The sequence below is a fragment of the Niallia sp. FSL W8-1348 genome (genome assembly GCF_038006745.1).
GTDB classification, from domain to species: domain Bacteria; phylum Bacillota; class Bacilli; order Bacillales; family Cytobacillaceae; genus Niallia; species Niallia alba.
Genome location: NZ_JBBOVV010000001.1, coordinates 1990514 through 2048184 on the forward strand (window position 1 = coordinate 1990514; position 57671 = coordinate 2048184).

A 57671-nucleotide genomic window follows, 5' to 3' on the forward strand; every position below is an offset into this window, starting at 1 on the left:
ACCTATATTATTATTTTAATAATATTCATTTGTATAATCCATGCTTACCAGTGTTTTTCACTTTTATTGTCCTTATCTTCTCTGAGCACTTCTTTGGAGTATAGGGATTAATCATCGGGATACCTGTATTCGTTTTTCTTTTAGATATTCTCCAGGTTCAGAGTATGGATCCTAATAACAAAAAAGAAATAATAAAAGAATAGACCAGCTATAAAAAAACTGGGCATTAATAAATATTAAAGGCAGGTTGAATACACTTTTCGTGTATCCAACCTGCTTTTCGTTTTTCGCTAATGTATTTCGTCTTAGTATTTTAATACTGCACCAGTATTTGCAGATGTAACAAGTTTGGAATAGCGAGCTAAATAGCCGCTTTTCACTTTCGATTCAAAACCTTTCCATTCTGCTTTTCTTTGCTCCCACTCTTCCTCTGGAACAATAACATCCATTGTTCGATTTTCGATGTCGATTATAACATGATCGCCATCTTTTACGAATGCCAACGGTCCTCCCTCTGCTGCTTCTGGTGAAGCATGTCCGATAGAAATACCACGTGAAGCTCCTGAAAAGCGCCCATCTGTTACAAGCGCAACTTTTGGACCGAGACCCATTCCAACAATTTGAGAAGTAGGTGCCAGCATTTCCGGCATACCAGGTCCCCCTTTTGGTCCCTCATAGCGAATGATAACAACATGACCTTCCTTTACCTTCCCTTTTACTAATCCCTCTAATACTTCATCTTGTGAATTAAATACGATAGCTGGTCCTTCATGTCGTTGAATTCCATCTTGGACACCACCCGTTTTAATAATCGCACCTTGAGGGGCTAGATTACCAAACAATACGGCTAATCCCCCTGTTTGCGTATGCGGATCATCAATCGGGCGAATAACACCGTAATCTTTCACTTTACATCCAGCAATATTCTCTCCAAGTGTTTTCCCAGAAACCGTTATTGTATCTAAATGAAGGGCTCCTTCTTTTTTAGATAATTCATATAGAGCCGCTGAAACACCGCCTGCTTCATGCAGATCTTCAATATGTACATCAGATGAAGGGGCTAACTTAGATAAATGAGGCACGCGTGATGCTACTTCATTAATCCTTTCAAGTGGATATTCTACACCTGCTTCATGGGCTAATGCCAATGTATGAAGTACCGTATTTGTTGATCCCCCTAATGCCATATCCAACGCAAATGCATTATCAATTGCTTTTTCTGTGACAATATCTCTTGGTTTAATATCGTCTTTTATTAATTGCATCAGCTGTTTAGCAGATTTTTTTACAAACTCTCTTCTTTCTGGAGCAACAGCAAGAATTGTCCCATTTCCAGGCAACGCAAGACCAAGTGCTTCAGCTAAACAGTTCATGGAATTCGCCGTAAACATTCCCGAACAGGAACCACATGTCGGACAGCCAAATTGTTCTAATTCTCTTAGACCGCTTTCATCAATTTTACCAGATTGATAGGCTCCTACCCCTTCAAACACAGATGATAAAGATATCTTTCTACCATCACTAGTAACTCCAGCCTTCATCGGGCCACCACTGACAAAGATAGTAGGAATATTTAAGCGTAAGGACGCCATCATCATTCCTGGTGTTATTTTGTCACAGTTAGGAATACAAACCATCCCATCAAACCAGTGTGCTGCCACTACCGTTTCAATGGAATCGGCAATGATTTCACGGCTTGGCAAAGAATAGCGCATTCCAATATGTCCCATCGCAATACCATCGTCCACGCCAATTGTATTCATTTCAAATGGCACGCCACCTGCTTCTCGTATCGCATCTTTTACGATTTTTCCAAATTCCTGTAAGTGTACATGACCTGGAACAATATCAATATATGAATTAACTACAGCGATAAACGGTTTGTCAAAATCCTCCTCTTTCACACCAGCAGCACGTAGTAAGCTTCTATGTGGCGCTCGATCGAATCCCTTCTTTATCATATTACTTCTCAATTGTGTCACTTCTACCCCTCCAATTATCCGACTAAATCGAAAAATCTGTATATTTAAACTTTTACCTATTGTAACACTATGATAGTAAAATTGGTATAATTTCTTCTTATTAGTTATTCAGAGAAATTCATCTCTTCTATTTCGCTTACCAAAAAGCAGAAACATTGTTAAATTAGGATTTTAATAACAAAAAATGTAAGGATATCTAACATAACTCGACTCTTCCCTAATGCACCCTTTCTCTTCTTTTGGAATTCTAGACTGAACTGAAGTTATACAAAAATAATATACGCCCATCCCACTATCACTAAAGACTTTTTCATAAATACCCTTTATATAAGCAAAAGCGATGAAGTGTTTTCTACCCCTCCATCGCTTTGCTATCGGTTTCGTTTGTTTTTAAAAGGCTGTTTTCGTAAAATTATTTGTTGCTATTACCCGAGCCGGAATACACTTGGCTTTTCGTGGGGATCAGAGCCTACGAGGTCTCACCTGTCTGGCTAATCCCGTGGCGTCTACGTGTATTCCGGCTGCTCCATTTTTCCAACTAATTCTTTTCTCCTATTGGAAAAACAACAGTCTTTTAAAAAACAGTCTTTCAAAATAATGATACCTTACACAAATATATTGCTTATTTTCTTCACATCTTCTTCTGTTAATGTCACTTCTAATGTTCGTAAATTGTTCTTAAGCTGGTCTGTTGATTTCGCTCCTGGAATAATGACATCAACGGCAGGTTGTTCCAACAACCAAGCCAAAGCAAAATGTGTCGCGTCAAAGCCTTTGTCTTCAGCCATTTGCTTTAATTGGTCCACCTTTTCTACATTGCGAATAAATGCTTCTCCTTGGAAAAGCGGATTATTTTTTCTGCCATCACTAATAGCTGAATCTTTTGAGTATTTTCCAGTCAATAGTCCGGAGGCTAAAGGAAAATACGGAACAAAGCTAATATTGTTTTCTACACAGTATGGTAAGTATATGTCCTCTGCTTGTCTTTTAAATAAAGAATACTCTGCTTGAAATACCTCTAAATAACCATCTTGATTAAATTCTTTTATTTGCTCAGCATCTAAATTCGAAGCTCCAACTGCAAGAATCTTTCCTTCATCCTTTAACTCTCTTAGTGTTCCTGCCACTTCAGCCATTGGAGTAACCCCATCTGGAAAATGAACATAGAACAAATCAATATAATCTGTTTGCAGACGCTTTAAGCTATCTTCTACAGATTTACGTAAAAATTCTCTGCTGTTATCAAGCTCCATTTTGCCATCCACTAATTTATGAGCTGCTTTGCTTGCAATGACGATATCTTGGCGGTTGCCTCTTTCCTTTAGCACCTCACCAATTAACTCCTCTGATCTCCCTAACCCGTAAACATAGGCAGTGTCCAGAAAGTCGATTCCCGCATCTAATGCATTCCTTACCACATTTCTTCCTGTTTCATCATTTAAATTCGGAAATAAATTATGACCACCGACAGAATTTGCTCCATATCCCAGCTTCGTAACACGCATAGCCGTTTGACCGATTTGAACTTTACTACTCAAAAAATTCATCTCCTTCATTAATGTATAGACAAACACTCGCATTCACTCCTAGTATGCGTATTTCCGTACAAAGAGTAAAGTAATTCGCTCCTGTTCCAATTGGATAGTCTACTTTTGAACAAGCCTACATATACTTTTGGGAGAACAAAAAAGAAAGGACTTCGATTATCTGTGCAAGTATTAAAAAACGGGATTTTTTTTATCATTGTCCTCTTTCTGTTTATCATACTATGGTCCATAAGCGGAGTTCAGTTACTATTAAATTTCCCCTTTATTCTTATCCTTGTCGTTCCGTTATGGATTTATTTTCGTATTCATCAAAATAATCAAAGAAAAGCAATCCTATTTTCTAGAGAATTTATGCTCAATCTTTTTTTCTTTTATTTATTGACACTCATATACATAACATTAAAGCCTTTTCACTTCTCACCGCCAAATATAACCGAGGGGAAAATGAACTTAACTCCCTATGTCCAAATTTTGTATCAATATAAATATAAGCCACCTTTTTTTTGGATGTTATATACTTTAGGAAATATCATTCTGTTTATTCCCTTTGGTTTTATCCTGCCTATGTTATATAAAAAACGATTTAGAACATGTGTCACAATAGGGCTTGCTGTTCTATGTTCTCTTTCTATTGAACTTATCCAATATTTCTTTACCATGGATCGAGCGGCAGATATAGATGATTTTATTTTAAATGTCTTCGGAGCGATATTTGGTTACTTCCTGTATCTAATGATGCGGTTATTTGTGCGAAGAATAGTATATAAATCTTTTTTCTTTTAAGCCACTTTCAAAAAATTTTACTCAATAGGGAAGAAATACTGAGCAGCATGAATACACATAGATATCCAGACTCCACAGGCAAAGCCAGGAAGGCGGCAGAGCAATAATTTTACGGAAATAGCCTTCTTTTAAAAAAAAGGGCATCTGAAAAAGATTACTCTCTTTCAGATGCCCTTTTCGTTCTTATTTCATTAACAGCCTGCTCTTTATTCCTCACCAATGATTCTTACTTCTGTCTCGAGGTCTACATTAAAGTTTGCTTTCACAGTTTTTTGGACATGCTTTATTAAGGATAAATAATCATTCGCTGTGGCATCCTCCACGTTTACAATAAAACCTGCATGTTTTGTAGATACTTGAGCACCACCAATTTTCGTTCCTTGAAGTCCACTATCTTGAATAAGTTTTCCTGCAAAGTAGTTTGGTGGTCTTTTAAAAACACTTCCACATGAAGGATATTCTAACGGCTGTTTTGATTCGCGCAAGAAAGTCAGTTCATCCATTTTCGCTTTAATTTCTGCATAATCTCCTGTTTCAAGAGAAAAAGTTCCTTCTAACGCTACCCAGCCATTTTTCCCAATACTACTTGTGCGGTAGCCAAGCTCTAATTCCTCTTTTGTTACTATTATAATTTCTCCAGCTCGCGTTAATATCTTGGCGGATTGCAATACGTCAGAAACCTCTCCTCCATAAGCACCAGCGTTCATATATAACGCACCACCTACAGATCCTGGAATTCCACAAGCAAACTCCAATCCTGTTAAAGAATGTTCTAAGGCAAATCTAGAGGTCTCAATAATGGCAGCTCCACTCTGGGCAATCACTTTATTACCTTCAAGGGAAATTTTGTCTAGCCTTGTTAAATTAAAGACAACTCCACGAATACCACCATCTCTAATTAACACATTGGAACCATTTCCTAAAATAGTGATTGGCATATTTTCGCTAAGTGCTATTTTATAAGCTGACTGTAATTGTTCGTACGTAAGCGGAAAAAGTAAAAAATCAGCCTTTCCACCAATTTTCGTATACGTATATTTATTTAACGCCTCATCCATCTTTACACATTCTTCGGGCAAAATTTCAAGAAACTTTTTAATCAATATATTCTTATCCATTAATCTCAACCTTCTATACATATTTCTGACTACACTATTCTAATAGTATACCAAAATTATAAATAGGTACGACGATAATAAGCAAATTTATGTGAAACGTTACTCAATCCATTATATGAAAAACGCCTACCTTTCATGCTAAGAAAAGGCGGAAACAAGCAATATTCACCGTAAAATAACCATATATTACATAAACAGCCAAACAAAAAAAGCTAAGCAATCCTCTTCCATTGATTACTTAGCAGATGCTACTAATACTCTTTCCTTTTGATGTATTAAATCGTAAGAAAGACAAGCTGGCTTATTTGTTCTAGGGTCTTTGACTACAACGGCATCTATTTGAAAAACTTCTTTCAAAACCTTTTCGGTCATTACTTCCTCTGCTGTTCCTTCTTTCATTAAATGTCCGTTTCTCATCGCTACCATATGATCAGAAAATCTTGCTGCATGGTTTAAATCATGGATAACCATCACAATGGTTCGATTTTCTTCTTCATTTAGTTTTTTTAATAATTTCAGTACTTCCAGCTGATGGGCCATATCTAAATAAGTAGTCGGCTCATCTAAAAGCAGAAGATTTGTTTCCTGTGCAATCGCCATTGCAATCCACGCTCTTTGTCTTTGTCCACCTGATAAGGTATCTACTTCCTGATCCCTCAACTCCGTAAGACCAGTGACATCCAATGCCCAATTTATTACTTCTCTGTCTTTCTCCCCTAAACGCCCAAAGCCTTTTTGATGAGGAGACCGACCATAGGAAACTAAATCGAATATTGTTAATCCATTCGGTGCTTCTGGAGATTGAGGAAGCACAGCCATTCTTTGGGCAATTTTTTTTGTGGGGATTTTGTGTATCATTTCTCCATCTAAATATACATACCCGGCCTTTGCCTTATGAATCCGTGCAAGAGTTTTTAATATCGTCGATTTCCCACAACCATTTGGTCCAATGATGGTAGTAATTTTCCCTTCTTGAACACGTAAATTTAAATCATTAACGATAATTTTATCTTCATAGCCAATTTTCAATTGATCTGTAGATAGTATGTCCACGCTTTCTCCTCTCCTTCCCTTACTTTTCTATATACCCTTTTAACAATCGATGAGTAATTTTCGTTTTATTCTGCTAATCCTATTTTTTCATTTATTTCATTCTTTATTCCAAGAGAGCATTTGTACCTATCTCTTTATTAATTAAATAAGAACGCTTTTTAATAATTGATAATGATTTTCATTATTTATTATAATTTGAACTAGGCTTTCATTCAAGACTGTTTAAAATATTTAACAAGATTTTATTTTTTCGCATAAACATTTCATTTATAAAAAAAGTCTGCCTAATAGGTTCAGACTTTTTTTATGATAAACATTCAAGAATACTTGCTCCAATTAACTGGATAACTTGTTTCCCTTTAAAATTTGTCGTTAATTGGTCTGTTAAAACAGCAACATAGATCATTTCATCCTCGTGCTCTATAATAGCACAATCATGCTCTACCTTATCTAACTCTCCAGTTTTATTCGCAATCCTTATACAACTATTCTCCTCAAAGTAATACGGTAGTTTATCAACAAGTTGCTGATGGGATAAGATTTTTTTACAGCTCTGATTCTTATTGTTCTGAATTGCCTTTAAACAACGAATAATATCTAAAGGCGAAGTATAGTTTTCCAGTTTTCTTTCTCTTGCTTCTTGGTCCATCATTTTGCGCTGGAGAATCGTTGAGGACATCCGAAGCTGCTGACATCTTCTATTAACGCTGTCTATGCCAAGTCGTTCAATCAAATAATTGGCTGCCATATTATCTGAAACAATAATCATTAAAGTGAGTAGATCATGAACAGATAAACGACTTTGTGGGGACATATATTGAACGATACCCGCCCCTCCTACTTTCTGGATATCTTTAACCCTTTCTAAATCATCCAACACTAAGGTTCCACTTGAGCTCTGCATAAAGCCTTCTAACAGAATTGGCAATTTAATTAGACTAGCACTTGGAAAGACATCCTTCGCGTTAAAGTAAAAACATTTTTCCTTCCACTCAATAGCTATCCCAAAGTGACCATGAGCCTTATACTCCTGTACAATTTCGTTTATTCGTTTGCTTAATATCTCCATATTCATCCTAATCGTTATTCCCTAATAAAGATGACATGCAACAAAATGGCCATCTTCTCGTTCTTGCCAAACTGGCTTATCATTAGTACAAATATCCATTGCATGCGGGCAACGCGTTCGAAAAACACAGCCGCTTGGCGGATCCACTGGACTTGGTAATTCCCCTTTTAATATAATTCGTTCTCTTTTGTCCTCTATATCTGGATCTGGAATCGGAATAGCAGAAAGGAGTGCCTGTGTATAAGGGTGTAGTGGATTGGAATATAACTCTTTACTATCTGTCAGTTCCACTAAATTCCCTAAATACATTACACCAATTCGATCACTAATTTGCTTTACCATTGATAAGTCATGGGCTATAAATAGATAGGTTAATTGTTTTTCTCGTTGTAATCTTTTTAGCAGATTTACTACTTGGGCTTGAACAGAAACATCTAATGCGGAAATTGGTTCGTCAGCAATAATAAATTCTGGCTCTAACGCCAACGCTCTTGCTATCCCAATTCTTTGCCTTTGGCCCCCACTAAACTCATGTGGAAATCGATTAGCATGTTCTCTATTTAGTCCTACACTTTCCAACAGTTCATCTATACGGGCATTTTTTTCTTCCTTTGTTTGATACACTCCATGGACTTCCAAAGGCTCTGCCAAAATCTCACGTACAGTAGAACGAGGGTTTAAAGAGGCATAAGGGTCTTGAAAGATCATTTGCATCTTTCTGCGAAACGCAAATGTATCCTTTGTAGAAACACTTTCTAGGTTGGTATCATTGTATAAAATTTGTCCATTTGATGTTTTATATAATCCAATAATTGTTCTACCCAATGTAGATTTACCACAGCCTGATTCACCCACAATGCCAAACGTTTCCCCTCTCTTGATATGAAAGGATACATTTGATACAGCTTGTAATGTCATATTCTTTTCTAATTCAAAATGCTTCGATACATTATCCACTTTTAATAGAACCTGCTGTGTCATTCCTTCTCTCTCCTTATTCCCAATATCTTCTTGCTACACATAATTCTTTTTCATAGATTGTATTTTCTAAAGGAATAATTTCGATTGATTTTCCGGTGTTGGGGGAATGAAGTAACTTATTTTCTCCATAATAGATACCTACATGGTGAATCTTTCCTTTCCCTTCCTCATAGGCAAAAAATAATAAATCTCCTGGCTCTATTTCATCTAAAGGAACATTTCTCCCCGTCTCTGCCTGCTCACTCGCATCTCTTGGTATTAAGTAACCATTTGCTAAACACATGGTGTAACTAAAACCCGAACAGTCATAACCGTAGGAACTCATGCCACCCCATAAATAGTCAAGATGCAAAAATCGTTCTCCCTGCTTTACTATATCCTTCCCTGTGCCTTTACGGACGTCTTGTGAGGAGGAATAAATGGATACATCCGTTGCTTTTATCCACCCTTCCCCGGTAGGTGTCATCACTACTATCCATTCACCCTCTTGCCGTCTTACTGGCAACCGTGTTTGAAAACATAATGGCAGTATCACATCTTTATGGTCGTCACAGAGAGCTGTTATCGATGCTTCAACAACTGCAATTGGCCCATTTTCTAAGGAATACGTTTGCTTTTTTATCAATTGTTTTTTTGGTATCCATCCTGGATAACCAAGTTCATTTTTTTGTGACGCCTGATTGGGCAATGCAACAAATGCCCATTCCTCTTTTTCTTCCAAGATATATACCTCTTGCCCGTATAATACTTGTGATTGCACTAAGTTACCTGTATAAAGCCCCAGTCCCTTTTCATAATCAAGACTATCTAACCATGCTTTTATATCACAAGGATTATCAATTGCCAGACTATCTATTTCTCTTGCTGAATATTCATTTGTCCATAAGGTTGCAACGGGAACATCCACTATTTTCACATCGTATTTTTTCATCCCACATTCTCCTTTTTATGTAAAAGAATATGATTTATTCCTAATCCAGGTTGATCAGATAAAGTTATGTTTCTTCCGTTATATTGAACACCACCATCCACTATGTCTTCAGCCAGCATCAATGGTGCGTCAAAATCATAACGAGTTATATTCTTTTTACTTGCTGCAAAATGCGCTGCCGCAGTAATACCCAATTTAGTTTCAATCATACTTCCGACCATACATTCCATTCCAGAAACTTCAGCTAAATGGTTAATAATCTGTGCTCGATAGATTCCCCCTGATTTCATTAATTTAATATTAATTAAATCAGCGCTTCGTGTTTTTAACACCTCAAAAGCTTGCTTCGGAGTAAATACAGCTTCATCAGCCATGATTAATGTATTTACTGAATCTGTTACCTTCTTAAGCCCTTGTATATCCTCTGCTTTAACCGGCTGCTCAACTAATTCGATATTAAGTCCTAAATCTTCCATTTTTCGTATAGCTGTAATAGCTTCTTTTGGGTTCCAGCCTTGGTTAGCGTCTAGTCTTAATTTAATTTCATTGCCTACTCTTCTTCTGATTTCTATTATTCTATTAATATCTGTTTGCAGTTCATCTTTTCCAACTTTAATCTTTAAGACATTAAACCCTTGGTTAACATAGGAGACCGCGTCTTCTCCCATTTCTATCGGATCATTGACACTAACCGTATAATCCGTTTCCAATGTATTATTATATCCGCCCAATAATTGATAAAGCGGAAGTTTACAGTATTGGGAAAAGCAATCATAAAGTGCCATATCAATCGCTGCTTTTGCACTCACATTTCCTACTAAAATTTGCTGGATTCCTTGAAGCAGTAATTCGAGCTGTAAAATGCTTTTACTCAATAAAAAGGGTTTAAACACTTCATGTATAGATGCTTCAATACTTTTTAGGCTATCTCCTGTTATCACTAAAGTTGGCGGTGCTTCTCCCCAACCAACAATTCCGTTTTCGCATGTAATTTTTACATATACAGAGTCTGCAATGGTTACGGTTCGTAATGCTGTTTTAAAAGGCTTGATTAATGGAACTGCGACACGGAATGTCTCTATTCTGGTTATTTTCACTATGTATCATCCTTATTTTATAAAGTCTATTTTTATTGTGCTGTTCAATATTTCGATTAACTTGCTCCTATTCAAAAGTAATGGCTGTTTTTTCAATAGAAGAAATGGATTAGTTGGAAAAACAGAGAAGCCGAAATTCACGTAGAGTCTGAGACACCAGAGGCTCAGCGCAATTCCCACCGATGGTTAGTTGAACCAATCGAACCTTTACGGACAGTTGATCTCCCACCTATCTTCCTCCTATACTCATAAGCTTGAGGGGGAGTCTCACTGTCCGTTGAGAGGAGGGCACTGAAAAACTGGCCAGTTAATGATGATGGACGATAGCCACTTTTTAAACATAAGATGATCGATTTGTTTTCCGAGGCGTCCGCTCGCTTTCTATGGGGCGAGCGCCAAGCCTCCTCGCTTCTTAAGTTCCTGCGGGGTCTCGGACTTTCTCGCAGCTCCCATAGGAGTCGAGCGGACGCCTCTCCAAACCAACCTTATTTTCACTTTCCAATATGCTTGCTCTTCATTTCACACGAAAAAAAGACTTTTTCAGTGGTCTCCGTTGAGAGCGGGATAACCTCTTCTAATTTATTCCACCCCACTATCAATCATTAATACTTTCTCCTTCGTATTTATTTCTGCATTAACACCAAGCGGGATTGATATATGAGGAGAACAATGGCCTATTTGAAATCCCTTTATAGTCGGTTTCCCGGCTTGTTGAATGTAGTGGTTTATCACCTCTTCTAACGCAAGCGATTTGTCTCTTCTAGAATGACATTGATGAAAGTCGCCGATAACGATTCCTTTTGCATCGGTTAGCTTCCCTGCCTGCATTAATTGATTAAGCATACGATCCACAGATCGTGGTTCTTCATTTACATCTTCCATCAACAAGATTTTCGACTTTGTATCTATTTCAAAAGGTGTACCGATTGAACTTGTGATAAGGGAAAGATTTCCTCCTGTAATCTTTCCAGAAGCTTTTCCTTCTACTAAAACCTCAAGTGTTGAGTATTCTTCTGTATAAATCATTTCTTGCGGTTCAAATAATTGTTGGAACAGATTTCTCGACAAAGGATGACAGTCGTCTTTGCCAATATCCGATGAAAGCATTGGGCCATGGAAAGTAACTAATCCAGTGTTATTAAAGATAGCTGTATGCAGAAAAGTTATATCACTATAACCCCAAAATATTTTTGGATTTTGGGCAATGGTCGAATAGTTAATCTGACTTGCCAGTCTTGCTGTTCCATATCCTCCACATGCACAAATAATACCTTTTACTTCTTTATCTAGAAAAGCATTCTCTAAATCTGTTAATCTAGCTTCATCTTCCCCAGCTAAATAACCATATTGATCATAAACATGGTCTCCCACTTTTACCTTTAGCCCTAATTCTTCTTCCAAATAGCTTATACCTTTTTGTAAAGAGTCTAGCGATGGCGGACTAGCTGGGGCAATAACGGTAACGGTATCTCCTTTTTTTAAACGTTCTGGCTTTATCACTCTTTTAATCCCTTTCCCTTTTAGTTTTCTGAAAGCGATAATCTAATGATTTAAGGAAAGAAGGGATGCTATTCGTTCATCCCTTCTTCACTCTACTTATTTTTTATCTGCCCATTTTAATTCAAGGTAGCCAACTGGGTGACGAACAATCCCCGTTACACTATCATTTTGCAAATACACATAATTATAGAAATGGATGGGGAAAATTGGTGCCTCATCCAGTAATAGCTTTTCTGCTTTATACATTAATTCAAACCGTTTTGCTTCATCAGATTCATTCTTGGCATCTTTAATTAATTGATCATATTCAGCATTTGACCAACCCGTTCTATTCATTGCTAAACCTGTCTGAAAGTTTTCAAGGAAGTTAATTGGATCGCCGTAATCTGCAAGGAAAGAGCTTCTGGATAATTGCAGCTTCAATGCTGTTTGTTCCTGTGTAAAAACACTTGATTCCATATTGGCAAGCTTTACATCTACTCCAAGATTATCCTTAAACATTGCTTGTAGAGCTTCTGCTATAGCCTTATGTGTATCATTAGTACTATAAGTGAGCGTCACTTCTGGCAATGTTGTATATCCTTCTTCCTTCATTCCTTGTTCTAGTAGTTTCTTTGCTTCTTCCACATTTGTTTTTACTAACTCTCCACTCGTTTCACGAAAATCATTCCCTTTATTGTCCAAGTATCCATAAGAAACAAAACCATACGCAGGCTTCTCCTGATTTTTTGTTACATAATCGACAATTTGCTGCTGATCAACAGCTAAAGCAAAAGCTTTACGAATATTTTTATTTGTGAAGGGCTCTTTTGTCACATTAAATCGATAAAAGTATGTTCCTGCCTGGTCTTCTACTTTTACTTTTCCTTCACTAAATAACTGCTCGCTTAATTCTGCTGGAACATCCGAAGTATCTAATTCTCCATTTTGGAACATTTGATATTCTGTATTGGAATCGTCTACCATTGCCCAATGTATTTTATTTAATTTAACCGTATCAGCATCCCAATACGTTTCATTTTTCTCCATCTCAAAATAGCTGTCATGCTCCCATTTTGTTAATTGAAATGGACCATTTCCTACAAATGAATCTGCCTCTGAAAACCATTCCGGATTTTCCGTTGCTACCTTTTCATTAATCGGGAAAAATGCAGGATTAGTAATAACATTTAGGAAATAAGCCTGTGGGCTTGTTAATGTAACTTCAAATGTCTTTTCATCAACTACTTTAACTTTTACATCATCTGCCGAACCTTCTCCGTTTGCGTATGCTTCTCCCCCTTCAATGAAATATCCGAGGAAAGCAGCTGGCGATTTCGTTTCTGGATTTAATAATCGCTTCCATGCAAAAGCAAAATCTCCGGCAGTAACTGGATCTCCATTAGACCAATTTGCATTGTCTCTTAAATGGAATGTATATACTTTTCCGTCCTCTGATACATCCCAGTTTTCTGCAATGGCTGCTTGCGGCTCATGATTATTATCCAATCGGGTTAAACCTTCCATTAAATTGTTTAAGGCAGTCCAAGAAACACTATCAAAACCAATCGGAGGATCAAAAGAACTAGGCTCTTGTCCATTGTTTAAATATAATATCTTTTCTTCCTTCTCCCCGTTTGTCTCTTCCTTCCCTGCATCACTATTTGCTGTACATGCAGCAAGAGTAAAGATTGCTATCATTGTCAAAAAACTTATCCATATCTTTTTCATCGTGTTCCCCCCACATCGTTTTCATCTAGCAATCTATAAAATGGCTTTTCTTTTAAAGCCAAAAAATAGCAAAATAAAACTTCCTACAGTTCCTTTTTACATCATTAGATCGTGTGCATTACTCGCTTTGCTCGCTCATCCTGAAGCCAACAATTAACTAGATGATCTGCATTTAAATTACTTTCTAACGGATACACCCTCTTGCAGACTTCCATTGCATAGGGACATCTAGCGGCAAAGGAACATCCCTCTGGTGGTGAAAATAAATCTGGTGGTGTTCCATCTATTGGGACTAGCTCTCCTTCTTGGTCCAATCTGGGTACAGAATTTAATAGTCCCTTTGTATACGGATGCTGGGGAGAGTAGAAAATATCTCTTCTATTCCCCATCTCAACTATTTTTCCCGCATACATAACAGCGACACGATCTGCTACTTGTGCAACTACTCCTAAATCATGTGTAATTAAAATAATGGAGACATCTCTCTGTTGTTGAATTTCTCGGAATAAGTCCAGAATCTGTGCTTGGATTGTTACATCGAGAGCAGTTGTAGGTTCATCTGCAATCAAAATCTCTGGTTCACAAATCAATGCCATCGCTATCACAATTCTCTGTCTCATCCCCCCACTAAATTGGTGAGGATATTGTTTCAACCTCATTTCTGGATTAGGGATTCCAACTAATTGAAGCATCTCGATAGCCTTGCTCCTTGCTTCGACTTTTGAAATTTGCTTATGCTGCTTAATCCCTTCCATAATCTGATCGCCAATAGTTAACGTAGGATTTAAAGCTGTCATTGGATCTTGAAAAATCATCGAGATATCTGCTCCACGAATTTTTCTCATGTCTTCATCTTTTAGCCTTGTCAGATCCATCCCTTTATATAAAATAGATCCATCTTTGATTCTTCCTGGTGGACTTGGAATCAATTGCATAATCGTTTGAGATGTAACACTTTTGCCACAGCCAGATTCTCCGACAATAGCTAATGTTTCCCCCTTTTTTAATGAAAAATTCACTCCTCTGACTGCTTGTACCTCTCCTCCATAAGAGGAGAAAGATACTTGTAGATTAGTAACTTCTAGTATGTTCGTCATTATTTTCCACCCCTTAGCTTTGGATCCAGCGCATCCTGTAGTCCATCACCCAATACATTGAAAGCAAACATCGTAAGCGAGATAAATAAGGTCGGGAAAAACAATCTCCACCAATGCCCAGTTAAAATGGCAGATAATCCTTCATCCGCCATTACCCCCCAGCTTGTTAAAGGTGCTTGGATGCCTAATCCTAAAAAACTTAAGAATGCTTCAGCAAATATCGCTGATGGAACTGTTAAAGTCATCTGAACGATAATTGGACCCATTGTATTGGGAAGGAGGTTTTTTCTAATTATTCTGTAACTTTTAGCTCCAAAGGTTTTCGATGCTAAGATAAATTCATAGTTTTTTATTTGAAGAACTTGTCCTCTTACTATACGTGCCATTCCAACCCATCCTGTAATGGATAGGGCGATAATAATAGACGCTAACCCTGGTCCCATCACAACAGACATTAAAATAACAATTAATAAATAAGGGAGCCCATATAGTACTTCTACTATTCTCATCATAATATGATCTACTTTTCCGCCCTTATATCCCGATAGTCCACCATAGGCTACCCCTATCAGAAAATCAATAACAGCTGCAGTAACCCCAACAAATAATGATATTCTTGCTCCATACCAAGTTCTCGCAAACACGTCTCTGCCTAAACTATCTGTCCCAAACCAATATTCTGAAGAAGGTGGCTGATTTTGATTAATTAGTTTTTGCTCTGAAATCGAATGGGGAGAAATAATCGGTCCAATAATAGACATAATGATTAATAAAGTTAAGAAGAATAATGCTACCATCGCTAATTTATTCTTCCATAAATTCCTCCACGCTTCCTGCCAATAGGATAGGCTTGGGCGAACAACAGCTTCAGCTTCCCCTTGCTTTTTCTGTATTGGCACAAACCATTCATCAAGAGCAATCTCTTCCTTCTTTTCATAAAAAGTTTCCTGACGCAAGCCCATCGCTATCCCTCCTTCTTCTGAAGTTTTATTCTAGGATCCAATATGCCATATGCTAAATCAACGAGGAATAGCATGATAATTAAAATAGTACTGTAAAAAATAGTTGTCCCCATAATAACTGGATAATCACGGTTATTAATACTATCTACAAAGTATTTTCCCATACCTGGAATAGCAAATATTTTTTCGATGACGAATGTTCCTGTTAAAATGCTAGCTGCCAAAGCACCTAATAATGTTACAACTGGCAAAAGAGCATTGCGTAATGCATGTTTTACGATTATTTTGAATGGAGAAAGCCCCTTCGCCTTTGCCGTTTTTATATAATCCTGTGTTAATACCTCTAACATACTCGTTCTTGTTAAACGGGCAATGATAGCAGTAGGACTAGTTGCAAGTGCTATAGTCGGTAAAATCATATGCTTCCAGCTTGACCATGTTGCTGTAGGTAGTATTTTCCAATGAACAGCAAACTGCTGAATAAGCATTGTTGCTAAAACAAAGTTAGGAATGGAAATACCAATTACTGCTATTGTCATCGCTAAATAGTCGATGACTCCATTGTGTTTAAGGGAAGCGACAACTCCAAGGGTAATTCCTGAGATTACGGCGACAATTAATGCAACCATGCCAAGCTCAAAGGAAACAGGAAACCCTCTGCCAATCATCTCATTAACTGTTTGAGAAGACTTTTTTATCGAAATACCAAAATCAAAGGTAGCTATTTGTTTTAAATACATTCCATATTGCACAATTAACGGCTTATCTAAATGGTATTGCTCCTCTAAGTTCTTCTGAATTGCCTCATTTGTCGTTCTTTCATCATTAAATGGAGAGCCTGGTGTAAAATGCATTAAAAAGAATGTAATCGTAATAATGACCCATAACGTCACAAGCATCGAGAAAAAGCGCTTTACATAATAAGATTTCATTGCTCTTCACCGCCTAACAAAATGTTGTTCTCATCGCAAGTTCAGTCATAACTAGCATAGCTTGATAGGCCTCTAAAATGCTTTTTGCTTGAAACCGAACAATCGTGGTACCTTGCTCTATCTCCGTTCCTGGCATCAAATGAGCCCATTCTGCTTGTCCATAGTTTGCAAACTCTATTCGGAGCAAAGGGCTTGCTGGTGGCACCAAGGGCTTTACTAGATTTTTCCTTTCTAATGCTTCTTTTGTCTTTTCTTTCAATATTTCTCCGGCCTGAACAGGTGTCAAACTCAAAGCTGCCGATCTTGATATACTATTTTTCACAACTGCTGTTGTTACATTCGGAATAAGTTTCTCTGCTTCTTTTGCAGCTTGATCATCTCCTGCTACAAGAAGAATAGGAACGCCATAATATCCCGCGACATATGCATTAAACCCTAATTCGCCAACTACCACATCATCTATGTACATATTACGAACCCCAAAAATCATGCTATGTGTCATAACACCAGGAACAGAAGCTCGTGCATGATAACCAACAAAAATTGCCCCATCATATGTAGCATCAAGGCCCTGTACCATCGAATACGGTTTTACATCCCCTGTTATTAGCTTTGTTTTCGGATGAAATCTCTCTACTAACAAATTATTCATTTTACTATGACTATCATTCACGACTACTTCTTCTACACCATAGTCAAACAAACTTGTTACGACGTAGTTTGCTTCATCTGTCATAAGGATGCGACTTCTTTCATAATTTAACTTATTGGAATCAACCTGTGTGTGATCAATTAACCCTGTTATCCCTTCCATATCAACTGACATATAAATTTTCTCCATTAAAAAACCCCCCACATTTTTCTTAATAGCCATCTTTATTCGTGCAAAATAAAAAAATCCAGCCAATAGAGAACAAAGTCTCTATCAACTGGATTTCCTCTGCGTATAACAGAAAAAGCAGTTTATACTAATTCTTTTACTATTTGTTTATATTTAATATGGGCATTCTTAAAAGCAACCATCACTGCCTTTTGAGAAGATCCAAAATAACGATTTTCTACTTCCTTTAAAACTGTGTCTGTATCTAACATCGACTTCCCAACAACAATAGATCGAATAAAGGAAGAGGTGATATTAATAGTTGAAGAACATTCCGCATCAACAATCGTATGAGAAACTCTATCTACAACTAATGCGATAAAGAAACCATTGTATTGCTGCATAATTGCATTATTAGAGGAAGTTTTGCTTTCTCCAATAATATATATAGTGTTAGCATGATACATGTGATACTCCCCCTACAAACATCTGGATATTGCATGAGATATTTATGAGATAATCATAAACATTCAAAGCAATGCATATGTCTTAAGAAAAGCGCGGTTGCTTAAATACGAGAAAAAACGATTAACTGACTTTTCTCCATATCACTTTGCGCTGGAGTTAGAATATTTTTCTAACTATATAAGATAAGTTTAGATTATATAAAAAATTGTAATACACCGCTCTTTTTTGCGCAATACATTTTTGCGTATTTTCTAAATATTTTAACAAATAACGTAAGAAAAGATGACATACGTATCTATTTACCTCTAACAATCTCATACTGTAAGAAGGAGACAAGCGCTATGGCCTTCTATTATCAGTATTTTCCCGCGGTTATTTTAGAAGATAATTTGGTATATTCTCCATCTACTGCCACACAAACCGTATTTCGCCCCTCTCTTTTGGAAGCATATAGTGCTTCATCCGCCTCATTGATCAATGGGGTAAGAGCTAAACCGTTTTCCTTTACTACAACGCCAAAGCTGGCAGTAATGTTAATCACTATTTCATTATAAGGTAAAGGTGATTCTTCTATTACTCTTCTTAAACTTTCAGAAATAGAAACGGCTTCATCTGCTTCGTTTTCGAATAAAAAGATAATAAATTCCTCACCACCATATCTACCAAAGACTCCATTCTCTGGAACCACACTTTTACAGAGAGCGGCCACATGCTTTAGCGCTTCGTCTCCACCAAAATGTCCATATGTATCATTTATTTTCTTAAAATGATCAATATCAAACAAAATAACAGCCATTTTATTATGAGAGGCAAGCATCTTTTCAGCAACAGATAGCACATAAGCCCGATTATAAATTTGCGTTAGCACATCCGTGTAGGCGATTTTTGTTAAGTTCATTTGTTCTTTTTTTTGTTCCGTAATATTAGTGAAAATTATCGTAGTACCAACAATGGTCGACTCTCCTTTTTTTATCGGCGAGACCTTTACTTGATAATAATCTAGTGCTGATTTATTACTCATTTCTACTTCTGTTATGATAGAATTCGCATCGATATTTTTCAATAATGGAAGAATCTGATTATCCAATCCTAATACAGCTGCTATATGCTCCCCTATTCTCACATCTGAAAATAAAGTAAAGGCTGCTTTATTAAAATCTTTTAGATGATAAGTTTGATCTAATACAAGAACAGCATCTCCCATACTTTCAAATATATAATCCTTTTCTATTGGCGGAACCAATAAAAACTTTGTCGATATGATGGCATATAAATATAAAGAACTCGTAAATAGCATTGCTATCGGTACCGGATCCAAACCGCTTGGAGTAAGTCCAACTAGATAAGCTAATGAGGTACTAATCGGGAGAAGAATCCCCGTTAACAAAATAATGACTTGCTTTGTCTGTCTTGTTTTTTCTTTAAACCAATAGATGGAAAGTAATACAAAAGCTATAGCAAGTGTCCCAAATGTATAGGCACCATGTATTAAATACCATTGTCCCACTGTTATTTGCATAATAGGAGTCGTGTTACGATATTCTAAATAGGTTGATTGATAAAATAAATGATGAAATTCATTTGTTGCAATAAGTAAAAAAGAGATCATTGGGATTAAATAATAGAGAAAGTATGTTTTTTTATTTATATGCTTGTCATATCCAATATATTGTAAAACAAGGATCAATGTAGCAGGTGCTGAAAATGGCATACCTAAATATTGAAGTGCTGTCCAAAACTTCATTTCCTCTATCGTTGTACTAGCAAGACTTAATGCATACCCAAATGCATAAATCGCTACAAAACACGAAAGCCATAATAGCGTTCTCATTCCTTCAAAAGCCTGCCTATTCATATAGGCAATAATCGCTAATATTATATGCAATGCACCGGACATCGTTATTAAAACAATATATACCATTACTGTATGATCCATTAAATTTACTCCTGTACCGTGATCATCTGTCTCATTTTCATTTTAGTTGGTTCCTCATTTCTTAATGTTCTTTCATTTATTATAAATCTTGTGAAAAATTGTTACTAGTTAAGTTGTAAAAAATTCTCCATTTTATTAAAAACTATACAAAACCATCATCTAGATATTTTACATGGTTGATCGAAAAAAGCAGAGCCCTATTATTCGGCCCTGCTTTTTTGACTATTCCATTGAATGTAAAACTTTCTCGGCTGTTTCTTCCCCATTTGCTATACATGCCGCAATTCCTACTCCATAGTAAGAACAACCAGCTAAATACACATTAGGATATAAGTCAGCTAAGTTTCGGGTAAGTGCTTCTACAGCTTGCTTATGTTCTAAAGAGTAAACTGGCATCGCGTTCTCCCATTTTGTCACTTCATAGCTTTTTGGATTCGAAGTAATTCCTAAACTTTTCTCAATATCCTTCTTTGCCTCTTTTATCAGTTCTTCTTCCGAAAGACTATTTAATTTCTCATAGGCTGGATTCGTTTTTTTATAAAATAAACGTAATAATAGTTGATTATGTTTAGATGTATGCTGCCACTTTCTACTTGTCCACGTACATGCATTACAAACAATATCACTATCTCCTGCTACAATAAAGCCTGTTCCATCTTTAGGTAGTTCTTCATCGGGAATATCATAGGATAAATACAAAGTAACATTTGATGAATTCTTTAATTTACTAAACGAAGGAGTTAATTCTTCCATGTTTAGAATGCTATTGGAAACATTATGAGGTGTGGATAATACAACAGTGTCTACTATTTGTTGCACTCCATTTGATAACTGAATTTTATAGTGATTTTCTTCTTTTTCCATATTCGTAACAGCAATCCCCTTTAGAATCGTTATATCTGTTAATACTTCTTCTAGGCGATCGATAATGGTAGATAAACCTTTTTTAAAAGAGATAAATTTCTTATTAGCAGCAGATTGAAATGCTTCTTTATTCTTTCCTAGACCGCGAATAACACTCCCATACTGCTCTTTATAATCCAGTAAATAAGGCAATGTCGATCCCATTGTTAACGAATAAATATTCCCGGAATATACACCTGCAAGAACAGGCGCAATTTGTTTTTCTACAATTTCTCTACCAAGATAGTACGCTAAAAACTCGCCGATTGATGATTCTTTCGTAAAGTGTGTATTTGTGCGAAATAAGTCCTTTAAAGCTTCTATTTTCCCCCGAGTTGAAATCAGCTCACTAGTAAAAAGAGCTTCTAACGTCATTGGGATCCCAAATATAGAATCCTTCGGTATTTCTAATAATTTATTTTGTGTATGAATATAAGATATTCCTGTTGCATTATAAACAAGTTCCTTTTCTAAATTTAATTCTTTTACAAAGGGAAGAACATTTTTATTCCGAGCAACAATAGAATCTGCTCCTGTTTCCATAATCAAATCATCTTTCATAACCGTATGAATTTTTCCACCTAGATAGTCATTTGCCTCTACTAATACTAAACGAAGCCCTAAATTTCTTTCCCTATTTTCCTTCTGCAAATAATACATGGTAGATAAACCAGTTATTCCCCCACCTACAACTAAAACTGTTTTCACATTCTTCCACCTCATCTACTAAAGATCCCATCTATATATAACCTTTTTTCCTCGATCAATTGCTGTTTTTATTATAAAGCATGAATAACCATTTTCTTTCAAGTGACCAACGTTTTTTTTGTGTCTATTTGTTCACAATTTAATGATAAATTAACGGCTTTTGATAGCAAAATCCATTGTATAATAGGATTAGACACAAAATGAAAGCGCTTTTGAATAGCGTTTCATTTTTATCAACGCAACAATTATATCGTATTCCGAATGAATGACAAAAAATTTGATTGGTGGTGTCTATTTATTATGGCTAACAGCCGACTATCTGTTGCTATTCATATCCTATCTTTAATTGCCTCGAAACCATATGAACAAATAACCTCTGATTCTATTGCAGAAAGCGTTAATACAAACCCTGTAGTGATAAGAAGAATGTGTGGACTTTTGAAAAAAGGCGGAATCCTAACGAGCAGGGCAGGCATTTCTGGGGCAACCTTATTAAAATCTCCTGCAGATATTACTCTTTTAAATATTTACTTAGCCGTTCAATCAAAAAGCGAATGGTTTGCTATACATGATCATCCAAATCACCATTGTCCTATAGGCAGTAAAATCCGCCCTACATTAAATAATGCATTTTCTACTATCCAACAATCAATGGAAAGGGAATTAGCACAAATTACCTTACAAGATATAATGGATGAAATGGACATCTATAGTAAAATTTGAACTACCCCCACTTATCGACCTTGTGGTCTGATTGAAGCGGGAGATTCCTGGGAACATTCGTAGCTTGAGCTGGCCGTTAATTACAGACGAACAACAAAGAAACTAGCAGCTATTTTTTCCTCACATGCTAGTTTCTTTGTTTATATGGATGATTTCTTGGAAAATACTCTCCCAATCTTTTTCCTTTGCAAGTTGCTTTCTTCTTTCCTTCCACTCTTGATTATCAGCGCTGTTTGCCATCTTTTCGCAGGCTTGAATAAATGGATCAGCTTCCACCTCCCCCTGCAAAAGTTCGTAAACTCCCTCTTCTGCATATTCTCTTGTGGAAGGCAAGTTCATTCCTATCACTGGTTTGCCAGCAGCAAGAAATTCAAAAAGTTTTAATGGAAATATAGCTTTATTGTATGAAGTATCCTTATATGGCATGATTCCAATATCAAGCATTTGCATATAATCAGCAACTTGATTCCTTGGTACACTGCCAGTCCAACGAATATTTGGTGCTTTCAACAGTTCCATAAACGCTTGGCTGCTATTCGTCCCATCTGGTCCCACTAATAAAATGCTCCATTCCTTCCTTTTCTGTGCGATCTCCTGTATAAGAGCAAAATCAAGCTTAGGCTTAATTCCACCTATATATCCAATCGTTAAGCCATCCTTCTCTATAAGAGGTTCACTATTCTCCTGCTTTTGAAAAAGCCTATATTCCACGCCATTTTCATACGTATAAATCTTATTTCGATATGCCGGCGTTCTGCTTATTAATTCCTCTTTTAGAAAGCTCGAAGTACAAATAATATAACTTGCTTTCCCGACAATTTTTTGTTCACTTTGATCAATTACTTTTTGCTTAAAATAGGAAAGGATAGAAAATTTTCCACTTAGCTGTTCTGCCCATAAATCACTGCAATCATAGACGATTTGATCCCAAGTAAATATCTTATGTAAAGACGGAAAAGCAGGGTAGGTATACCATAGTTTAACAGAACAGCTCCCTTTCTTTTCTGCTAAATAATTACTTAAACCTCGGAGCTTTTTTTGGTAGAAAAGGGGAATAAATCGAGCAAATCGCTGTGCTTTATGATTGCCCAAGTCACTGATTACCCATTGATAAATACCATTTTCTAACTTTGTTACTTCTGGAGTCTGTTTTTTCCCTGGGCAAATCCAGATTACTTCTTCTGTTTCCTGCTGCTTTTGCAAAAACTCAGCAAAACGATGTCTACGATAGGTTAAATTGTCTAAATCCCAAACACCAGTCGCAACAATAACATGGATTGTTCTCATCTTGTAAGCTCCTCTACCTTTTATACAGTCTTTTCCGAATAGCATTATAGGCATAATGAGAAAAATACCAGGATGACTGCAAGAAATTCAACTGTTCTATATGACGATAAACATGCCAATTGTTTTTCGCAGCCTTCCACTTATTTTTGGAAATAGATTCATTCCCTACCCTATATTCTGCTAATATTTCATCTAAGCCAAACGCACGGAATCCACGCTTTAAAATCATTAGCCATGTTGCCAAGTCTTGACGAGTACGGATATTAGGCATTTGAAAATCCCCAACTTGATCTCGATCAATTAAAACCGTTAAACAGCCAACAATCGTATTTTTTAACATCGTTTGATAATCAACTTCCTTTGGAACACGAATGTACTTTTTTAATCGTGATCCCGTTTGGTCAATGCACTCATAAGCAGTAAAGGTGAAGGCATAGTTATTTGCCTTCATATATGCTAGTTGAACTTCAAGTTTTTCCTTCTTCCATCTGTCGTCACTGTCTAAAAAAGCGATGTATTTTCCACAGGCATGTTCAAGTGCTATGTTCCGAGCAATAGCAGCTCCTCCATTAACCGTTCGATAAAAAACACGAATTCGCTTATCAACCTTCTCCCACTCTTTTAATAATTCAACGGTGCCGTCGGTTGAATGGTCATCAACAATTAATAGCTCCCAATTTGTGTATGTTTGCGCTCTGACAGACTCGATGCTAAAAGATATATACTCTTTACAATTGTATGAAGGCATAATAATAGATATAGATGGAGCCATTCTACACTCACCTCTTTAATCAGATTCGGATTTCAAAAACAGTGGATAAAGTATCCATAAACAACTGAGCATGATTCCAATCATAATCCCCATTAGTGCCCGATCTTGTTGAGACACTACTCGACCTTCTCCTTTTTCTGCGGTGACATCCTTTACTAACACGGCAGGCTGCTGATTCAATTGTTTCGTTTTTAATTCATATAAAAATCGTTGCTGCTCCACAACTAATTCTGCTGGAACAGGGTTTCCTTGGAGCTGATTAATGCTGTCTGAAATAATTTCATCTTTTTCTTGGTAGTGATATTGATCCATTTCTAAAAAGGCCGTTACTAATTCAGATAAGGAAGCCACTGCTTCCTGTTCACTTGATGCAGTCAAAACAAGGTTTAACTTTTTTGGTGGCTCAGCAGAAATAAGAAGTTGCTCCAAGTCTATGTCCACATCTGGCAAATAGCTATAAAAGGTCGTTTCATTCCTTAATAAAGATGCGATTACCTCACTATTGTTTATGTATTCATTTTCATAATTTCCAAGTAAAATAGTTGCTTCTGCTTTTACAGTTGGACTTTCTTTACCAGCAGGAGCAAACCATCCTATTACACCTAACAGGATACTCAGTAACAATAAAGGGATAAAATATTTTTTCGATCTTGCTGCTATAACTGATAAAACAGACTTCACAAACAAACTCTCCCTTTCTCCTATGAAAGTTAAAATTCTAGCTTTCTATTTTTATAAACAGACAGTGTAGATAAAATAAACCCTAGAAAAACCCAATGAAAATATAAATTCATCACTGAACTTGGACTAATACTAGAAATAAGGAAAGACACCATTCCGACCATACATGCTTCTAACAGCATTTTATCTGTCCGACTGCTTACTTTTTCGTATATTCGATAGAAGGCGAACCATGCATAAATCAGCATAATGACGTAGCCAAGTAAAGTCACTAAACCAAAGTTGCCGGCAATTTCTGCAAACCAATTATGCACTTGATAGACATTTCCTGTTGGAAAATAGCTTTTATGCTCTAAATAATAAGGGATATTGCCCGCTCCTATCCCAAATCCATAAGAGTCTAGTAAATAAGAGAATGTGTTTCTTAACAGATTGATTCTCGCTAAATTCGATGGTAGTACTTCATTAAGCTCATATTGTTCGGCTGACTCAATAAGATTCTGCACCTTAACTATTCCTCTATTAGCAACGAAGAGACCTCCTAGTAATACTAATCCGCAAATAATTTGTAAGGTTAACCTTTTCCACCTCTTTGGAATCAATAGGAACAGATAAACCAGTCCTCCTCCTACTAACGCAAGAAGTGCAGCTCGTGACTCTGTTAAATAAATAAGAAGAATAACCAGCATACTAAAAATAAGCATGCATCCTTTAAGCATGGTTCTCTTAGCATTTTTGCCAACGGCCACAAAGAAGAAAAAAGAGATTCCGAGATATACAGCAAAATCATTTTGATTAAAAAAAACAGCTGTCGGATAAGACAATTTATAGCTTGAAGCCCCATACAGCCCAGAACTAGGCAACTGAATAGAAAAGCAATAATTCACAAACCCTATCCCTACTAACAAAACAGTCATTCCAAGCCAGCCAGCTAAGAAATATTGTAACTGTCGCCTTGTTTTAAATGTCCTATTTGCTAAATAGACGAACGCTATTCCCATAACCAATAAGGACATATATTTAAGTGAAGCCATAATGGAGACAGACCAAAGAACAGAAATGACTCCATAAAGAATCCATCCACCAAAAAACAGCCAAATAAATGGTATCCTACTGTTATAAAAGTCCTCTATCACTCTTTTTCTGTACAAAGCAGTACTTATATACAACACAATTGCCAATATTAACAATATTCTGTACAAAAAAATCGAAAAGGGACCTATATTAATACTAATGATTGACTGGTTAAGAAAAGTAGAAAGCAGCAAGGCATACATGGCATTTTTAAATAATTGATCAAGTGTAATGATTGATTTCAAATAAATACCTATTTGAATGACAACCCATATACACACGATAGGAAGTATCCAAGTTAATTTATATATCGTTGTCAAATATAAAATGGTAAGACAAGTGATAAATATAACAGCGAATCCTATTGTTTTGCTTACTGTACGATTATTTCCCAACTTCTACAATCCTTCCTCCCGATCTTATGATTACTTTTGTAAAACTTTTTTAGATGAGAAAAGGGTTTGTCTTAATCCATTTTCTAAATCTATTTTAGGCTTCCAATCCAATTGCGACATTGTCTGTTCATTACAAAGAATACTATGCAGAATATCTCCTTCTCTTTCAGCCTTATATATTGGCTCAAGTGACACATTTCCAATAGTGCCCATCTTTTCCCAAAGTTGATTGATCGAAATTTTGTCGTTAGATGAAATATTGACACAAAGATTTCCTTGTTGCTTTAATGCTTGAACATTTGCACTCGCTACATCCTTTACATAAATGAAATCCCTTGTTTGTTCACCAGATCCATAGATGATAGGTGTTTTATTTTCCAAAATCTGATCTGCAAAAATAGAGATAACTCCTCCTTCGCCTTTCCCATCCTGTCTTGGTCCATAGACATTGCTATACCTTAAAATTCCATAGGACAACCCATAAAACTTATAGGCCAGTTTTAGATATTTTTCAACTGTCAATTTTGTTAAACCATATGGTGATTCCGGTAAAGTTGGATGATCGATTTTAACAGGAAGCTGCTCTGGATTGCCATATACAGCGGCAGAGGAAGCAAATAGTATTTTCTCCACAGAGGCACAAATAGCTGCTTTGATCACATGCAAAGATCCTTTTACATTTACATTTTCATCATGCAATATATTCTGAACCGAATCTGCCACACTCACTTGTGCTGCTTGGTGAATAATAAACGAAGGTTTTAAGTCAGAAATAACATCGATTACTTTTGGATCCGTTATATCAAATGGGCAAATTTTGATAGGTAAATCTTTAATATTTTCAAATTTCCCTGATGAAAAATTATCTATTACGACTACTTCATATCCCTCTGCTAACAGACCCTCTACAATATGTGATCCGATAAAACCTGCTCCACCTGTAACTAGAACCTTGCTCATTTCGCTTCCTCCCAAGAGTGATTTATTTCATAAGTAGAATCGATAAATATACTGGCTACTTCCTGATACTTCTCTACCAGTTTTTTTGCATTATCAACTGCAGAGTAATTCTCCTGAACACGCTGATATAATTGTTCCGTTATTTCTTCATAGAAAGGTAGGTCAGCTGCTAGTTCTTTTACCTTTGTCACAATTTGCTGTACAGATCGAGGCTCCATTAATAGATGGTTATATTCACCAAATAAATCAGGTATCCCACCTACATTTGTACTAATAATTGGTATTTTTAAAGCCATTGCCTCGATAACTACAGTAGGCAGTCCTTCCGAATAGGATGGTAAAATAAAAATATCGCTTGCCAATAAATAGTCTCGCACCTTTTCATTAGGAATTTGCCCGACTAAGAATAATCGTTCCTTATACATTTTGTGTTTTTTTAATTTTTCTTTTTCAGGTCCATCTCCTACATAAACAGCTACATATTCTTCTGGAAGATAGGGCAACGCTTCTGCTAATTCAAAAATTCCTTTTTCTTTGACAAGACGTCCAACATAGAGAATGATTTTTTTATTGTTAGGTAACGCTAGCTCCTCTTTATGCTTTGCTTTCAAAATCTTTGCTTGCGCTAGATTAAATTTTGATAGGTCAATTCCTATTGGTAATGGAGTACAAATTCTCCCCGTTTTCAACTCCGCTGCCTCAGCAAGGTGTTCGCCTACAGCCATGACATTATCTGCGGATTTGACTGTTTTTTGAAAAATTCGCTCTGCACTCCAGCTAAAGGACGGATAAATATGAACATCACTCCCATGTAATGTGAGTAGCCACGGCTTCTTATATTTGGAAGCAACAATTCTTGCAGCTCCTCCTGATGGCATCGCAAAATGCGCATGGATTAAATCGCAGTCTATATTTTCTTTCTTCAAGGTTTCAAGGATGCTCCCTGCGATTCGTTTATCTGGCTGAAACCAGCGTAATTGACCAGGAGTTGCTCTGTACACTGGTCTATAAACTTTTACTCCATCCCTTTCCTCCATAAAAGGAATCCTTTTTTTTCGATACTTTCTCTTCCATAATCTAAAAATAGAAGCGTTTAATGGGATGGGATTAATGACTGTTACCTCTACTCCTAAAGAAGATAATGCTCTTACCTGTGTTTCATGAAACACCCCATTTCCAGGATTATCTGCACTAGGGTATACACTGGTTATCCACAATACTTTCATGATACACTTCCTTCTTTCTTTAGGCTTATCCCCAATTATTGATATTCTTCTCGAACTTCAAGCTTTTTCAATACATGTAGTAACAATAAATAGCTTATCCCGCTTACTAACACAGACCATATAAACGCCCAAACCAAATTATTATGAATAGAAATCATTTGATTTTTTAATAGTAAGGCAATCCCACTGCTAACTCCTGCAAGAATAAATGGTAGCAACAATACTTTTACATAACTTTTCAGTTGGAGCCCTATCATTCTAGTTAATAGCATTCTTCCACCAATAAAATTAAGAATGCTTACCCCTACATATGCCCATGCCACTATTTCTAACTGATTACTCCGCACTGCAGCTAACAATGCTGCTCCGTAGCAAACCAGTACTCCTAAATCCCAATAAAATGCAATATTTGCCTTTCCCTTTGCTAAGATAATGCTGCCATTTGGATTCATAAGGACTCTTAATATCCCAACGATAATCATAATTTGTAAAATTGGAATGGCCTCGATCCATTGCTCTCCAAAAAATAAAGGGATAACCAAATCTGATACGGAATACAGACCTAATAATAACGGAAAAGAAACAATCGCTAACAATTTGGTCATGTGTAAATAACCTGTTTCTAATGCCTGATTATTATTTTTATCTTTCGCAAACACTGGAAACGCCACTCTCGTTATAATAGGATTTAACTTAAGAACTGGAATGGTCACTATTTGATAGACTAAATTATAGAGGCCTAATGCCTCCATCCCAATAAATCTCCCAATTAACAACATATCGATATTACTGCCTAGACGATTTACCAGTCTCGATAAAAGCTGATATATACCAAAAGAAAAAAATTCTTTACAGTCTTTTATATCTAACACAAAGCTTGGTTTCCACTTTGGAAGATAACAAATATAATAAAGAATTCCTTTCAGAGAATAGAGAGAAACCTGTGACCATACATACACATTTACTGGATTTTGTTCCGTCAAAAATAATAAGCCGATTAATAGACTAAAGCTAAAAATAGTTGATATTGTTTCTACTTTTCCTAATAGTTGAAAAGATAAGTCGCGCTGCATTAAATACTGTGATTGCTGACCGATTGGGGCAATCAAGAATAAGATCGATAAGAGACGAATTTTCCCCTCTAGCTCTTTCGTTTGAAAATAATCTGCAATAATAGGACTAGCTGCCTGCATAAAGAGACAGATAAGAATTCCTAGAAGAATATTTATCCAAAACAACGTAGACAATTGCCTAGCTGTTGCATGATGTTTCTGTATAACAGCTGCACCTAATCCTAACTCTACAAAAATTTGGGCAAAGATAGTAATCGTCGTTAACATTCCTATCATGCCAAATTCCTTTGCGCTCATTAAATTTCCCAGTATGATGAACTGTCCAATCTGCAATAAAGTAATCACTAACGTTGATATACTGGTCCACTTTGCTCCACTGTTAATTTGGCTCTTAATGGAGTCCAATTACCTTGCACCTTCTCCTGTTAACACTACCTTTATTGTCTTTAGTAAAATTTTCATTTCTAAAAAAAATGTTACGTTATTAATATATTGAAGATCGTATTTTAACTTTTCCTTTGGTGTAATATCATAGCCCCCATTTACCTGTGCTAATCCTGTTAATCCAGGTTTCACAAGCAGCCTGTTAGAGAACCCTTTTATTTCTTTGCTGAATTGCGCCGTAAAAGATGGTCTCTCTGGTCTAGGTCCTATAATGGACATATCACCTTTTAAAACAGAAAATAATTGTGGTAACTCGTCAATTCTTGTTTTTCTAATAAATGCACCTATTTTCGTGATACGTGGATCATTTACCTCTGCCCATTTTTCACCATCTTTTTCTGCATCCATTCTCATCGAACGCAATTTAATCAAATTAAAGCATTTGCCATTCTTTCCAACTCTACTTTGAACATAGAAAGGGGAACCTGGCGAGTCTATGCGTATAAGAACAGCAAATAATAAAATCAACGGGAAAGTAATGACAATACCAATACTTGCTATAAAGAGATCCATCGTTCTTTTAATAAATGGATAAAAGGAACCTTTTTTAGAAGACTTAAGGTTATTTGCTTGTACAATTGATATCTCTTTTAAAATATGGATACTCCTGTTAGCCTGCATTTTTTTCACCTCAAAGTTTTATCTATCTGAGCTATGTACAAAATTAGTATATGGTTCCAATGTTAATAAATCGTTGAATCTATTTTAAGGAATGGTAAATGATTGTAAATTTCCCGTTGATTTTGGGATAAAGTGGAGCATCATTTTAGATGAATTTGTGTTTTTTTATGAATGGAGAGGATTACTTGAGGACGTTGGGGAAGCGAAAATATCTGGCTTGTAAACTTCCAAGAGGTATATTTGAAGAAAATGAAATACAAAATACATCTTCCCCTTTTGACCTTACTAATAGCTTACGGCTAAGTGCTTTTTTAATTTATCCATTTTATACACCTTCGACACCTCCTTGTTAATAATACTGGAACTTCATTTTATATAATTCCCATTTAATAATTAAAACAGTTCTAAACCTGTTGAATAATTTAGAAATAAAAAACAGATAATATATTGTAAATAAAGACGCTTTAGTTTGGAGCCTAGAATACATATTATGAAGAAATTTTTTATTTTATTTTTAATGATGATGTTATGTTTTTTTACTCTATATAAATACTCTGTTACAGCTGAACAAAATGAATCTATTGTAAAAGATGGAATAAATAATACGAATAAGGATAGTACTAATCTTAGGTTACAGGATATGCTAGTTTTAGTTTTAATTCCTCATATTCGAAATGATTTAAGTAAATCCTATCCAAAGAGTGATGGGATAGAAATAGAACCCTCGCTTGTTAACTTGATTCAAACAAAACGTGTCAATGGTTTCCGTGGATTTATATTAACTTTAACTTTGGAAGTACAACCTTCTGTTGGTCATCATTCACCAATTGGTAAAGACAGACTTACTTATGAAATATCTTATGGTCCTGAGATAAAATTGCTAAATCATACTCATTTAAAAACATATAAAAAACCCTTATAAAATAGGACTTTTTAAACAACAAAGGCTATGTCTGTGTGAAATTCAAAATTGTAGTGTTTTATCAGAAAAAAACTCAAATGTTATACAAAATCCGATTTTTGCATCCCAGCTAACCTCATAGTTGAAATCTTTCACTTAGTTGCATTTTCAATGTCACGACAGGAAAAGACCTTCTGAGAGTAAGAAAATAAAAGGACTTTAAACATCATTTTTAGGTGATAGGCACTTCGACCACCGCCTTTATAGAAGAAAAATAAGCCTTCATCTGATATAGCTTCTACCCTTTCATTGACTACACCTGTGACATGGTGTTTAGGTATAAGTAAGTGCCTAAGGGTCAAAAAACAGCCTGTAATTGACGCTTGTTATTAGGTTTGAATGTAAGGAATAACTGTCTCTCTGTTTCTCTTTCATGTTATCATTTTCTTAGTAATCATTAGATTCCACATAAAAAATCGTCCCTTTAATCACTTACATTTTACATTTTACTAAAAAGGATGTTTAACAGATATATTAAGTGCTTATCTAGTTATAAATTTTAAATCCATTGTTTTTTTACCGAAGTTTTTTGCGCCTACAAATTTCTTGTCATTTTGGCTGCAACCTAATACGGTAGCACCTGATCCTGTATACGCTTTATCCCTGCAAAACCCCCACCATATATCAATTGCATAAGGTGTAAGCGATGTAGATACCCCTCTATCTTGAACAGAAAAACTTGAAAAAGATTGTCCATCACCTTGCATTATTGTACTTGGAGTAGTTACGGTGGAACCAAAAGGAACAGGAGCATCATTTCTCATCGCAACATAACCAGCTTTTGGTACTAATCCGGATGCTACAAATCTAGTGTTACCGTTTGTTTTGTATTTACTAGCAGAATACGCTGTAACATTTTGGTTATATTTAGTATAGTAATCAGCATTCACAGTTAGAGGAACTAGTATAATCAGAAAACTAAATATTAAGAATATTCTAATAATTATTTACATAAATATCCACTCCTATTTTATGGTGTTTTATTTCTTTCCCATTCTTCCCAATAATATATTGGTGTAGTGGCTAAAATTAACTTATTATTTACATACTCTAAATCTGTAAGATTTTCAGAGGTTATATTTAAATTTGTAACATCATAAATGGATTGGTAATCAAATTCCTTTGCGTCTTCATTAAATTTCAATAATATAATCTCTCCATTATTTGTAAGCCCGAATAAATTATTGGATTTTTCAATTATCTTACTTAAATTTGTATTAAGTTTACACTTATTCCATTTTTCATTTTCAAAATTATAGCTCAACAAAGAATCTTCGTCTAAAATAAATAATTTATCACCCAATAGTTTAATATCTAACGGTGCAATCTTATCGTTTGGTAAATCAACTGTATTCCAGTTATCTTTATCGCTAATCAATATTTTTTTTCGACGTAAAAACTAGTAAATCACCATTTTCAGATATTTGATGTAATAATATGGGCTCTTTCATCATCTTTTTATCCCAGTGCTCTCCACCATCATATGTGGTAAATATATAATCTCCAGATAAAACAGCAATATAATTCCCCTTAGAAATTTCTATTTTATCAATCTGTTCTTTACGTCATAACAAGTTAGTTTTTATCCAAGTGAAATCTTCACACTATAGTTAACGTAAATAATAGAAAATTATTAAGATAGTTTATTTCACTAGTGTTGCATTAATTTATTTTCATTATTAAAAATACTCAAAATGTTCAATTTTATTATTTTGTGCAAAGAAAAAGTCCTTTATAATGGATAAGTCAGGTGGTAACCCGTCCAAATCCACTAAAAAAGGACCAACACATGGACAAGATTACACGAAAAACTTCATTTGGACAATGGTTTTCACCAATAAATCTTCAACTTTTTGAAGAAACCGTGAAAACGTTGAAATTAGATTACTATACGAAAAAACTAAAAACAGACTCATTTCTAAAATTACTCCTTTTTGCACAGCTACAAGAAGTCGAAAGTTTGCATGAGCTAAGCGATTGTCTTTTCGACGACCAACTACAAAAAGGCATTGATCTTGATTCAATCAGTATTTCTCAGCTCTCACGCCGATTAAACGGTATAAATCCAGATTTATTTCAAAGGCTTTTCCTTGATTTAGTCGCACAAATTCATGCAAAAACACATTATACAAAGCTTATTATGCCGTTAAAAATCATTGATTCAAGCACATTGCCACTTAATTTGACCAATCATAAATGGGCAAAGTTCCGCAAAACAAAAGCGGGTGTCAAGTTGCATTTGAGACTTGTGTTTATGGAAAAAGGGAGTTCCTATCCTGAAAAGGCTGTTTTAACAACGGCAAAAGAACATGATCGTGGTCAGCTTGAAATCATGGTTGATGATAAAGAATGCATGTATGTGTTTGACCGTGGCTACCTAGATTACGAGCGCTTTGACCGAATGACAGATGATGGTTACTTTTTTCTTTCAAGGCTACGGAAAAACGCAGTCATACGGGAAGTTTATAATTTTAAACTACCCGAGAATTCAGCTGTTTTGTCAGATCAAATGGTGTTGATTGGTACGACTCAAAACCGTGCTGAAAATTACTTTCGTCTTCTAAAAGTGATGGATTCAAAAGGAAATGAACTGCATTTAATTACCAATCGTTTTGATTTGAGTGCCGAAGAAATTTCAGAGATGTACAAATCACGGTGGGCAATTGAGTTGTTCTTTAAATGGATCAAACAGCATCTCAGCATCAAAAAGTTCTACGGTCAAAGTGAATGGGCGATTCAAAACCAAGTGTTTATCGCACTGATTGTTTTTTGCCTACATGTTCTCGTACAACTTGAAACAAGAAGTAAGCGAAAAACCTTACAAATTAGCCGTTATTTAAGGGCTGCATTGTGGAAACCAGCCCATATCTGGCTTCGAAAGATTGAAGGGAAAGCCATCCCTTAATAAGCAAATTGTTGTTGTCGCACAAGTCTAATTGTAAAAAAAACCCAAATGGATGGAGCCACCTTTGAATAGGTATTTACCTTTTTGGCTCTAAACAAGGAGGATAATCAGACTGAAAATTGCGACAATATTTATGCAACACTAGTGAGTTTATTTATCAATCTAAATATATCTACATTATTCTTTGACTTATTTTCCGCCCATATATGGTATAGTTTGATTTTTTTTACTTTTATAAATATTTTAATATCTTTAGGGTTTTTGTGAGTATACAAATTTTTATCTTGCGGTTTGATAACAATGTTATAAAGTAAAAAGGCAGTTAAAAGTTCATTAAATTGAATTTCAACTGCCTTTGTTAATATTGGATTTTTTCAGTGTTCTCATACAATATAAAAATCACCTTTTGGATTCTTAATTCTTTTTTTCATATGTCCTTGACAAAGGGTACCAGATTGACACTGCCGCTCTATTATCCTCTTAATAATACAGTGACCACTCCAATGAAAAATACCCCGCATAAACACCATGTATCTTGTTTCTTCCAATATACTCTTCTAAATGTAGATCGTTTTATTCCAGAATTGTATCCTTTAACGTCCATCATATTAGCCATATCCTCTGCTCTATTCAAAGAACTCGCAAATAAGGGAAGAAATATCGGCACTAATGTTTTCATTTGCTTGAATAAAGACCCGTCGCCAAACTCTGTCCCTCTTGCTCTTTGTGCATCCATTACCTTTTGTGTCTCATCAAGTAAATTAGGAATGAAACGTAAGGAAATGGATAACATGATGCTAATATCATCAACAGGAATCTTTACTAAACGCAACGGCGATAAAAGTTTATTTATCCCATCTGTTAAATCAATTGGCTTTGTTGTTAATGTTAAAACGGTGGATAAAAATACAATCATAACAAAACGACTAAAAATAAATAGGCCATTTATTAAGCCGTACTCTGAAATGGAAATAGGTCCCCATGTTACATATACTTTGCTGCCAGAAGTAAATAGCACTTGTAGCACTACTGTGAATAAAATGAGCCAGATCATCGGTTTTACTCCCCGTACATACGTGCGAAGAGGAACTTGTGATAAGTGCATGATAAACAGGGTAATTAACCATAAAAACAAGTAGCCTAGCCAATTATCTGCTATAAATAGCATAGCTATAAGTAAAACGACTGAAATCATCTTTGCCCGAGCATCTAGTTGATGAAGCCATGATTCCCCTGGAAAATACCTTCCTAAAATTAATTTATTCATACTAATCCCACCGCAACCAAGGCATCTGCTAGTTCTTCCAACGTTAAACACACATTTGGTAGTTTTATTCCTGTTTCCTGTTCAATCCTTCTTTGATAATGTCGAGCCTGCGGTATTTCTAGCCCCCAACTCTCCAATAACTCTGTATCTGAAAAGATCTTTTTGGTTTTTTCATATTTTAAAATTTTTCCTTGATCCATTAAAATAACTCGATCTGCGTATAAAGCTACATCCTCCATATCATGCGTCACTAGAATGGTCGTTAAACCTTCTTGTTGATGCCAAGTAGAAATAAGAGACATTATCTCCTTTTTACCTTGCGGATCCAAGCCTGCACCTGGTTCGTCTAAGACAAGCACAGATGGCTCCATTGCTAAAATCCCTGCAATCGCTACTCTTCTTTTTTGCCCACCAGATAAGGAAAACGGTGATTTCGATAAAATAGACGGCTCTAAACCAACTAGGTCTATTACCTTTTTTGCCTTTTCTTTCGCTTCTTCTAATGGAACACCAAAATTAAGCGGTCCAAAGCAAATGTCCTTTTCGACTGTTTCAGCAAATAATTGGGACTCTGGAAATTGAAAAACCATCCCTACTTGTTTTCGTATCTTTCGGATAGCGTCTTTTTGGTTAGAAGACTTGATTACTGTATTCCCTACACGAATACTTCCCTCGGATGGTAGAAGCAAGCCATTTAATGTCTTAAGTAAACTTGATTTCCCAGCACCAGTTCTCCCAATGAGCGCTGTAAAAGTTCCTGATTCAATTGTAAGATTTACGGAATTTAATACGTTTGGTTTGCGGATTGGTCCGATTTGATAATTTGCGGATACATCCTTTAATTCGATTTGCATATCCATAGCACCATTTCTTCTTCTGTCATGTATTTATCTGGAACCTTACGTTTTCTACTTTTCAATGCTTCTCTCAGTTTCTCTGCAAACGGCTTTTCTAGTGTTGAATCTGAAAAGAAGAGCTGTGAGGGGCAATCTACTGTTTTAATTCTCCCTCGCTCCATGACCATTACTTTGTCAGCATGTGCTGCTTCCTCCATGTCATGAGTAATAGATAGAATCGTCATTCCCTTGTTTGTTAATTTACGTATCGTAGCCATTAATTCCTTTCGGCTTCTTGGATCTAACATAACAAAGGCTTCATCCAATATGAGTACCTTTGGCTCTAATGCTAGCATTCCTGCAATCGCAACTCTTTGTTTTTGGCCGCCTGATAATTGAGAAGGATCGGCCATACGATAATCGAGCATATCTACATCTAATAATGCTTTATCCACTCTTTCTCGCATTTCTTCATAAGACATATTTATATTTTCCAGTCCGAAAGCAACATCATCTTCTACCGTTGTTCCAATAAATTGATTTTCTGGATTTTGAAAAACAATCCCAATATGCTCAAAACTTTGCTCTTTCTTTGTAACCGATCCATTTAACTTAATTTTTCCTTCATCTAATTGAAGCAATCCAACAAGCAAATGCGCTAATGTTGATTTACCACTGCCATTATGGCCAATAAGCGCCGTCCATTCTCCCTCTCTTAACTGAAAGGAAACGTCCATTACATTGCCTCTATCCTGCTTTTTATCATATCGAAAGCTTAATCCTTCCACTTCTAAAACAATTCCCAAACCAATCCCCCCTTATGAGAAAAGCACCAGTGTTTTGCTTATCCGTTATATTTTTATCTAAGGCTGTTTTCGTAAAGTTTGTTGCGATTACCCGCACCAGGAATACACTTCGCTTTCCGCGGGGCCCGCTCTGAGCCTCCTTAGCTTCGCCTCCGAGGTCTCAGATTGTCTCGCTAATCCCCGTGGCGTCTACGTGTATTCCGGCTGCTCCATTATTCCAACTAATTCTTTTTTCCGATTGAAAAACAACAATTCTTTAGAAAACAGCCTTATCTAATAATGAAGGACATAGCTAACGATACTACTAGAAATCCATTAACGATAATTAAATTTTTGACTGCTAAACTAAATGTTTTTGATTTAACTTGGATTTGGTTAAAAATCCGAATATGCTTATATACTGGTAATATCGCTATTAAACTTATTAATGCAATAGCTGGTAGTAGATGGAGAAATACAGAGATCAGTATCGCAACAAAGGATCCAGCATAAAGGCCATTATATAACCATAAAGAATATTTCTTTCCTAAATAAAATGGTAAAGTGAAACGATGGTTCTTTATATCGTCTTCCACATCACAAATATTATTTGCCAGCATTAGGTTTGCAATCGTAAACATACACGGTAAGGATACAATGATAATTTCTATTATTTTTATAATGTTCACTTGCAGCATAATCATTTCCTGTTCCCATACTAATGATGCAATACCATAATCAAATGCGTTTACATACACTGTTAGAAAGACGATTCCAACTCCCATTGTTACGCCAGAAAATAATTCTCCTAAAGGCATTCTTGATAAAGGAATTGGTCCAAAGGTATACAAGATGCCAATACAAAAACATATAAAACCAATCAAAAGCACCAATAATCCCGTTTCCACTGTGAGCCAAACGCCTAATCCCGTCGCTGTTAAAAAGAGTGTTAAAATCGTTGCGATAACCGTACTTTCTTTTATTCCCTCTTGCCCAATCACGTTTTTTTCTTTCCTGTATTCATCACTATTTGCTTTTCGATAATCCATATAATTATTAATGGCTGTTGTTGTTAAATCAAAGATTAACATGGAGCTAAAAAATATAAGCGTGTTTTTCCAATGGAGTGCTTCATAACGGTATAATACGAATAATATTCCGATAAAAAATGGGAATATACTAGCTATTTTTGTTTGTATTTCTACTAACTTTAAAAATGAACGAATCGACATTCCTAATGACCCCTTTCTTCCTTATTAATTTGCTAATTTAAATTTCTCATTCGTTAATGTAAATTTACCTTTTAGTCCTGATGTTAAGTAAACTTCTTTATCTTTGGTTACAAAAATGGCTTCCATTCCATCCATTTGTTCTACTGCTTTTAACCCTTCTTCTACCCCTTTTATAAATATTGTTGTAGAGTATCCGTCTCCATCGAATGACTTATCGGAAACAATCGTTATACCAGCAACATCATTATTGACAGAGTAGCCAGTTTTGGGACTAAGAATATGGTGGTATTTCACTCCATCTACCTCTAAATACCGTTCATATATCCCAGATGTAACAATAGAAGTATTGCTTTCTTCCATTTTCCCTACCATTTCGCCCCTATCGGAAAAAGGATCCTGAACCCCAACTTCCCAAGGTTTTCCGGAAGGATTCATTCCTTTTACATAAATGTTTCCGCCTAAATCAACAATGGCAGATTTCACACCATTATCGTTTAATACTTTAACAACTTCGTCTGTTATAAACCCTTTTGCTATTCCTCCTAAATCCAACATCATTCCTTGTTCCGGCAAATATATTGTTTGGTTTTCTTCATTTAATTCTATCTTTGAATAGTTAATAAAAGGGAGAACGGCATCAATTTCTGATTGCGTTGGCTTTTTCTCATCTGGAAATCCAATATGCCACAAATTAGTTAACGGACCAATTGTTATATCAAAGTCCCCTCCTGAGTAACCACTATATTCTTTTCCTGCTTTCACTAAACGGTAGATATCATCTGGTACTTGAAGTGGCTTACGACCAGCATTTTCATTTATTTCATCCACAATAGAGCCCTCTTCGTTCACCGTGATTTGGCTTGCTAATAACTCTATTCGATCAAACACTTGATCTAATACGGCTTCCTTGTCCTTATCATAGATTTTAATCGTAACTACTGTTCCCATTAAAAATTCCGTTCTTTTATATGGGGTACTAGTTACTCCTGCATCAGATTCCTTTTGCTTGCCACAGCCTACTAATAAAAGGAGGGAAAGAAAAAGGATCACCGCCATTTTAAATTTATTCATTCAAATCATCCCTTCTATGAATATCACATTATGGTTGTTTTATTTTTTTCTATAATCCATATAATTTGTTATTATTTTCACAATGTGAATTTTTTCACATTTATAACACCGTCATTTTATCATTGCTTTCTGCCACTGTCTATCGACTTTTTAGTGGACAAAAGCCTATAAAACAGCCGATTTACGGATTAACCATTGTCTTAATAGTGTTTATCAGCACCTTCTTAAAATATGGAGAATTTATGACAAAAATACTCTGTTTATAAATGTTTCGAAAATGTGAACAATCGAAATTTTAAATTGTATACATTCTATGAAGTCCATAGACAGATATAAACCACATTGTTATATTAGTATTGTTCAAAACTTCACAAAAAAGTAATTAACTATTATGGGAGTGAATAGGAAGAATGGACAAAAAAAATATTGTCATAATCGGAGCAGGTTATGCAGGCGTTCATGCCGCAAAAAAACTTGCTAAAAAGTATAAAAAAGATGATTCAGTTTCCATTACACTTATAGATAGACATTCCTATCATACAATGATGACTGAATTACATGAGGTTGCTGCACATAGAGTAGAGCCGGATGCTATTCAATTTGATTTACGCCGTTTATTTAATCGCACAAAGGTTAAATTAGTTACAGACAACGTTAAGCATGTTGATTATCAAAGCAAAGTAGTTACAACAGAGCACGGTCAATTTTCTTTTGATTATCTAATCTTAGGAATGGGTGGCGAACCAAATGATTTTGGAACACCTGGAGTACAAGAAAATGGCTTTACCCTTTGGTCTTGGGAAGATGCTGTTAGATTAAGAGAACATATTGAAAAGATCGTTCGTAAAGCGGCTACTGTTCACGATGAAGCTACAAGAAAAGCCATGCTGACCTTTACTGTCTGTGGTTCTGGGTTCACGGGAATCGAAATGGTTGGGGAACTTATTGAATGGAAAGAACGATTAGCGAAAGACTATAAACTAGATGCAGATGATATTACTTTATATGTTGTAGAAGCTGCTCCTACTATATTAAATATGCTAGAACGCAGAGATGCTGATAAAGCAGAAAGCTATATGGTGAAGCAAGGAGTTAAAATCTTAAAAAGCGCTCCAATTGTTGAAGTCAAAGAAGATGCTATCGTACTAAAATCCGGCGAAGAGCTACCGACTTATACACTTATTTGGACAGCGGGTGTTCGCGCAAACTCTGATACAAAAGATTACGGCATGTCAGCTGGAAGAGCAGGTCGCTTAAAAGTAAATGCTCATATGGAATCTGAAGACTATAAAGATGTTTATGTAGTTGGTGACTTAGCATATTTTGAAGAAGAGCCTGGAAAGCCTACTCCACAAATTGTTGAGGCTGCTGAACAAACTGCTATGACTGCAGCTAAAAATATTATTGCAGAAATTAGCGGTGGTGAAAAGGAAGAATATGTAGGAAAGTACCATGGTGTTATGGTTTCCATCGGAGCAAGATACGGTGTTGCTAATTTAAGTGGTGTTCATCTAAGCGGTTGGTTTGCAAACTTCATGAAGCATATGGTTAATCTATATTATTTCTTTGGTATCAGAAGTGGCTATTATATGTACCAATATGTAATGCATGAGTTTTTCCATACAAAAGATAAGCGTAATATCTTCCGCGATTTCTTAACACGCTATGGCAATGTCCTTTGGAGCTTACCTTTACGCGTATTTGTTGCAGGTTTCTGGATAATAGAAGCATGTGCGAAGCTATGGGGAGAATCAACATGGAAAGATTCTATTTCCAGCTGGTCAAAGGTTCCAAACCTATTCAATGGTCTTGGTGAAGATTCTTGGTTAACTGCTACAAGTGTTAAAATGCCTTTTGAATGGTTACAAACTGCTACAAGTGGTGCTAGTGAAGCGGCAACTTCTACTGATTTTGCAACACCAATTTTAAGTAAAATGCCATTCTGGTTTGAGTGGATTATGAAAATCATGCTTCCAACACCAGAAGTTGCGCTATTTATGCAAAAAATGATGATCTTTATTGAGTTAGCAATCGGATTAGCAATTCTTGCAGGTTTATTCACATGGTTAGCAAATGCTGCAAGTGCTGCATTCTTAGTAATGTTCACTTTATGTGCAATGCTTGGATGGGATAAAGTATGGGCATTACCAGCATCTATCGCTTTAATGAATGGATCTGGTCGTACATTTGGATTAGACTACTGGGTTGTTCCTTTCCTTCAAAGAAAATTGGGCGACTGGTGGTACGGAAAAGAACGAGCGATATATAAAGACTATAAATAATTGACAATATGCTAGAAACATAGGGAATACAACGTTCTCCATGTTTCTAGCAATCCTTTGAATCAGTAAAGGAGAAAAAAGAATCTATTGGATTTTATTCTTTAACCGTTTTATAAACCTTAAGCTTTTAAACCAATAGGTTGCTTTCCGCGGGGAGTCTCGTATATCAGCTCCAATCAACCTGTTAACAATAGGGTAAGTTATAGAATAAAGAATCTGCAAATACCTATTCTTTTTTGTCCTGTACTGATTAATAGGTATCAGTATTTGTTTAACCTACAATCAACTTATTTATAGGAATAATTATATTCGCAAGAATGGAAGTTGAGAATATGACGAAAAATCAACGCCTTGTATATATAGCACTACTTGCATCTCAAGCAGTAATTATAAGCTTATTGGAACGGGCTATCCCTTTTCCCTTTGCATTTGCTCCAGGAGCAAAACTTGGATTAGCAAATATTATCACATGCTTGGCGTTATATACACTTTCTACAAAAGATGCCTTTAAAGTAGTCGCAATTAGACTTTGCTTGGCAACATTATTAGGAGGAACGCTTTCTACTTTTATGTATAGTGCTAGTGGAGCTCTCTTAAGCTTTATCGGCATGTGGGGTGCGAAACAACTTGGAACAAAACGAATTAGCTTAATCGGTGTAAGTACCACCGGAGCAATTCTTCATAATATTGGACAATTAGCCGTTGCAGGTTTTGTGGCACAAACATGGACTGTATTCTTATATTTACCTGTTCTATCCTTTATCGGGATCTTATCGGGAATAGCCATAGGAATACTAGCCAACTATTTAATCACACATGTAGAAAAACTACAATATTATCGAGATTTATCGGAAATAAACGAATCTAGTAATGAAAGAGGTTAGACTATGCGTGTACATCAAATGTGGGATACGTATCCAGAATTAAAAAATGACTTGTCTAAAGTACTTCAATTAATTAAAAGTAATATTCGTGTTCGTGATAAAGTAGTTGAAAAGACGATTAAGGATTTAATCTATTCCGGCGGCAAGCTACTTAGACCTGCCTACTCCCTGCTTTGTTCACAAATAGGTCCTTCAAAAGATAAAGGTCGTGCGGTTGCTGTGGCAGCGGCATTGGAAACATTGCATATGGCAACACTCATCCATGACGATGTCATTGATGAATCACCAACACGACATAACATTCCAACTATCCATGCTCATAACGGGAATAAGTTTGCCATCTATGCAGGTGACTATCTATTCTGTGTTTGTTTTACAATTTTATCTAAGCACGCAACATCTCTTTCCCATTTAGAATTCAATGCCCGCAGCATGGAAAAAATCTTAAGCGGAGAGCTAGATCAATTAAATGCTCGTTATCAATCTACTGTTACGGTTAAAAATTATTTAACAAGAATCTCCGGAAAAACAGCTCAGCTTTTTGCCGTAAGCTGCTATTCCGGCGCAATCGAGAGTGAAGCAAGCAGACCACTCGCTATGAACGCTTGGAATATGGGACATTATATTGGCATGGCTTTTCAAATAATGGATGATATTCTAGATTATAAAGGAGATTCTCAAACATTAGGAAAGCCTGTAATGGCAGATATTAAGCAAGGTCATTACAATTTGCCACTTATCTATGCAATCCAAGCAAACCCTAAAGAGCTTATCCCTCTTTTAGATAAAAAAGATGCTTTGACTGACGAGGATATGCAGCTAATTTCTGAGCTTATAACTAAATACAAAGGAGTTGAAAAAGCAGAACTCCTTGCGAAAAAGTATACGGAAAAAGCCATCAAACAACTAAGTAAATTACCTGAAGGAGATTACAAAAACCATCTTTATGAAATTACTACTAGCTTATTAAAAAGGAAGGTTTAATGTGCTCTTTACCATAATCCGAACCCAGCCATTGCAAGCCAATCGGCATGATGGGTTCGGATTTTGCTTATCAGCTCTCTTCTTTTTTATATTTATCTTTAAACTCCCAAAAGCCTGGAACACTATTTAAGTCATATTGGTAGGCAGATTGTATTAACATTATTTTTAGCTCTTGAGAAAGATCTGCCATATCATTAGGATTTGTTCTTTTCATTAATTTATTGACCTTTGGCTCAAACAGTTGAATTAATTCATTTAGTACTTCTGGATCTGCCTTGGCCCTTTTCACCATCGTGTACATATCTGTCATTTGGCATTTTCCTTTCGTTGATCTTGATCAATTTTCTTCCATTCCTTAAGAAGTTCATCCATTTTTTTGTCTAATCGAAGTAGAACAAATAATGATAAAGTTAGCGGAAAACCAAAATTACTGATCATCGTCATCCATTGAGTCATGTCTATTAATTCCATCTTCCTTCCTCCCTTTGTTCGTAAATGTAAGAATACGCTTTAAAGCTGTTTTTCTCGTTTTCGACACATATTGCTGGGACGTACTAAGTATCCGGGCAATTTCTGTATCCGATAATTTATAAAGGTAAGCATAGGTAAGAATCGTTCGTTGTGATAAGGTCAGGCCAAGAATGGCTGAATATATCGTTTCATCTGAAATATATTCCTCCATCCCAGAACGTAAATCTTCTTTCTCCACTATCCATTCCATTTCTGCCTCCCTATCATTTAGAGGCATGTCCCTCTCTCCTCCTTCTTCCTTTTCAGTCAGTATTAAAGGAAACCTTTTCTGATATGTCGTTACATTTTTATTAAAATTAATGGTGCTATACTCCATCGAAGAAGTGATATAAGAAATAAACCGAATAGTAAAGAAATGTTTTTTAAAGGCTTTATCCACTTTTTCCTTATTTTCCTTTGTCGGACATTCGATCGCTTTTTTTAACAGATGAACATTTACCTTTTTTTGCAAAAAACTCCTTACAATTGGATTGCTTAATAATGATTTGTTTTCCTCTAAAAACGTGGTATATGCTTCTGACTGTGAAGAACGCCATTCCTTCATATTTTAAACCTCCCAAAAGGAACATATGTTCTGTTTTTGTTGTAAAAAAAGGGACTAATCAATATTAGCCTCTTTTTGACTAGATAGGTTATTTTTACCTCCTTCTATTTATATAAAGAAAGGTTCGACGCAAAAATAACAACCACTTGTCCTAAATTCATTTAATCGTTTACAGACAACTTTATATCAAAGATAGCATTGTCTATATTTTCTTCCAATACGACAAAAGTCCAGTTTTTTGCTACTATCTTCGTAAATTGCTGAAAAGATTCTTTCGATAAGGTTATTGTCCCAAGTATTTCTCCGCGGTCTTCATAATCTCTTCCTTCCACTAATTGATATTTCAATAATAAAAGCCTCTTTAGTGCTCCTTTAGTTAAAAAGGTTATTTCATAATCATCTGAAATGATCGCTTTTACTCCTTCTCTATTTTCTTTATAATAGGAGAAAAGCGTTTCCCAATCCGGCAACCCATTCCCACAATTTTCAAAAAAAACAAAATCATCCGTTTCGAGGGCTTGGATAATCTCTTCTTCCATAAATCCTTTTTCTTTCACTTGTTCCAACATAATTGCAAAATTGAGTGCTACTCTAATCACTAAAATCCTACTCCCTTCGAGTTTCCTATTGATTTCATTACATGAAAAAGATAAAGTGAAACTTCCATCAGTGAGGGTTTTCCTTTATCCCCACTGATGGTTAGTTGAACCAATCGAGCCTTTAATCTCCCACCTATACCTATCGAGGGCACTGAAAAACTGGCTAGTTAATGATGATGCGCAATAGCCACTTTTTAAACATAAGATGATGGATTTGTTTTCACTTTCAAATATGCTTGCTCTTAATTTCGTACGAAAAAAAGACTTTTCAGTGGTCTCATACCTATCTTCATTGAATTCTTAAAGCTTACGATTGACTCTTACTGTCCGTTGAAAATGGGATAAATCGGTAGAAATACTTCCAGTAAACAGCTTTCTTTTGCCATTGTCTGAATAGTTTAAGTATAATCTATTTTGAAAGGAGTTAGGAGAATGATTACACAAAATCCATTTGTTCCATTTAGTGTTGCGATGGTTACCCCTTTTGATCAAAAAGAGAGGCTGTCGCTTAGTGGTATCTATTCATTAATAGATTACTATAAACAGAACCATGTCCCAGCTCTTCTTATTAGTGGTTCTACGGGAGAACAACATTCAATGACAATTGAAGAACGACAGATTCTCTATCAGGAAGCAAAGTCAGCGGGGAAGGATAGTCTTCTCCTCATTGGTGGAGTTGCTGCCGTAAGAACAACAGATGCCATACGATTAGCGGAAGCTGCTCAAAGAGAAAAATTGGATGGAATTATGCTTGGATTTCCTCCCTATTTACGTATGAGTCAGCTAGAAGCAGCAGCTTATGTGAAAAGAGTTTGTGCTGTTACTGATTTACCTATTATGCTCTATAACAATCCACCCCGGACTGGATTTAACCTAGAATTAAATACCCTATATCATTTAGTAGAGAAGTATCCTCAGATTAAAGCTTTAAAGGAGGCAGGAAATCCTAGCAATGCTCCGATAGTCAAAAGGGAGCTTGGCTCTTCCTTCTCTGTTTTAACAGGATTTGATTTACTTCTTTTGGATAATATGCGAAATGGATATGATGGAATTACTAGTATAATAGGAAATGTTTTTCCAAAAGAAATGCAACAAATTGTTGAATTGATAAAACGGGAAGAATGGGTATTCGCAGAAGAACAATTCAACAAATTACGCCCAACCGTACATACAATCTTAGAACTTGGAGCATTGCGAGCTATAAAATATGTCCTAACGGAAAACAATATAGAAGCTGGAATTTGCAGAGAGCCATTATCTCCTTTGAGTAAACAAGAAAAGAAAATAGTAATGGCTGTTTGGCAAAATCGAGAAGTACTATGAGAAAAAATGCTGACTTATTCTGAGGACACTGAAAAACTGGCTAGATAATGATGATGGGCAATAGCCACTTTTTAAATATAAGATGATGGATTTGTTTTCCGAGGCGTCCGCTCGCTTTCCATGGGGCGAGCGGACGCCTCTCCAAACCAACCTTTTTTTACTTTCAAACATGCTTGGTCTTAATTTCGTTCGAAAAAAAGACTTTTTCAGTGGTCTCCTTATTCTGCTCTTTTTTACTTTACTGTTTTTTGGGTAGTATAGAGTATCTTAACTTTTAATTGGGTTCATCAGGAGCATTGCAACAACATGCTTTACAAGGAACCGATTTTTTCCAATCAACAGACAAGCATATCATTTGGCACTTTCCCTCTCTCTGTTTTAATCTAAAATAGACAATAATCCACCTTTTTGTGGAATTAAGGAGATGATTTTGCATGAAAATTACTTATCATGGTCAATCCGCGATTGAAATTAGTACAGAAGGAAAATCATTCATTATTGATCCGTTTATTAGCGGAAACCCTTCAGCCACAACAAAAGTGGAGGAAGTGAAAGTAGACGCTGTTCTATTGACCCATGCACATATGGATCATATTCTCGATGCCGCACCAATTGCAAAAGCAAATAATGCCCCAGTTGTCGCTAATCCTGAGTTAGCTGCCTATATGGCCTGGAAAGGTGTCGAAACAATTGGTATGAATATCGGAGGAACAGTCGATTTAGGATTCGCTAAAGCGAAAATGACACATGCATTCCACAGCTCTGGGATTATTGACGAAGAAAATAAAAATATCTTGTATGGCGGAATGCCAGCTGGATATATCATTGAAGCAGAAGGAAAAGTGTTACACCATGCTGGAGACACTGGACTTTTTAGCGATATGAAGATGATTGGTGATAGGCATCATTTAGACGTCGTGTTTCTACCAATCGGAGACCATTATACAATGGGACCAGAGGATGCGCTACAAGCAGCCGAATGGTATCAAGCCAAATTAGTTATTCCTATCCATTACAATACATTCCCTGCTATCGAGCAAGACGCTAAGGCGTTTGTGAATAAACTAGAAGAGCTCGGTTTAAAAGGAAAAGTATTAGAACTGGGTGAGACATTCGAATTATAATAAAAAAACTAACCATCAGTGGAGGGTCCTTATCCCCGCTTATGGTTAGTTTCCACTTATCCTTCACAAACTCCCACATACTAAGTCTGTCGACACCTATACGCTATCTTCAATATTAGTAAGCAGTCCAGCCACCATCTGCCGTAATGACTGTTCCATTTAAGAAGCTTGAATCATCCGATGCTAAAAACAAGGCAACCTTTGCAATTTCTTCTGCACTACCAGCTCTTGGGTTTATAGCCATACCTAGTTGCTGTTTTGCCGCGCCATATTGATTGATATTTGTCATCGAAGCACCAATATTTGTGATAACTGCTCCTGGAGCAATCGCATTACATCTAATCCCTTTATCTGCATACATAAAACCAGTATTTTTCGTAAAACCAACAACCGCATGCTTACTAGCCGTATAGGCTGCACCTGCACGAGCGCCATATAATCCTCCAGCAGAAGCGATATTTACTATGATGCCACCTTGTTGCTCTAAAAATAGTGGCAATACTTTTCTAGTAGAACGCATGACACTCGTTGTATTAACAGCAAAGATTCTATCCCATATTTTATCCTCAATATCCGCTGCTGGCTCCATATTGTCCATAATCCCAGCATTATTCACTAATATATCTACTTTTCCAAAAGTATCAATGGTTTTATCAATCAACTGCTGAATATCGTCTTCTAACGCTACATTTGTTTTTAATGCAACTGCATTGCCACCATTATTTTTAATTTCTTGAACTGTAGCCTCTGCGCCTTCTAAATTCAAATCAGAAACAACAACACTCGCTCCTTCTTTTGCATAAATGAGAGCAATCTCTCTCCCCATCCCAGATGCTGCACCTGTAATTACTGCAACCTTGTCTTGTAATTTCATTTTTAAATCCACTCCCTCTATTGAAATCGCTAGCAATACTAATTGAATTATTTAACGTATTCACTACTCTTATAGTATAATTTTATTAAAATAACTTATTCAATCAGCAAAAAAAGAAGATATGTATCTTATTGAACAAACGAGTAGGATTTTGTTTTATTACTCAAATTCTTTGAAGTAGTAGGGAGGTTTATGTGATGAAGACCAACGAAACTAACTCTGATAGAAGAGTGAAAAAATCAAAAAAAGCATTAAAAAACGCCCTTATCACTTTAATGGATCAAAAGGATTTTAAAGATATCACCATAACAAATATTGTCGAGCATGCAGATGTTAATCGCGGAACTTTTTATCGCCATTACCAGTACAAAGAAGATTTACTAGAGGATCTAACAAATGATGTTCTATCAGATCTAATTTGGGCCTATCGCTTTCCCTATGTTCATCTAGAAACCTTTGATATATCCTACATTAACAGCTAAATCAATTAAAATATTTGAACATGTGCAAAGGCATGCCTTGTTTTATAAGTTAGTCTTCTCTTCTGATTTCCTGTACGATTATCGATTACGTATCTATCAAACGTTAAAAAAAGTAAATAATGAAGATTTTGAGTATGCCCTAATAGATCCAAAAATTAACCGAAACCTTCATATCAGTTATCAAGCCAATGCAATTGTTGGCTTGATCATGGAATGGGTCAAGGAGGACTTTTGTTATCCTTCTGAATATATGGCAGAACAATTATTAGCATTTATTAATACGACTAATTCTCCTCCATCCAAAATTAAAATATTAAGCTAATTTTTCTTAGCTTAGCCTATAAAAAAGAAGGTTGGTATGAGCTGCATTTTTGGCATATCCAGCCTAATTTCTGTTTTATGAGCTAAGCTTGCTTGTGTATCAGCCAACTCTGCTTAGATATCAGCCAAACTTTCAATTTATCAGCCAACTCTGCTTAGATATCAGCCAAACTTTCAATTTTTCAGCCAACTCTGCTTAGATATCAGCCAAACTTTCGATTTATCAGCCAACTCTGCTTAGATATCAGCCAAACTTTCGATTTATCAGCCAACTCTGCTTAGATATCAGCCAAACTTTCGATTTATCAGCCAACTCTGCTTGAATATCAGCCAAACTTTCAATTTATCAGCCAAAGCGCCTTCTCCCAACAACACAGACAAAAAAGAACTGCCCTCGAAGGACAGCCCTTATCATTACATTACTTTTCTTTCTTCTTCCCATTGAGCAATTTCTTTCACTCTTGCTTCTACTTGCTCTGGTGTAAGACCATTGTGTTTTACATAGAAGTTTCTTGGATGTGTGCGGCACTCATGGCTACAGCTTCTCATATACTTTTCTTCATTTTCTTCACTGCATAACATTTTACGGTTACACTCTGGATTTGCACAGTTTACATATCTTTCACATGGCTCTCCTGTAAAGAAGTCACGTCCAACAATCACATGTTCTTTTTGATTGACTGGCACACTGATTCTTTGGTCAAACACATAGCATTGACCATCCCAAAGTTCGCCTTGTACTTCTGGATCTTTTCCGTAAGTTACAATTCCACCATCTAATTGACTTACATCTTCAAAGCCCTCTTTTAGTAACCAGCCAGAGAATTTTTCACATCTTACCCCACCAGTACAGTAAGTAAGAATTTTTTTGCCCTCTAGCATGTCTTTATTTTCTTTAATCCATTGCGGTAATTCTCTAAATGTTTCAATCTCTGGCTTAATAGCGCCTCTGAAATGACCAAGATCAAATTCATAGTCATTACGAGCGTCAATCACAATTGCGTTAGGATCTTGCATTTCCTTATAAAATTCTGTTGGCTTTAAATGCTTACCAGTTATCTCAAGTGGATCTACATCATCTTCTAAGCTTAAATTAACTAATTCTTTTTTATGACGCACATGCATTTTCTTAAAAGCATGACCATCCGCTTCATCGATTTTAAAAATAGTATCGCTAAAACGCGGATCCTGTCTCATTGCTTCTATATACTTGTCTGTTTGCTCTACCGTACCAGAAACCGTTCCATTGATCCCTTCATGCGAAATAAGAATACGACCTAGTAATCCTAACTCTTTACAAAGGGCTAAATGCTCTTTTGTGAACTCTTCTGGATTATCAATTGGTACATATTTATAATAAAGTAAAACTCTATATTCACTCATTTTTCAACACCCTATTCTAAACAATTTATCAATCTATACTTAACTATACAATAAAAGTGACAACAGTAAAAACTCATTGCTCCTATTTATTCATTAGGATTCCAACAAAGAATTCTATCGATTAAATGGCTTAAAAGCAACAAAGTTAGCAGCTATATAAAATTAACACAAATGATATAAAAATGTAGGTACACAAACAAAAAGAGACTTCATAAAATCGAAATCCCTTCCTGCTTAGATTTATAATAGTAATTATAATATAACAAAATGTAAAAAGAAAGAAGCACATTTTACCTTCTAAGGAAATCTGACATCAAAATGATTTTCCTATTATTCCTTGACTCGATGGTCTATGGTCCCTCTAAGCTATTTAAAAATAACGAGTATACTAAATAAATAGAGTTAATAATACTTAACATACTAATTTCTTCAATTATTGGTGATTTAAAATCAGAATCACTTTTATCACTAACAAGAATGATTTCTTCTGCATTTCTTGCCAAAAAAGAATCTTCTCTCCCAGTTATCGCCACTATAGGGATTCCCTGTCCTTTTAATACTTTCACCAAGCGAACGATAAATCTTGTATCACCTGAAAAAGAAATAACTAAAGCAAAATCTCCTTTTCTAAGAGAAAGAGCGTCCGAGATTTGATTTTCATGATTACTATATGCCGTTACATATTTTCCTCAAAAGAAGATTATAAAAAAAGAGGAAAAACAAACACTTCTAAAGGAGAAAAAGCCTTACAAGTATTGCAAGCACTTGGCGGGAAAGAAAACATTAACAATTTAGATGCCTGCATTACAAGACTTCGCGTTGGCATTATTGATAAGTCACAAGTAAACCATGATCAATTAAAGCTGCTTGGCGCAAAGGGTGTCCTCGATGTCGGAAACGGAATTCAGGCCATTCTTGGTCCTACCTCCGAAGTATTAAAAAACCAAATTATTGATATTATTGATCAAGATGAAACTGCATAAAGTGAAACTTCCATCAGTGGGGGATTCCTTCCTCCCCACTGATGGTTAGTTGAACCAATCGGACCTTTACGGACAGTTGATCTCCCACTTATCTCCCTCGTATTCTTATAAACTTTTAGGTCAGAGTCTTACTGTCCGTTAAGAGTGGGATAAAGTGAAACTTCCATCAGTGGGGGTGTTTCTTCCTCCCCCACTGATGGTTAGTTGAACCAATCGGACCTTTACGGACAGTTGATCTCCCACTTATCTCCCTCGTATTCTTATAAACTTTTAGGTCAGAGTCTTACTGTCCGTTAAGAGTGGGATAAAGTGAAACTTCCATCAGTGGGGGTGTTTCTTCCTCCCCCACTGATGGTTAGTTGAACCAATCGGACCTTTACGGACAGTTGATCTCCCACTTATCTCCCTCGTATTCTTATAAACTTTTAGGTCAGAGTCTTACTGTCCGTTAAGAGTGGGATAAAATTTATTTTGTCTAATTTGAAAGGCTTTCCCAAAGTTACATGCTTGGAGAAAGCCTTTTTTTGATCATTTTTATATTATTTCATAGAAACATTAAAATGCAGTGCACAACCATATTTGGATTGCTGGAATGTTCTCTCTACATGGCGTATAGCTAGTTCAGGGGACAAGGCTGTATCAACCACTAGATCGGCTTTAATCTTATTAATAACCGTTATACTGGTTCTGATGTAATCATCCTGATAATTTTCAAAAAAAGCCCGAACATAGTTTATTTGCCCACAGAAAAACTGAATAGTATATTGGTTCATTTTGTCTCACACTTTAAGCAGAAACATCCGAATCACTTTTTTGTCCTCCGTAACTTACTGCATTAGCCTTATTAGCAGCTATTACAAATGGTAAATATACAAGCGTTGAAACAGCTAAGCAGACAAAACCAAGCAATAATGCAATATAGTTTCCACCTGTTCCAAGGAAGGCAATTAGTGGCCCTGGAGTGGTCCATGGTACGGAATAGGCAATTGGCGGAATTAGTCCTGAGACAATCGCAACATATCCGATAATAATATTAATAGCTGGAACTAGAATAAACGGTACAATTAAAATCGGATTCAATACTACTGGTAAACCAAAGATAATTGGTTCATTAATATTGAATAACCCTGGTGCAAGGGATAGCTTTCCAATATCCCGGTAATCTTGTCTTTTTGCAACAATAAAAATGGCAATAAGCAATCCAAGTGTCATACCAGAGCCACCATAGTTTGCAAAGGCGTCATTTATTGCCCAAGTTACAGGATATGGAGCTCCCCAAGCTGTTCCATGCTCTGCCACGAAGTTCAGATTTTCTAAGTTTGCCTCTGCAAACATTGCTTCACGAATGGCAGCAATTGTATTAGGACCATGAATACCAAATACCCATAATAAGTTGGAAACAATCGCTAGGATAACTAAAGATACAATATTAGTTCCCAAGCTCTTTAATGGTGTTTGAATCACTGCATAAATAAATCCGTGCAGTCCTTCTGGATAAACCGCATTTATTAAAGCGTTTACAATAGCGAACAAAACAGTAATAATTATAATTGGAAATAATACCTTAAAAGAACGAGAAACAGCAGGAGGTACAGAGTCCGGCATATTTATTTGTAATTTTTTTGACTTAGATAATCTACTGAACAGCTCTCCAACTAACAACCCTACGATTAACGCAACAAATAATCCTTGTGCCCCTACCCATTGAGTCGTTAAAAAGTTTGTTCCTTCTACATTTGTATAAGGTGGATAAATGATGAAAAATACGGAAAGACCTGTGAGTCCACTTAACAATTCATCTGCTTTAAGGGAAATCGCCATATTTCTGGCAACGAGAAAGACAATAAACATGGATAAAATATTAACAGATCCATTTAAAACTGGAGAGAAAACCGACTGCAAGTCAGCTAAATTCGGAAATAATTTATGCAAGAATAAGATTTTGGCAATGAAGCCGTCTGGAGCTAAAACCGCGAAGTTTAGTAGGACAATTAATGAACCTGCAAGTGTGATAGGAAAAGATAGAATAAATGCATCACGGATAGCAACTATATGCCTCTGTGAGTTTAATTTTGCTGCAACTGGCACTAACGTTTTCTCCGCAAACTTTTCAAAAGCCGCCATAAAACCCATTATATAATTCCCCCTAAATAATTATCGTTATTTTTACAGTGGAAAGCTGTTTTTGTAGGCTTCTCTAGGTGCAAGTTGCTAATCGACTTATGCCATTAATTCTAACGCTCTGTCCAATACTGCCTTTCCATTCATCATGCCATATGCCCGCATATCAATTACTTCCACTGGTACTCTTCCAGCAATAATCTCCTCTACTTGTGGTTTTTGATAACGTACTTGTGGTCCTAATAAAACAACATCCACTTCATGTGCGACTTTTTGACATTCCGACACTGGCAATGCGAAAATCTCAAGCTCCATTCCCTTTTCTTTTGCTGCATCCTTCATTTTATTTACTAATAAACTCGTAGACATCCCAGCTGCACATACTAAAAGTAATTTTTTCATTTAATTTCCTCCAATTATTCAAAAATAAGAATACTATAACTCACAACCATCTGTTTCGATTACTTTCTTATACCAATAAAAGCTCTTCTTTTTTATTCGTTTTAGTTCCTTTTCATCCTGCTCTTCTCTATCTATATAAACAAATCCATACCTTTTCTGATAGCCATTAAGCCAGCTTAACAAATCTGTAAAGGACCAAGTACAATACCCGATTAGGTCAACACCCTCTTTTATTGCACTTCGGCATGCTTGAATATGGGAGCGAAGGTAGTCAATGCGATACTCGTCATGAATCTCTCCTTCCTCTAATTGATCAAATTCCCCCAGCCCATTTTCCGTAATCAATAACGGCAAATGGTATCTGCTCGCAAGTCTCCGGAGTCCAATCCGTAAACCTTGCGGATCAATCTCCCAATCCCAGTTAGTTGAGTCTAAATAGGGATTTTTTTTTGATTTGAATAAACCTGGTATTCCATGTTCCTTAGATGTGCCTTTTTTTCCTGTTGTGTTCATTTCTCCCCCTTCCACAGCTTTGTCTATAGGATTACTTTCCACCGTTCCTGTACGATAGTAATTGATTCCAAGAAAATCAGGGCGACCAAATGCTAATAATTCGCTATCTCCTTCCTCCATGGTTGGTGCCAACCCCTCATCGCTTAAAAGCTTCCACATTGTCTTTGGATATCTTCCCCAAACATAAACATCTAACCACCAATGATTATGAAGCTCTTCTGCATTTTCGTAAGCAAGAATATTTTCTGGATTACAATCAAATGGATAGACAGGACCATAAGCAAAGCTGGGTCCAATTTTGCCATCTGGCACATATCTTCGAAAAGATTGAATCGCTTTCGCATTAGCCAAATTAGCAATATGATTGGCCTCAAGCATTCTCTTCTTATCCTTCACAGCAGGAGGATGTAATCCATGCTCATATCCTAAAGACATAAATACATTTTGTTCATTAAGTGTAACCCAATACTTTACTCGATCACCAAAATGCTTGTAAAGAAGGATGCAATACGCATTAAAGTCTTGAATGATTTCTCTTGATTCCCAAGCACCATACAAATCCATTAACTTTTGCGGAACATCCCAATGATAAATCGTGATAATGGGCTGAATATTATATTTTATAAGTTCATTAATTAACTGATCGTAAAATTGTAGCCCAGCTTTATTCTCTTTTCCTCTCCCATCAGGTAAAACCCTGCTCCAAGCAATAGAAAATCGATATGCCTTTAAACCCATTTCAGCCATCAATGCGACATCTTCTTTAAAGCGATGGTAATGATCAACTGCCACATCGCCATTTGTTCCTTGAAAAGTTGTTCCAGGAATTTTCGTAAAATGATCCCATACCGATGGACCCTTTCCCTCTTCACTCCAAGCTCCTTCCACTTGATACGCAGCTGAAGCTGATCCCCATAGAAATTTTTCTGGAAAGCACTCTTTCTCAGCCATCTCATTCCTCCTTTCATTTAAATTGTATACGCTTTCAAATATATTACAAGGAAAAATAAACACTTAGTATCTTTTTTCTCCAGAAGGAATTTGTTACATTTTAGTCACAACCTGTTTTATAATAAAGTGAAACTTCCATCAGTTGGGATTTCTTCATTTCCCACCTCCTTCCTCCTATTCTCATAAGCTTGAGGCGGGAGTCTTACTGTTCGTTAAGAACGAGGTAATGGGAAATATAGAAAAAATATTATTTAGAGTAGGGGGAAGAAAATTTGTTCACAAATGAAATGATTCAATCCTTTAATGATTTAGAAATGCTACTCTATAACTATGTTACAAAAAATATCGATAAGGTTATTTATATGCGCATCAGAGAATTATCTGATGAAACCCATGTTTCAACATCTAGCATTCTAAGATTTTGCAGAAAACTAAACTGTGATGGTTTTTCGGAGTTTAAGGTAAAATTAAAATTATATTTAGATAGAAATGAACAAGAAAACTTAAAATCAACAAAATATTATCTTTCAGAGTTTTTAGAACGTACGCTGAAAGGCAACTTTGAAACATACATACAAGAAACAGCTGAAATGGTAATCCAATCTAATAAAGTAATATTTGTAGGAACAGGAAGTTCAGGTATTTTAGCAGAGTATGGAGCCAGATACTTTTCAAGCTTAGGGAAATTTTCTACTTTTATAAAAGATCCCTTTTATCCAATTAACAGTAAAGAGCTGAAAAGCAGCACGGCCATTATCTTATCCGTTTCAGGTGAAACAGATCACACACTGCACCTTGCCAACCAATTAAAAATAGAAGGCTGCAATATCATCAGTATCACCAATAGCAAAGACTGCCAATTAGCGAAAATTTCCGATATAAATATTGCGTATTATGTTACAGAAGTCTATATAGGAGAATCAAATATTACCTCTCAATTACCAGTAATGTACATCTTGGAGGAAAGCGCTCACACCGTCAAAAAAAACAGCAAAAGAATAAATAATGAGCAGGAAGCTTAAAATACAAAGAAGAGGCTGGGACATAAGTATTCCAGCCAAGGATAATTCCGAACAATTATACGAAGATGCTAATGAATGTTCCGTATAATTGTTCGGGCTTTTATTTGTTTTTCAAAGGATGTTTCCATGAAGTTTGGTGCGATCCCCCGCAGCCGGAATACACTTCGCTTTCCATGGGGCTCGCGCTGAGCCGCTTCGGCCTATGGCCTGCAGGGTCTCAGACTGTCTCGCTAATCCCATAGGAGTCTTCGTGTATTCCGGCTGCTTTGTTTTTCCAACTAATTATATTTCCTCTTGTAAAAAGTATGCGAAAGCAGCCGCTATTTACTAGATAGATTAGAAATTGTTCGTCTTTACAGAGTATCTATTTAGTTATGTCCCATCCTCTTCTTTGTATGCTGTGAACTCTATTTTGCCATCATGTGAACTAACTACTTA

General features: G+C 36.0%; 56 protein-coding genes and 1 pseudogene (1 of these 57 cut by a window edge). 14 read left to right on the forward strand and 43 right to left on the reverse strand.

Features of this window, described 5'->3' with window-relative positions:
- Positions 1-203: pseudogene (locus tag NST60_RS09440) on the forward strand (AI-2E family transporter); it begins 780 nt to the left of the window's first position.
- 102 nt (positions 204-305) lie between these two features.
- Here NST60_RS09440 and ilvD read toward each other — a convergent pair.
- Positions 306-1982, reverse strand: coding sequence for a dihydroxy-acid dehydratase (gene ilvD, locus NST60_RS09445; RefSeq protein ID WP_101729058.1), 1677 nt, complete (start codon positions 1980-1982; stop codon positions 306-308).
- 605 nt (positions 1983-2587) lie between these two features.
- Positions 2588-3487 (reverse strand): aldo/keto reductase, encoded by a 900-nt coding sequence (locus NST60_RS09450; protein ID WP_224427885.1) that lies wholly within the window; start codon positions 3485-3487, stop codon positions 2588-2590.
- A gap of 393 nt (positions 3488-3880) precedes the next feature.
- On the opposite strand from NST60_RS09450, the gene NST60_RS26765 reads away from it, so the two are divergent.
- On the forward strand, positions 3881-4312 hold the full coding sequence (locus NST60_RS26765; protein ID WP_169187722.1) for a VanZ family protein: 432 nt from the start codon (positions 3881-3883) through the stop codon (positions 4310-4312).
- A 206-nt stretch (positions 4313-4518) separates the two neighbouring features.
- On the opposite strand, the gene murB is transcribed toward NST60_RS26765, so the two are convergent.
- The 15 genes from murB to NST60_RS09525 form a co-directional block, all read right to left on the reverse strand.
- Positions 4519-5430, reverse strand: coding sequence for a UDP-N-acetylmuramate dehydrogenase (gene murB / locus NST60_RS09455; RefSeq protein WP_016201307.1), 912 nt, complete (start codon positions 5428-5430; stop codon positions 4519-4521).
- A 234-nt stretch (positions 5431-5664) separates the two neighbouring features.
- Positions 5665-6483 (reverse strand): ABC transporter ATP-binding protein, encoded by an 819-nt coding sequence (locus NST60_RS09460; protein ID WP_341098721.1) that lies wholly within the window; start codon positions 6481-6483, stop codon positions 5665-5667.
- Positions 6484-6787: 304 nt separating this feature from the next.
- Positions 6788-7558, reverse strand: coding sequence for a serine hydrolase (locus NST60_RS09465; RefSeq protein ID WP_341098723.1), 771 nt, complete (start codon positions 7556-7558; stop codon positions 6788-6790).
- 15 nt (positions 7559-7573) lie between these two features.
- Positions 7574-8533, reverse strand: coding sequence for an ABC transporter ATP-binding protein (locus NST60_RS09470; RefSeq protein WP_016201310.1), 960 nt, complete (start codon positions 8531-8533; stop codon positions 7574-7576).
- Between the two features lie 13 nt (positions 8534-8546).
- On the reverse strand, positions 8547-9464 hold the full coding sequence (locus NST60_RS09475) for a C40 family peptidase (protein ID WP_169187718.1): 918 nt from the start codon (positions 9462-9464) through the stop codon (positions 8547-8549).
- Positions 9461-10561: a dipeptide epimerase gene (locus NST60_RS09480; protein WP_254416061.1), complete on the reverse strand. Its 1101-nt coding sequence runs from the start codon at positions 10559-10561 to the stop codon at positions 9461-9463. Before NST60_RS09480 ends, NST60_RS09475 begins: the two co-directional genes overlap by 4 nt.
- A gap of 579 nt (positions 10562-11140) precedes the next feature.
- On the reverse strand, positions 11141-12061 hold the full coding sequence (locus NST60_RS09485; RefSeq protein WP_254416060.1) for a S66 peptidase family protein: 921 nt from the start codon (positions 12059-12061) through the stop codon (positions 11141-11143).
- Between the two features lie 96 nt (positions 12062-12157).
- Positions 12158-13771, reverse strand: coding sequence for a peptide ABC transporter substrate-binding protein (locus NST60_RS09490; RefSeq protein WP_224427884.1), 1614 nt, complete (start codon positions 13769-13771; stop codon positions 12158-12160).
- Between the two features lie 104 nt (positions 13772-13875).
- Positions 13876-14868 carry an ABC transporter ATP-binding protein gene (locus NST60_RS09495; RefSeq protein WP_101729062.1) on the reverse strand — a complete coding sequence of 331 codons (993 nt, stop codon included), beginning with the start codon at positions 14866-14868 and terminating at the stop codon, positions 13876-13878.
- Positions 14868-15830: an ABC transporter permease gene (locus NST60_RS09500; RefSeq protein ID WP_169187713.1), complete on the reverse strand. Its 963-nt coding sequence runs from the start codon at positions 15828-15830 to the stop codon at positions 14868-14870. Before NST60_RS09500 ends, NST60_RS09495 begins: the two co-directional genes overlap by 1 nt.
- A gap of 2 nt (positions 15831-15832) precedes the next feature.
- Positions 15833-16762, reverse strand: coding sequence for an ABC transporter permease (locus NST60_RS09505; protein ID WP_016201316.1), 930 nt, complete (start codon positions 16760-16762; stop codon positions 15833-15835).
- Between the two features lie 13 nt (positions 16763-16775).
- A complete protein-coding gene (locus NST60_RS09510; RefSeq protein ID WP_016201317.1) occupies positions 16776-17603 on the reverse strand; it encodes a M55 family metallopeptidase in 828 nt (275 codons plus the stop codon).
- 122 nt (positions 17604-17725) lie between these two features.
- Positions 17726-18049, reverse strand: a complete 324-nt coding sequence (locus NST60_RS09515) for a DUF3870 domain-containing protein (protein WP_016201318.1) — start codon at positions 18047-18049, stop codon at positions 17726-17728.
- A gap of 356 nt (positions 18050-18405) precedes the next feature.
- The gene (locus tag NST60_RS09520) at positions 18406-19986 is read right to left on the reverse strand and encodes a histidine kinase N-terminal 7TM domain-containing diguanylate cyclase (RefSeq protein WP_224428370.1); all 1581 of its coding nucleotides are present in this window, start codon (positions 19984-19986) and stop codon (positions 18406-18408) included.
- A 222-nt stretch (positions 19987-20208) separates the two neighbouring features.
- On the reverse strand, positions 20209-21597 hold the full coding sequence (locus NST60_RS09525) for a protoporphyrinogen oxidase (RefSeq protein ID WP_224428369.1): 1389 nt from the start codon (positions 21595-21597) through the stop codon (positions 20209-20211).
- 300 nt (positions 21598-21897) lie between these two features.
- On the opposite strand from NST60_RS09525, the gene NST60_RS09530 reads away from it, so the two are divergent.
- The gene (locus NST60_RS09530; RefSeq protein ID WP_341098732.1) at positions 21898-22320 is read left to right on the forward strand and encodes an Rrf2 family transcriptional regulator; all 423 of its coding nucleotides are present in this window, start codon (positions 21898-21900) and stop codon (positions 22318-22320) included.
- 120 nt (positions 22321-22440) lie between these two features.
- Here the strand turns inward: NST60_RS09530 and tuaH are convergent, their stop codons facing one another.
- The 8 genes from tuaH to NST60_RS09570 are packed head-to-tail and all read right to left on the reverse strand — an operon-like array spanning position 22441 to position 30853.
- A complete protein-coding gene (gene tuaH, locus NST60_RS09535; protein WP_341098734.1) occupies positions 22441-23607 on the reverse strand; it encodes a teichuronic acid biosynthesis protein TuaH in 1167 nt (388 codons plus the stop codon).
- Positions 23608-23620: 13 nt separating this feature from the next.
- Positions 23621-24379, reverse strand: a complete 759-nt coding sequence (gene tuaG, locus NST60_RS09540) for a teichuronic acid biosynthesis protein TuaG (RefSeq protein WP_341098735.1) — start codon at positions 24377-24379, stop codon at positions 23621-23623.
- 15 nt (positions 24380-24394) lie between these two features.
- The gene (locus NST60_RS09545; RefSeq protein WP_156827718.1) at positions 24395-25060 is read right to left on the reverse strand and encodes a hypothetical protein; all 666 of its coding nucleotides are present in this window, start codon (positions 25058-25060) and stop codon (positions 24395-24397) included.
- Positions 25061-25089: 29 nt separating this feature from the next.
- Entirely contained in the window at positions 25090-26529 is a 1440-nt protein-coding gene (locus tag NST60_RS09550; protein WP_341098736.1) for an O-antigen ligase family protein, read from the reverse strand.
- A gap of 30 nt (positions 26530-26559) precedes the next feature.
- Entirely contained in the window at positions 26560-27489 is a 930-nt protein-coding gene (locus NST60_RS09555) for an NAD-dependent epimerase/dehydratase family protein (RefSeq protein WP_016201328.1), read from the reverse strand.
- Complete coding sequence (gene tuaC / locus NST60_RS09560; protein ID WP_341098737.1) at positions 27486-28715, reverse strand: teichuronic acid biosynthesis protein TuaC; 1230 nt, start codon at positions 28713-28715, stop codon at positions 27486-27488. The genes NST60_RS09555 and tuaC overlap by 4 nt, the downstream gene beginning before the upstream one ends.
- 35 nt (positions 28716-28750) lie before the next feature.
- A complete protein-coding gene (gene tuaB, locus NST60_RS09565) occupies positions 28751-30193 on the reverse strand; it encodes a teichuronic acid biosynthesis protein TuaB (protein ID WP_212119476.1) in 1443 nt (480 codons plus the stop codon).
- Entirely contained in the window at positions 30194-30853 is a 660-nt protein-coding gene (locus NST60_RS09570) for a sugar transferase (protein ID WP_101729073.1), read from the reverse strand. It lies immediately after the preceding gene.
- 490 nt (positions 30854-31343) lie between these two features.
- On the opposite strand from NST60_RS09570, the gene NST60_RS09575 reads away from it, so the two are divergent.
- A complete protein-coding gene (locus NST60_RS09575; RefSeq protein WP_212119474.1) occupies positions 31344-31775 on the forward strand; it encodes a DUF3888 domain-containing protein in 432 nt (143 codons plus the stop codon).
- Positions 31776-31906: 131 nt separating this feature from the next.
- Here NST60_RS09575 and NST60_RS26770 read toward each other — a convergent pair whose 3' ends face one another.
- From NST60_RS26770 to NST60_RS09585, 3 genes are all read right to left on the reverse strand, one after another.
- Positions 31907-32116, reverse strand: coding sequence for a transposase (locus tag NST60_RS26770; protein ID WP_224428136.1), 210 nt, complete (start codon positions 32114-32116; stop codon positions 31907-31909).
- A 180-nt stretch (positions 32117-32296) separates the two neighbouring features.
- Positions 32297-32704: a hypothetical protein gene (locus NST60_RS09580; RefSeq protein ID WP_224428137.1), complete on the reverse strand. Its 408-nt coding sequence runs from the start codon at positions 32702-32704 to the stop codon at positions 32297-32299.
- An 80-nt stretch (positions 32705-32784) separates the two neighbouring features.
- A complete protein-coding gene (locus NST60_RS09585; protein ID WP_224428138.1) occupies positions 32785-33192 on the reverse strand; it encodes a hypothetical protein in 408 nt (135 codons plus the stop codon).
- Positions 33193-33603: 411 nt separating this feature from the next.
- On the opposite strand from NST60_RS09585, the gene NST60_RS09590 reads away from it, so the two are divergent.
- Positions 33604-34719, forward strand: coding sequence for an IS4 family transposase (locus tag NST60_RS09590; RefSeq protein ID WP_016201461.1), 1116 nt, complete (start codon positions 33604-33606; stop codon positions 34717-34719).
- Positions 34720-35191: 472 nt separating this feature from the next.
- Here the strand turns inward: NST60_RS09590 and NST60_RS09595 are convergent, their stop codons facing one another.
- From NST60_RS09595 to NST60_RS09615, 5 genes are all read right to left on the reverse strand, one after another.
- Entirely contained in the window at positions 35192-35986 is a 795-nt protein-coding gene (locus NST60_RS09595; protein WP_224428139.1) for an energy-coupling factor transporter transmembrane component T family protein, read from the reverse strand.
- Positions 35983-36840 (reverse strand): energy-coupling factor transporter ATPase, encoded by an 858-nt coding sequence (locus tag NST60_RS09600; RefSeq protein ID WP_411955787.1) that lies wholly within the window; start codon positions 36838-36840, stop codon positions 35983-35985. Before NST60_RS09600 ends, NST60_RS09595 begins: the two co-directional genes overlap by 4 nt.
- Positions 36825-37628 carry an energy-coupling factor transporter ATPase gene (locus NST60_RS09605; protein ID WP_016201334.1) on the reverse strand — a complete coding sequence of 268 codons (804 nt, stop codon included), beginning with the start codon at positions 37626-37628 and terminating at the stop codon, positions 36825-36827. Before NST60_RS09605 ends, NST60_RS09600 begins: the two co-directional genes overlap by 16 nt.
- Before the next feature lie 269 nt (positions 37629-37897).
- A complete protein-coding gene (menA, locus tag NST60_RS09610; RefSeq protein WP_016201335.1) occupies positions 37898-38839 on the reverse strand; it encodes a 1,4-dihydroxy-2-naphthoate polyprenyltransferase in 942 nt (313 codons plus the stop codon).
- A gap of 24 nt (positions 38840-38863) precedes the next feature.
- Complete coding sequence (locus tag NST60_RS09615; RefSeq protein WP_169187699.1) at positions 38864-39910, reverse strand: FAD:protein FMN transferase; 1047 nt, start codon at positions 39908-39910, stop codon at positions 38864-38866.
- Positions 39911-40320: 410 nt separating this feature from the next.
- Here NST60_RS09615 and NST60_RS09620 point away from each other — a divergent pair, with 410 nt between their 5' ends.
- The 3 genes from NST60_RS09620 (at position 40321) to NST60_RS09630 (ending at position 44060) form a co-directional block, all read left to right on the forward strand.
- Entirely contained in the window at positions 40321-42192 is a 1872-nt protein-coding gene (locus NST60_RS09620; protein ID WP_016201337.1) for an FAD-dependent oxidoreductase, read from the forward strand.
- Positions 42193-42524: 332 nt separating this feature from the next.
- Entirely contained in the window at positions 42525-43076 is a 552-nt protein-coding gene (locus NST60_RS09625; protein ID WP_169187698.1) for a Gx transporter family protein, read from the forward strand.
- A gap of 3 nt (positions 43077-43079) precedes the next feature.
- Positions 43080-44060: a polyprenyl synthetase family protein gene (locus NST60_RS09630; protein WP_101729077.1), complete on the forward strand. Its 981-nt coding sequence runs from the start codon at positions 43080-43082 to the stop codon at positions 44058-44060.
- A 70-nt stretch (positions 44061-44130) separates the two neighbouring features.
- On the opposite strand, the gene NST60_RS09635 is transcribed toward NST60_RS09630, so the two are convergent.
- The 4 genes from NST60_RS09635 to NST60_RS09650 form a co-directional block, all read right to left on the reverse strand.
- On the reverse strand, positions 44131-44370 hold the full coding sequence (locus NST60_RS09635) for a hypothetical protein (RefSeq protein WP_016201340.1): 240 nt from the start codon (positions 44368-44370) through the stop codon (positions 44131-44133).
- Entirely contained in the window at positions 44367-44531 is a 165-nt protein-coding gene (locus NST60_RS09640; protein WP_016201341.1) for a YvrJ family protein, read from the reverse strand. The genes NST60_RS09635 and NST60_RS09640 overlap by 4 nt, the downstream gene beginning before the upstream one ends.
- Entirely contained in the window at positions 44488-45135 is a 648-nt protein-coding gene (locus tag NST60_RS09645) for a sigma-70 family RNA polymerase sigma factor (protein WP_169187697.1), read from the reverse strand. The genes NST60_RS09640 and NST60_RS09645 overlap by 44 nt, the downstream gene beginning before the upstream one ends.
- 161 nt (positions 45136-45296) lie before the next feature.
- Entirely contained in the window at positions 45297-45734 is a 438-nt protein-coding gene (locus tag NST60_RS09650) for a hypothetical protein (RefSeq protein WP_328022223.1), read from the reverse strand.
- Positions 45735-46166: 432 nt separating this feature from the next.
- On the opposite strand from NST60_RS09650, the gene NST60_RS09655 reads away from it, so the two are divergent.
- Positions 46167-47057, forward strand: a complete 891-nt coding sequence (locus tag NST60_RS09655; protein WP_101729078.1) for a dihydrodipicolinate synthase family protein — start codon at positions 46167-46169, stop codon at positions 47055-47057.
- A gap of 434 nt (positions 47058-47491) precedes the next feature.
- Positions 47492-48181, forward strand: a complete 690-nt coding sequence (locus NST60_RS09660) for a metal-dependent hydrolase (protein ID WP_169187695.1) — start codon at positions 47492-47494, stop codon at positions 48179-48181.
- A 115-nt stretch (positions 48182-48296) separates the two neighbouring features.
- Here the strand turns inward: NST60_RS09660 and NST60_RS09665 are convergent, their stop codons facing one another.
- Positions 48297-49055 carry an SDR family oxidoreductase gene (locus tag NST60_RS09665; protein ID WP_101729080.1) on the reverse strand — a complete coding sequence of 253 codons (759 nt, stop codon included), beginning with the start codon at positions 49053-49055 and terminating at the stop codon, positions 48297-48299.
- Between the two features lie 197 nt (positions 49056-49252).
- On the opposite strand from NST60_RS09665, the gene NST60_RS09670 reads away from it, so the two are divergent.
- Together NST60_RS09670 and NST60_RS09675 are read left to right on the forward strand one after the other, a co-directional pair.
- The gene (locus tag NST60_RS09670) at positions 49253-49537 is read left to right on the forward strand and encodes a TetR/AcrR family transcriptional regulator (RefSeq protein ID WP_169187694.1); all 285 of its coding nucleotides are present in this window, start codon (positions 49253-49255) and stop codon (positions 49535-49537) included.
- A complete protein-coding gene (locus NST60_RS09675; protein WP_169187693.1) occupies positions 49512-49859 on the forward strand; it encodes a TetR-like C-terminal domain-containing protein in 348 nt (115 codons plus the stop codon). Before NST60_RS09670 ends, NST60_RS09675 begins: the two co-directional genes overlap by 26 nt.
- Positions 49860-50272: 413 nt before the next feature.
- Here the strand turns inward: NST60_RS09675 and trhO are convergent, their stop codons facing one another.
- Positions 50273-51241 (reverse strand): oxygen-dependent tRNA uridine(34) hydroxylase TrhO, encoded by a 969-nt coding sequence (gene trhO, locus NST60_RS09680; protein ID WP_169187692.1) that lies wholly within the window; start codon positions 51239-51241, stop codon positions 50273-50275.
- 350 nt (positions 51242-51591) lie between these two features.
- Positions 51592-51891, reverse strand: coding sequence for an SIS domain-containing protein (locus tag NST60_RS09685; protein WP_084668597.1), 300 nt, complete (start codon positions 51889-51891; stop codon positions 51592-51594).
- A gap of 9 nt (positions 51892-51900) precedes the next feature.
- Here NST60_RS09685 and NST60_RS09690 point away from each other — a divergent pair, with 9 nt between their 5' ends.
- Complete coding sequence (locus NST60_RS09690; protein WP_169187691.1) at positions 51901-52224, forward strand: glucose PTS transporter subunit EIIB; 324 nt, start codon at positions 51901-51903, stop codon at positions 52222-52224.
- A gap of 786 nt (positions 52225-53010) precedes the next feature.
- Here the strand turns inward: NST60_RS09690 and NST60_RS09695 are convergent.
- The 3 genes from NST60_RS09695 to NST60_RS09705 form a co-directional block, all read right to left on the reverse strand.
- The gene (locus NST60_RS09695) at positions 53011-54357 is read right to left on the reverse strand and encodes a PTS sugar transporter subunit IIC (protein WP_101729084.1); all 1347 of its coding nucleotides are present in this window, start codon (positions 54355-54357) and stop codon (positions 53011-53013) included.
- Between the two features lie 87 nt (positions 54358-54444).
- Positions 54445-54747 carry a PTS sugar transporter subunit IIB gene (locus tag NST60_RS09700; protein WP_016201351.1) on the reverse strand — a complete coding sequence of 101 codons (303 nt, stop codon included), beginning with the start codon at positions 54745-54747 and terminating at the stop codon, positions 54445-54447.
- A gap of 33 nt (positions 54748-54780) precedes the next feature.
- Positions 54781-56211: a glycoside hydrolase family 1 protein gene (locus NST60_RS09705; protein WP_169187690.1), complete on the reverse strand. Its 1431-nt coding sequence runs from the start codon at positions 56209-56211 to the stop codon at positions 54781-54783.
- Between the two features lie 272 nt (positions 56212-56483).
- Between NST60_RS09705 and NST60_RS09710 the strand changes: the two genes are divergently transcribed.
- Positions 56484-57233: a MurR/RpiR family transcriptional regulator gene (locus NST60_RS09710; RefSeq protein ID WP_016201354.1), complete on the forward strand. Its 750-nt coding sequence runs from the start codon at positions 56484-56486 to the stop codon at positions 57231-57233.
- Positions 57234-57671: the final 438 nt, after the last annotated feature.

Excerpts from the sequence above, each read along its gene's own strand:
- NST60_RS09470 (WP_016201310.1), bottom strand. The coding sequence starts at position 8,533 with ATGACACAGCAGGTTCTATTAAAAGTGGATAATGTATCGAAGCATTTT.
- NST60_RS09590 (WP_016201461.1), top strand. The coding sequence starts at position 33,604 with ATGGACAAGATTACACGAAAAACTTCATTTGGACAATGGTTTTCACCA.
- NST60_RS09615 (WP_169187699.1), bottom strand. The coding sequence starts at position 39,910 with ATGAATAAATTTAAAATGGCGGTGATCCTTTTTCTTTCCCTCCTTTTA.
- NST60_RS09655 (WP_101729078.1), top strand. The coding sequence starts at position 46,167 with ATGATTACACAAAATCCATTTGTTCCATTTAGTGTTGCGATGGTTACC.
- tuaH (WP_341098734.1), bottom strand. The coding sequence starts at position 23,607 with ATGAGAACAATCCATGTTATTGTTGCGACTGGTGTTTGGGATTTAGAC.
- NST60_RS09670 (WP_169187694.1), top strand. The coding sequence starts at position 49,253 with ATGAAGACCAACGAAACTAACTCTGATAGAAGAGTGAAAAAATCAAAA.
- trhO (WP_169187692.1), bottom strand. The coding sequence starts at position 51,241 with ATGAGTGAATATAGAGTTTTACTTTATTATAAATATGTACCAATTGAT.
- NST60_RS09510 (WP_016201317.1), bottom strand. The coding sequence starts at position 17,603 with ATGGAGAAAATTTATATGTCAGTTGATATGGAAGGGATAACAGGGTTA.
- NST60_RS09505 (WP_016201316.1), bottom strand. The coding sequence starts at position 16,762 with ATGAAATCTTATTATGTAAAGCGCTTTTTCTCGATGCTTGTGACGTTA.
- NST60_RS09665 (WP_101729080.1), bottom strand. The coding sequence starts at position 49,055 with ATGAAATTACAAGACAAGGTTGCAGTAATTACAGGTGCAGCATCTGGG.
- NST60_RS09700 (WP_016201351.1), bottom strand. The coding sequence starts at position 54,747 with ATGAAAAAATTACTTTTAGTATGTGCAGCTGGGATGTCTACGAGTTTA.
- NST60_RS09515 (WP_016201318.1), bottom strand. The coding sequence starts at position 18,049 with ATGTATCATGCTAACACTATATATATTATTGGAGAAAGCAAAACTTCC.
- NST60_RS09645 (WP_169187697.1), bottom strand. The coding sequence starts at position 45,135 with ATGAAGGAATGGCGTTCTTCACAGTCAGAAGCATATACCACGTTTTTA.
- tuaG (WP_341098735.1), bottom strand. The coding sequence starts at position 24,379 with ATGGCTCCATCTATATCTATTATTATGCCTTCATACAATTGTAAAGAG.
- NST60_RS26765 (WP_169187722.1), top strand. The coding sequence starts at position 3,881 with ATGCTCAATCTTTTTTTCTTTTATTTATTGACACTCATATACATAACA.
- NST60_RS09530 (WP_341098732.1), top strand. The coding sequence starts at position 21,898 with ATGGCTAACAGCCGACTATCTGTTGCTATTCATATCCTATCTTTAATT.
- NST60_RS09620 (WP_016201337.1), top strand. The coding sequence starts at position 40,321 with ATGGACAAAAAAAATATTGTCATAATCGGAGCAGGTTATGCAGGCGTT.
- NST60_RS09625 (WP_169187698.1), top strand. The coding sequence starts at position 42,525 with ATGACGAAAAATCAACGCCTTGTATATATAGCACTACTTGCATCTCAA.
- NST60_RS09495 (WP_101729062.1), bottom strand. The coding sequence starts at position 14,868 with ATGACGAACATACTAGAAGTTACTAATCTACAAGTATCTTTCTCCTCT.
- NST60_RS09600 (WP_411955787.1), bottom strand. The coding sequence starts at position 36,840 with ATGCAAATCGAATTAAAGGATGTATCCGCAAATTATCAAATCGGACCA.
- NST60_RS09475 (WP_169187718.1), bottom strand. The coding sequence starts at position 9,464 with ATGAAAAAATACGATGTGAAAATAGTGGATGTTCCCGTTGCAACCTTA.
- NST60_RS09640 (WP_016201341.1), bottom strand. The coding sequence starts at position 44,531 with ATGGAATTAATAGACATGACTCAATGGATGACGATGATCAGTAATTTT.
- NST60_RS09500 (WP_169187713.1), bottom strand. The coding sequence starts at position 15,830 with ATGGGCTTGCGTCAGGAAACTTTTTATGAAAAGAAGGAAGAGATTGCT.
- NST60_RS09490 (WP_224427884.1), bottom strand. The coding sequence starts at position 13,771 with ATGAAAAAGATATGGATAAGTTTTTTGACAATGATAGCAATCTTTACT.
- NST60_RS09520 (WP_224428370.1), bottom strand. The coding sequence starts at position 19,986 with ATGGATCATACAGTAATGGTATATATTGTTTTAATAACGATGTCCGGT.
- tuaC (WP_341098737.1), bottom strand. The coding sequence starts at position 28,715 with ATGAAAGTATTGTGGATAACCAGTGTATACCCTAGTGCAGATAATCCT.
- NST60_RS09575 (WP_212119474.1), top strand. The coding sequence starts at position 31,344 with ATGAAGAAATTTTTTATTTTATTTTTAATGATGATGTTATGTTTTTTT.
- NST60_RS09630 (WP_101729077.1), top strand. The coding sequence starts at position 43,080 with ATGCGTGTACATCAAATGTGGGATACGTATCCAGAATTAAAAAATGAC.
- NST60_RS09705 (WP_169187690.1), bottom strand. The coding sequence starts at position 56,211 with ATGGCTGAGAAAGAGTGCTTTCCAGAAAAATTTCTATGGGGATCAGCT.
- NST60_RS09660 (WP_169187695.1), top strand. The coding sequence starts at position 47,492 with ATGAAAATTACTTATCATGGTCAATCCGCGATTGAAATTAGTACAGAA.
- NST60_RS09465 (WP_341098723.1), bottom strand. The coding sequence starts at position 7,558 with ATGAATATGGAGATATTAAGCAAACGAATAAACGAAATTGTACAGGAG.
- murB (WP_016201307.1), bottom strand. The coding sequence starts at position 5,430 with ATGGATAAGAATATATTGATTAAAAAGTTTCTTGAAATTTTGCCCGAA.
- NST60_RS09635 (WP_016201340.1), bottom strand. The coding sequence starts at position 44,370 with ATGACAGATATGTACACGATGGTGAAAAGGGCCAAGGCAGATCCAGAA.
- NST60_RS09555 (WP_016201328.1), bottom strand. The coding sequence starts at position 27,489 with ATGAGCAAGGTTCTAGTTACAGGTGGAGCAGGTTTTATCGGATCACAT.
- menA (WP_016201335.1), bottom strand. The coding sequence starts at position 38,839 with ATGTCGATTCGTTCATTTTTAAAGTTAGTAGAAATACAAACAAAAATA.
- NST60_RS09595 (WP_224428139.1), bottom strand. The coding sequence starts at position 35,986 with ATGAATAAATTAATTTTAGGAAGGTATTTTCCAGGGGAATCATGGCTT.
- NST60_RS09570 (WP_101729073.1), bottom strand. The coding sequence starts at position 30,853 with ATGCAGGCTAACAGGAGTATCCATATTTTAAAAGAGATATCAATTGTA.
- NST60_RS09695 (WP_101729084.1), bottom strand. The coding sequence starts at position 54,357 with ATGGGTTTTATGGCGGCTTTTGAAAAGTTTGCGGAGAAAACGTTAGTG.
- NST60_RS09690 (WP_169187691.1), top strand. The coding sequence starts at position 51,901 with ATGATTACTATATGCCGTTACATATTTTCCTCAAAAGAAGATTATAAA.
- NST60_RS09450 (WP_224427885.1), bottom strand. The coding sequence starts at position 3,487 with ATGCGTGTTACGAAGCTGGGATATGGAGCAAATTCTGTCGGTGGTCAT.